The sequence below is a fragment of the Micromonospora sp. NPDC049891 genome (assembly GCF_040660295.1).
Taxonomy (GTDB): Bacteria; Actinomycetota; Actinomycetes; order Mycobacteriales; family Micromonosporaceae; genus Micromonospora.
Genome location: NZ_JBFAML010000027.1, coordinates 1 through 57671 on the forward strand (window position 1 = coordinate 1; position 57671 = coordinate 57671).

A 57671-nucleotide genomic window follows, 5' to 3' on the forward strand; every position below is an offset into this window, starting at 1 on the left:
ACGTCCTATACGCCATGCTCCGCGACAAGATCCCCTACCAACCACGCCCGACAGGCCCCGTCCCCGCTTGACGAAACCCATAGGGACACCCCCCCGCGCCACTCGCGCACCGTCGTGGACTTCGCCCGGCCCCCGTTGATCGTCCAGTTCAGCTTGACGTTCTTCAGCGACCGGCGGGTGATCGCGGCGACCTGCTGGGTCCGGCCGTACGACACGTCGAAGGCGTCGACCACGAAGTCCGGGGTGCTGCGGCCGACCACCGAGACCGGATCGTCCGGCTGGTGCGCCGACTTCGCCACCGACAGCGCGAACGGAATGTTCTTGGCCACCTCGGCGGCGATCAGCTTCTCGTCGTCAGGAAAGGTGAAGATGCTGACGCAGTCCTCCGGCCGCCACTGGTCGTCCGGGTCCGACTCGGCAGCCGCCTGACAGGTGGACATCTCCGGAGTGAAGCCCAGCGTGCCGTATCGCACCGTGGCATGGCTGTCCGTGTCGCCGTTCGTGGTGTAAAGCTCGGCGGAGATGTCCGGGTCGTAGCCGGGCACCGCGGGGTTGGCGTCGTCACCGGCCAGCGCCTCGTAGATCACATCGTCCGGGGTCGGCGTGGCCACCTGCCAGCCGACGCCGTAGAGCAGCAACTGCGCGGCGGAGTGGTAGTTGACGAAGAACTTGAACTTGAGCCGCTTGAACAACCCGTCGAGCGCCTTCGTCTCCGGCTCCGAGTTGGGGCCGGGGCCGCGATAGGTGTCGCTGGCCGGGTCCGGCGAGGAACCCTCGTTGTCGTAGCCCCACTTGTAGCTGAAGTTGCGGTTCAGGTCGACGCCGTCGACCCCGGTGATCTGGCCGTCGCCGTTGTTGTCGCGGAGGTTCTTGCGCCACAGCCGGTTCCCCGGGGTGAAGGTGTGGTCGTAGCCGTCCGGGTTGAGCACCGGGATGAACCACAACTCGGTGGTGTCCACCAGCCGGGTGATCTCCCGATCCGAGCCGTAACCGGTGAGCACGTGGTGCATCAACCGGCGGGTCATCTCCGGCGTGATCCACTCCCGGGCGTGCTGAGTGCCGCCGTAGAGCACCGCCGGCCGCTTGCCGTCCTTCAGGTTCTGCGCGTTCTTGGTGACCTTGATCGCGAGGATCGGCTTGCCCTGGGCCGAACGACCGATGGTCTGCACCTTCGTCAGCTTCGGATAACGTGCCGCCGTCGCGGTGATCTCGTCGCGGATACCGCCGGGTTCGCTGTACGACCGGAAGGCCCGCCAGCCCGCCGCGGTCTGCTCCCGCAGCACCTGCGAGGCGTCCTTGCCGCGTACCTTCTTGACCTCGAGATCGACACCCTTGCGGGCCAGCCGGTCGGCCTGGCCCCGACTGAGCACCGTCTCGATTTCCGTCCGGCCTGCCTGGTCGGGCTTCATGCCGTGCCCGAGGTCGACACCGGCCTCCCGCAACTGGTGCAACTGCGCGGGATCGACAGTGCCGACGTACACCTCCAGGCCGTCGCGGCCGCCCGGATCGGACGGCGGCCGTGCGCTCGCCGGTGCGGTCAGCACCAGCGCACCGACCAGAGTGAACACGCCGGCGATGGCCAGCGGTGTGCGCCTCATCGTGCCCCCTTCGATCGAAGGACCTCTGCGCGAGCCTCGCTGTGCGTGCGATGGGTGTCAATGCACTGATCATCTATTGTCTGTGGACGGTTGGAGTACCTCACCGCGTGAGCCGGGGGCGGGGAGGTGGTACAGGCGGCTGCCGGCGATGGTCCGAGGTGCAGGGCAGTGGCCGTGACCAGGCCGTTCGAACGGATTAGCGGGATTTTCCCGTTACGGAACCCCGTCTCGCTCGATGTACAGGTGATCGATCGAGACAACGGGGGTTACGCCGATGCGCATTCTGATCACCGGTGGGGCCGGCTTCATCGGGTCCAACCTGGCCAGCGCCGCGCTGGTCGAGCCGGCCGTCAAAGAGGTGACCGTGCTCGACGACCTGTCGGTTGGCCTGCGCGCGAACTTGGACGGACTGGACGTCAACTTCGTCGAAGGGTCGATCCTGGATCCGTCCGCGCTGGACGCGGCGATGGCCGGACGCGAGGCCGTCGTCCACCTGGCGGCGCTGCCCAGCGTCCCCCGCTCGCTGCAGGACCCGGTGGCTTCCCACCACGCGAACGCCACCGGCACCCTCATGGTCCTTGAGGCGGCGCGGCGGCACGACGTCGGCCACGTGCTGGTGGCCTCCTCGTCGTCGGTCTACGGCATGAACCCGGTTCTGCCGAAGGCGGAACTCACCTGGACCAGACCGATGAGCCCGTACGCCGCCAGCAAGCTCGCCACCGAGGCGTACGCCCTTGCCCATCAGGCGTCGTTCGGTCTGCCGACGCTGGCCATGCGCTTCTTCAACGTCTTCGGCCCGGGGCAGCGACACGACCACGCCTACGCCGCCGTCATACCCCGGTTCGTCCATGCCGCCCTGCGAGGAGAGCCGGTCGTCCTGCACGGCGACGGTACTCAGTCCCGCGATTTCACCTACGTCGGTTCCGTGTGCCAGGTGATCCTGGATGCGCTTCGGCGCCGGGTGCACCACCCGCATCCGGTCAACCTCGCCTTCGGGGTGCGAGCGAGCCTGCTGGAGGTCGTCGACGAACTCAGCGACCTGCTCGGCCGGCCGATCGCCTGCGAGTACGCGCCGCCGCGCGTCGGCGATGTCCCCCACTCGCTGGCCGACAACAGTTCGTTGCGGAAGTTGTTCCCCGATGTCGCGCCCGTGGCCCGCATCGACGGTCTCCGGGCGACCGTCGAGTGGATGGCCGGAAGGCTGCCCGCCAGCGCACCGCAGTGAGCCGACCAAATATGCCCCGGCGGTCACTGCCCTCGAACGTAAGCAATCGCACAGGATGGAAGAGAAGGTGGTAGGCACCTTCTCTCGGCGTAAGTCGCTTGCTTCGCTTGCCGACCGCCCGGCGGGTGCACCTCAGCTTGAGGTGGTCCGGGTCGGCAGGATGGGCCAGAGGCGACCCAGCGCCGCCACCGGCTTTGCCTGGAGTATTGCAGGACTCGTTACCGTCCAGTTGTCGCAATGGGCGGTGATCGTATTTCTATCCCGCCTCGGATCGCCGGAGATGGTGGGCCATTACGCCCTTGGGCTCGCCATCAGTGCCCCGGTGATTCTGGTGGCTGGCCTTGCACTGAGAACGGTGCAGGTTACGGACGTGGGGCCGCTCTACGTCTTTAACGACTATTTGCGGCTTCGAATAGTCGGGATGGTGACCGCACTCGGGGTGATCGGTGCGGTCGTACCATTCCTTGGGGCAGGTAAGGAAGTAGTAGTACTTCTCGTAAGTGTCGCTAAGGCGTTGGACGGGGTGGGAGACACCTACTGGGGGCTCTTCCAACGGCATGAACGCATGCGCCCAATCGGCGTATCGATGATAACTAATGGTCTGGTCACCGTCGTGGCAGTCATTGCCCTGCTGTTGATGACGGCGAGCGTCGAGTGGGCGGCGGTCGGTTCTCTTATCGGCTCACTAGCAGGCTCGATTGGCTACTGTGTTTGGGCAGCGAGACCATTAGGCGCAACCTCCTCCTCAACTGTCACCCTCACTGGTAGCTGGGCCGTCCGACCGTTGGCGGCTTCAGCGCTGCATCGTATGGCTCGGCTCGCTGTGGTCGCTGCTCCGCTCGGCCTTTCCAGCGGCCTGGTCTCCCTTTCGGCCAACCTGCCGCGGTACCTCCTCGGGCACGAATTGGGAAGCGCTGCCCTGGGTATCTTCGCTGCTCTGGCCTACGTTGTGCTCGCTGCAAACGTCCTCTTCGCTGCGATCAGTCAGCTCCTGCTACCCAAACTCACGAGACTGGTTGCCGCAGGCAATTTGGTGGCATTCACAAGGTTGACGCTTGGATTTCTGCTATCGACTCTTTGCTGGGGCGCGGTGGCCCTGGTCGCGGTTGCCTTCGTCGGGCCCGCCACCATCCGCCTCATCTATGGACCACCTTATGAGAAGCACGGTGCCTTGCTGATCCTGCTGGCCGCGGTCTCGGTGCTCAGTGGCATGGTCTATTTCCTGAATGCCGCGCTGTGCGTGCTCCGGAAGTTCGGCAACCAACTGGCCGCGAGTGTGCTATTAGTTACCGTGGCGGGAATCGGCGCTCACCTGCTGATCCCGCGCTATGGGCTGATCGGTGCTGCATGGTCCATGATGATCGCAGTTGGTGCCGATGTTCTCCTGAAGTCCCTTATGTTGAAGGTAGCACTTGCCAATGAGAATTGACATAAATGGATCGACATTTGTTTGGCTGACCATTGTTGGCGCGTTCGCCGTTCCCGCGGTATTGATCGTCAAATCGGGTCGGCGCGACATCCTGCCGTACCTTGCTGCATACTTTGCCTTCTTTGGATTCGGTCCTATAGTCAACTTCGCGCTCGGTAACAGCATCTACTCAGGTGCGGTGCGGAGTGAGATTGGCATGGCCGCGGTCGGTGGACTGCTGGCGCTGAGCGGAATGCTGGTCGTGGGCCTTTGGGTTCGAGTTCGCCGGACTGCACTGGACCGCAGCAAGATCAGCGGCGAGGGACGCCGCTATCATCTATTGCCGTTCATGTTTCTGGGGTTGGCTGGCTACACGACGATCGCTATCCTGCAATACGGCCTTCTGGGATTTTCCGGAGACAAGATTCAGCGTATTCAGCAAAGTGGTCCCTGGCACTATCAACTCCTTCTTGTGCAAATGCTCTGTTGCTCGTTTTACTTCGCGGCAGTCGCAACCCGCTTCGGGAAAGTCTCCTATTGGGCGAATTTCTCCTGCTACGTGGCCTACTGCTTGCTGACCAACGAACGAGATTTCATATTCGTAGTGTTCAGTATTCTGTTGCATGTCCAGTTGTTTCGCCCGCGTCCGATGTCTGCGAGGATGATTGCTGCCGGTGCGGCGGCAATTGTCGGTGCGGTGTTCCTCGCCAGTTATCGAGACCGTCCACTTTCGTCCGAGGGGGGCGCAATTTCACAAGCCCTGAACGAAGGAAGCACCATCTTCCCGGACACCTTCATCATGGCAGCCGTTCCGGGAACGATCCCATTCGCGCACGGAGAGACGTATCTGCGAAGTGCAATCATGCTCCTGCCGGGTGTTCCTTCGGATTCCCTGTCTGCTTGGCTTGTGGAGCAGTACAGTGCCGACTCGGCCAGCGGGTATGGCTTCTCGCTCGTCGCAGAAGCGTACCTGAACTTCGGAATGGTTGGTATACCGATAGTCTTCGCGCTACTTGCTCTGCTTCAGCGATATCTGGTTCGCAGGGTGGATCGTGGCCACTTCTTCGCGTACGCCAGTATCGTGCTCACGATAACGTGGATGTACAACTTCCGAGGGGAGAGCCTCGCCGTTCTTAAAACGGCAATGTATGCGCTCCTGCTCTACGGCGTCGTGCATCTTTTCTCTACGCCGATGTCGACCGTCGCGCGCCGTGTGGCGCCTTCCGCCGAACTTCCGCGGAGCCGGGATCGTAGCTCAGATGCCGAGACTTCCCGTCTGGGATCCGGATCTGGGCATTGACCGTACTGCATTGTAAAAGTCATCGCGGCGGGGGGTGAGCACCTCGGCCGCGTACTGCCGGGCCTGGGTCAGGTTGCGCGCGGAGCCGGTCGCCATCAGTCCGGGGTCACGGAGCATGCGGGTGATCGCGGCGGCGAGCGCGGGTGGGTCGTCCGGCCGTACGAGGTCCTCGTCGGGCAGAAGTTCGGGTATGCCGCCGACCCGCGTGGCCACTGCCGGTAGTCCGCGGGCCATGGCCTCGATGAGTGCCCGCGGCAGCCCCTCGGCCCGGGACGGGTGTACGAAGAGGTCCGCGGCGTCGAGCTGCCGACGGATCGGTTCGCCGCTGGGCAACGCCCCGAGGAAGCGGACCCGCTCGTCGACCCCCAGGTCCACGGCCAGTTTCTCCAGCCGGGAACGAAAGATTCCGTCGCCGATGTGTACGAGGCCGATGTCCGATCCCGAGCGGACCATGAGTGCGAGGGCCTCCAGCAGCGTGTCGATCCCTTTGTGCGGTTGGGCGAGCGAGCCGACTGAGATGAGGATCGTCCGTCCCGCGTGGGTGTGCGGCACACGGGTTTCGGAGACGAATGCCTCCGGCGGTAGGTTGATGCTCGAGTAAGCGGCAACGGGCGTCCCGGGCCGTGTCGGGTAGCGGGCCTGCAACGAGCGTTGGGTGACGTAGGAGACGGCACTCGCGCGCTGGCACTGCTGCTTCAGGCGATTCGTATACCAGCGCCGGAAGAAGGGGTTGAGGGGGTGGCTGACGGCTTTGGGGGAAAGAACGTCCGAAGGATCTCCGACCACCTCGAGGGCATACGGTAGTCCCGCCTTGTCCCGCTGGCCGGCCATTATGGTGCCGATCAGCGACGGCACGCGAAGTATGGCGCTGTCGTGCGGCTCGGCCGCTTCTGCCACACTGCGGTGAACCGTGCGTCGGACTTTCAGGTACCCCCGGGGACCCAGGTAGTAAGGAATGCCCCACACCTCGACGCCGGGGCCGTCCACGCGGCGCGCCTCGTCGCCGACGGCAGCTGCGTCCTGCACCCGGGCCACGATTCTGACCTGGTCAAAGGCCGCCAGATAACGGGTCCAGAACGAGTAATCGGGGCCGTCCACAGACCAGACCGCGCCGTCCGGTGTCCGAGAGAACCGGGCCTCGGCGGTGACCACCACTCTCACGTTGCACTCCTTCGAGGCGCGACCTGCCATGGCAGGTCATCACTCACGTGACACATCTGCGAGCACTCCCTCTTGTTGGTCCACGTCGGTGATGCCGGGTCCGGTGGCCCTGCCACCCGACATTCATGTAACGACGCATGCGGGTCCCCCGGCGCGCTGCGCGCTTCTACGTGTAGGTCGCTGATCTTGCTGGTACCACAGAAACGTTCATATCTGCGCGATTTCTGAGGCCGTGGTACGGACGACGCGTCCAGCGGTGCGGATATTCGTTGTCCCACCCGAGACGTGAACTACTACGAGAAGGTCCTTCCATGAGGGAATTGACCAAGGTTGTGCTGCCGTGTCGCGGCTGGACCGACCCGCGCGTCGGGGGCCGGCGACGTGGCTGAGCGGGATCACTGCGTACTGTTCCTCGCCGCGCTGGGCACCACGTTGGAGTCCCTTGTCGCGCCGGTGTCGCGTGGGCTTGCCCCGTACGGCATGCGGCGGGTGGCGGTGGCGGGCCGGGGAACGGTCCCGCTGTCACTACAGAAGAGCTTCGACGAGGTGTACGAGATCACGCCGTTCAGGCGTGCCGGCGTGGGTACGGTCGCCCGGGCGGGTAGAGAACTGAACCGCATCGTGCGCGCCGAACGACCGCGTCTGCTGCATCTGAACACCCCGTACGGGATCGCGCTCGGCCGGGTCGTCGCACGGCTGACCCGTACCCCGCACCTGGCGGTGGTGCACGGAACGCTGTTCGGCAGCCCGGACCGGGCCGGTCGCCTTTTCAGCGCGGTGGAGGGGGCGATGTCCCGCCTCACCCCGACCTATGTGGCGGCCAACCGTGGCGACCAGGAGATCTACCAGCGACTTGCTCCAGCCGCGCAGGTGCATCTCGCGCCCTGCGGCGGTGCGGGAATGGACCCCCTTCGACTGCATCCGCACACCGGGCCACGGCGGCGGCAAGCGGGCAGTCCGCCTCGGGCGCTGGTGTTGGCGAGGTTGACGCCGGACAAGAATATCGATCTTGCGGTGGAGGCCTGGCGGCTGGCGAGGCGGGCCGTACCGGATCTGGAACTGCGGATCGTGGGATCGACCGCTCCAGGCGAGCCGTCGTGGCACCCACCGGAGGAACCCGGCATCACCCGGGCGGGTTGGACGGCGGATCCGGGCGCCGAGTTGGCGGCCGCGGACGTGGTGTTGTCGACCAGCCTGCGCGAGGGCTTCGGGCTTGCCCTGGCGGAGGCTCTGATGGTCGGTACGCCCGTGGTGGCGGTGGACAACCGCGGTATCCGTGCGGTCGCCGACGGCGTGCTGGAGGGGATGGCCTTGGTCCCGCCTCAGGCCGCGGCCGTCTCCTCCGCCATGCTCGCGCAGTTGCGGGCACAGACGGTGCGGCTGTGCCCGGGGACACTGGACGTTTGGCATCAAGACCATGTGGTCACGTACTACGTCGATCTGGTGCTGGACCTTCTCCAGGCGAGAACCAGCCCGCTCTGACCTATTCATCACTGTCTGCCAGATAGGGCCACTTTGTCTGATAAGACCGTATCTGTGAAAGCTTGTGACTCCACATCAACCATTGGTCAGGCTGGCCCGATCCATGGTGGAACGCGGGCGCTCCGAGTTGCCATCACTGGCGCGGGAGGTTTCCTCGGCTGGCATGTACGAGTTCTTGCCGAGGCGCTGGGGTGGCCGGAGCCAGTGGTGATAAGCCGGGCCGATATCGCGGCTGCCGATGTCGTGGCGGCCCGACTTGAAGGTATCGACCGCGTCCTGCACCTGGCCGGGCTCAACCTGGGCGACCCGGCGGAGGTCGTAGCGGGAAATGTGAAACTGGCGGAGGCTCTGGTGCAGGGCCTGCGGCGCTGCACGCACCGGCCGGCTTCCGTGGTCTTCGCGAATTCAGTGCTCGCCGGAAACGGCACACCCTATGGTGACGCCAAAGCCATGGCCGCCGAGACGCTGACCACCGCCCGATCCGACCTCGTCGACGTTCGACTGCCCAATCTGTACGGCGAGCACGGCCGCCCGTTCCGCAACGGCGTCACTGCGACGTTCTGCGGGCTGCTGGCCAGCGGTCAGGTACCCGAGGTGCACGAGGATCGGGAACTGCGGCTGGTGCATGTGACGGACGCCGCCGCGCGACTACTCGGTGCGCCGGCATCGGGGACGTGGGATGCGGCGATGCCTGCGGTCGCGATCACCATCCCCGAACTGGCCCAGCGCCTGACCGACTGCGCCGACGTGTACCGCCGGGGCAACCTTCCCTCGTTGTCCGACCGGCCGGCGATCCGGATCTTCAACACGTACCGCTCCCACCTGGTCCCGAGCCAGCATCCGCTCCCGCCGTCATCGCATGGCAGCGCCGAGAACCTGCTCACGGCGATGTCCGTCGGGGCCGATGGCGCCGGTGAGCTCGTGCGGTCGATCATCCCGCGGAATGAGCGTCAGGTTGGCCGGTTCCACCTTGCTACGGTGCGTCGCGTCCTCGTCCTGCGGGGCACGGCGGACATCGTGCTCCGTCGCGTCGGTCACCAGGCGGTCGTCCGACTGCAGGTGGCGGCGGAGGACGAGACAGTGGTCGACGTCCCGACCATGTGGGCGTATGAGATCACAAACCGAGGCTCGACCGAGCTGATGATGCACACCTGGACCAACGCCAGGCGGGACGACGCCGACCTGGACACCTTTTCGCACGCCGGCACCTCAGCACCAGATTTGGCACCTGTGGTGGCGTGAGCAGGCATTCGCTGTTTCTGGAGGATTCACCTGTGCAAGAACACGTCTTCGAGAATGCTGGCAGCCGATCTTCCGGTGGCCTGCTGACCGCCCAGGCGCCGCCGCTGTCGCCGCCGCGGCTGCCGACCGTTCGCCGCTACGACCGGCTCAAGCGGCTGCTCGACGTGGTGGGGGCTGTCGTCCTGCTGATCCTCACCGCGCCGATCATGCTGGCAGTCGCACTGCTGGTGCTGGTGACCCTGGGCCGGCCGGTCATGTTTCGGCATCCCCGGCCCGGCCGTGACGGTGAGCTGTTCCAGATGGTCAAGTTCCGCACCATGCGGCCCGTCGACCCGACCCGGGGCCTGGTGGCCGACGCCGACCGGCTCACCCGGGTCGGCCAGTGGTTGCGGGCATGCAGCCTCGACGAACTACCGGAGCTGTGGAACGTACTGCGCGGCGACATGAGCCTGATCGGACCCCGCCCGCTGCTGATCCGTTACCTCGACCGGTACACCCCGGAGCAGGCACGTCGGCACGAGGTTCGCCCCGGCATCACCGGCCTGGCCCAGGTGAAGGGCCGCAACAGTCTGAGCTGGGAGGAGAAATTCGCGTACGACGTCGAGTACGTCGACAACCGGTCATTGCTGTTGGACCTGAAGATCCTCGTGGCGACCGTCCGAGTGGTGCTCTCCCGCGAGGGCGTCGCCGCGCCCGGAGTAGCCACCGGCTGCGAATTCCTGGGCACGGCCGCCTATCGGTCGCAGGTGGGAAGGCCCGCCAACGACCCCGGGGCGGACGGGATCCCGACCCTGCCGGTCTGACCAGGCACCCCCGCACAGGCGAGCTCAACGCCAGTCGTCACCGGCATCGAGACGCAGGCTGAGTAGCGTGGCCAGCGGCAGGCTGTCACCGTCCCGGCCGCCTCGCCCGATGACCAGCGGCGGTGGGCTCGGTTCCGGGTCGGCACCGAGCAGCCGGGACCGGAGGCTCGCCGGCACGGTCAGCAGGTAGAAGCATCCCGCCGGGTCGACCGCGCGGGTCCGGGCGCGATCGACGTACCAGCCGGTCAGTCGGGTGCGGTAGCGGGTCCGGCCGTCGTAGGCGACCACGGTGAGCCGCTCGGTGCGCAGGCCACGCCGGGTTGCCTCGGCCGCGAAACGGGCGACCAGTTCCGCGGCCTCCGCCTGCTCCGCGGCGCGCTGCCGATCATCGGCGGCAGCATGCGCCCGCACCGCGCGGCGCTGCCGCTCCCGCCACTGCTGCCCGTCGTCGGTCACCCGTACCACGGTACGGGTGACCGACGGCCAGTCGTGAGCCACCGGTGACCCGTCGACTCCGGGCGGGTGAGACCAGATCGTGTCCGGCGTGCAACGTCGAGCTGAATTGTCAACGCGTTCGTCGACGGCAGCCCGACAGCGTGCCGCCGACTCAGGCCAGACCGGCGCGACGCAGCGCGTCCGCCATGGCGTTGTTGGCTGGGGCGGACGCGCTGCCGCCACGGCCCGGCCGCTGCTGCGGTCCGCCTCGACCGCGGCCCCCGGGCGCAGCACCACCCTGCTCACGCGCCGGGCCACCCTGGCCGGCGCGCTCACGTCGACCGCCCTCAGCGGAGCGGCTGTCGCCGGCCGCGGAGTCGTCCTCCAGGCGCAGCGTCAGCGAGATCCGCTTACGCGGCACGTCGACGTCCAGCACCTTGACCTTCACCACGTCACCGGACTTGACCACGTCGCGGGGATCCTTCACGAAGGTGCGGGACATCGCCGACACGTGCACCAGCCCGTCCTGGTGCACGCCGACGTCCACGAACGCGCCGAACGCCGCCACATTGGTGACCACACCTTCCAGGACCATCCCCGGCGTCAGGTCGCTGATCTTCTCCACGCCCTCCACGAAGGTCGCCGTCTTGAACTCCGGCCGTGGGTCGCGGCCCGGCTTCTCCAGTTCGGCGATGATGTCGGTGACGGTGGGCAGGCCGAACGTGTCGTCGACGAAGTCCGTGGCCCGCAGCCCACGCAGGATCGCCGACTTACCGATGACCGAGCGCAGGTCCTGACCGGTGCTGGCCAGGATCCGGCGTACCACCGGGTACGCCTCGGGGTGCACGCTTGACGAGTCCAGCGGGTCGTCGCCGCCGGGGATGCGCAGGAAGCCGGCGCACTGCTCGAACGCCTTGGGGCCGAGCCGGGCCACCTTCTTCAGCTCAGCCCGGGTGCGGAACGGGCCGTTGGCGTCCCGGTGCAGCACGATGTTCTCGGCCAGCCCGGCACCGATGCCGGAGACCCGGGTCAGCAGCGGCGCGGACGCGGTGTTGACGTCCACCCCGACGCCGTTGACGCAGTCCTCCACCACCGCGTCCAACGACCGGGAGAGCTTCACCTCGGACAGGTCGTGCTGGTACTGCCCGACGCCGATGGAACGCGGGTCGATCTTCACCAGCTCGGCGAGCGGGTCCTGCAACCGCCGGGCGATGGAGACCGCGCCGCGCAGCGACACGTCCAGCCCGGGCAGTTCCTGGGCGGCGTACGCGGAGGCCGAGTAGACCGACGCGCCGGCCTCGGAGACCACCACCTTCGTCAGCTTCAGCTCCGGGTGCCGCTTGATCAGGTCACCGGCCAGCTTGTCGGTCTCCCGGCTGGCGGTGCCGTTGCCGATGGCGATCAGCTCGACCCCGTGCGCGGCGGCCAGCGTGGCCAGGGTGTGCAGCGAGGCGTCCCACTGCCGGCGCGGCTCGTGCGGGTAGATCGTGTCGGTGGCGACCACCTTGCCGGTGGCGTCCACCACCGCCACCTTCACCCCGGTCCGCAGGCCCGGGTCCAGCCCCATGGTGGGCCGGGCACCGGCCGGCGCGGCCAGCAGCAGGTCCCGCAGGTTCGTGGCGAAGACCCGGACGGCCTCCTCCTCGGCCGCCTGCCACAGCCGCATCCGCAGGTCCGCGCCGAGGTGGATGAGGATGCGGGTACGCCACGCCCAGCGCACCGTGTCGGCGAGCCACCGGTCGGCGGGCCGCCCCTTGTCGCTCACCCCGAACCGGCCGGCGATGGCGGCCTCGTACCGGGTCGGCCCGGTCACCACCGCGTCGGCGTCGCCCTCGGCCTCCGGGTCCATGGTCAGGTCCAGTACGCCCTCCTTCTCGCCCCGGAACATGGCCAGGATGCGGTGCGAGGGCAGCTTCGGGTACGGCTCGGCGAAGTCGAAGTAGTCGGCGAACTTCGCCCCGGCGCTCTCCTGCCCCTCGCGTACCCGGGACACCAGCCGGCCCCGCGACCACATCTGCTCGCGCAGCGTGCCGATCAGGTCGGCGTCCTCGGCGAACCGTTCGATCAGGATGGCCCGGGCCCCGTCCAGCGCGGCGGCGGCGTCGGCCACCCCCTTGTCGGCGTCGACGTACGCCGCCGCCACCGAGCGGGGATCCTGGGTCGGGTCGCCGAGCAGCGTGTCGGCCAGGGGCTCCAGCCCGGCCTCGCGGGCGATCTGCGCCCGGGTCCGCCGCTTCGGCTTGTACGGCAGGTAGATGTCCTCCAGGCGGGACTTCGAGTCGGCCGCCATGATCTGCGCTTCCAGGGCCTCGTCGAGCTTGCCCTGGGAGCGGATGGACTCCAGCACCGCCGCGCGCCGCTCGTCCAGCTCGCGCAGGTACCGCAGGCGCTCTTCCAGGGTGCGCAGCTGGGTGTCGTCGAGCAGGCCGGTGGCCTCTTTCCGGTAACGCGCGATGAACGGCACGGTGGCACCACCGTCGAGCAGCTCCACGGCCGCGCGTACCTGGCGCTCGGCGACGCCGAGTTCCTCGGCGATCCGCTGATGAACAGAGAGGGTCACGATGTCGCTCCGCCTTCGGGTGTGGGTTCCGTGGTGCATTCTGCCGGGCTACCGTGGCGATCATGGAACCACCTGTGGAGCCTCGGGCGCGCCGACTCTTCGGCGGCAGCGCGCGGGCCCTCGGCGACCTCGCGACCAGCCCGTTCCGGGCCGACCGGGACCGCATCGTCGGCTCGCCGTTCTTCACCCGGCTCGGCGGCGTCACCCAGGTGGTCAGCCCGGGCGGGTCCGGGCTGCTGGTGCACAACCGGCTGACCCACAGTTTGAAGGTCGCCCAGGTGGCCCGGGCGATCGCCGAGCGGCTCACCGCCGACGGACACCAACGCGACCTGGTGGAGAAGCTGGGCGGCTGCGACCCGGACGTGGTGGAGGCCGCCGCGCTCGCCCACGACCTCGGGCACCCGCCCTTCGGGCACCTGGGGGAGCGGGTCCTGGACCGGCTGGCCCGGCACCGGCTCGGCCTGACCGACGGGTTCGAGGGCAACGCCCAGTCGTACCGGATCGTCACCTCGACCGAGATCCGGGGCGCGGCCACCACCGGCCTGGACCTGACCGCGGCGGTGCGGGCGGCGATGTTGAAGTACCCGTGGACCCGGCTCGACCATCCCGACCCGCACCCCCGGACGATGGATCCGCCGCCGCGCGGTGCGACCCCGCCGCCGGACGACCCGGACAGCGGCTCGGCGAAGTTCGGGGCGTACCGCACGGAGCTGGACGACCTGCGGCAGGCCCGGGCACCGTTCGCCGGCCGGATCGCCGACTGGCAGCAGACCGTCGAGGCGTCGGTCATGGACACCGCCGACGACATCGCGTACGCCATCCACGACGTGGAGGACTTCTACCGGGTCGGCGTGCTCCAGCAGGGCGCGGTGGCCGCCGAGCTGATGGCCTGGCAGCGCGAGGGCGGCCACCTGCGGGCGATCACCGACTCCGCGCTGGCCACCTCGGCCCGCCGGCCCGGCTCGTCTATCGAGCGGCTGCGTCGCCAACTGCACCACAAGGACGCCTGGATCGCCGACGACGAGGCGTTCGCCGCCGCCGTCGAGCACGTCCGCGAGGAACTGGTCGAGGGGCTGCTGGCGCTGCCGTTCGACGGCTCGATCGAGGCGGAGCAGTACGTGGCCCGCTTCTCCGCCCGGTGGACCACCCGTTTCGTGGACGCGATCACCGTCGTCGAGCAGCCCGCCGTACGTTCCGGGCACGTGCTGCTGGCCCCGGCCCAGTGGCACGAGGTGCAGGTGCTCAAGTTCGTCCACCACCGGTTCGTGCTGGCCCGGCCCGACCTGGCGTTGCACCAGCGTGGTCAGGCCCGGCTGCTGGACACCCTGGTCGAGGCGCTGCGGGAGTGGCTGCTCGACCCGGAGGAGGAGTCCCGGCTGCCCCGGCGGCTGCACGACCTGGTGGAGCTGGCCGAGGCGGAACTGCATCCGCGTACCCCGGACCGGATCGGCAAGGCGCGCGGCCGGGCCATCGTGGATTTCGTCGCCCAGCTCACCGACAGTCAGGCGGTGGCGATGCTGGACGCGCTCTCCGGGCGTTCCGGCGCCCTCTGGACCGACGCGTTCGTCCTCTGAGGCGGCCGGCCCGGTGCTCGGCGCACCGCCGGTGCGGGGTCAGGCGATGGCCTGCCACCAGCCGTCGACCGGCGGCGGGTCGTCGACCACCACCCGCTCGCCGGGGCGTGGCACGGCCAGCCGCACGTCGCGGGCCTTCGCCTCGGCCCAGAGCCGGTCCACCGGCTCGGACCAGTCGTGCAGGGCGAGGTTGAAGGTGGCCCAGTGCACCGGCAGGAACAGCCCGCCGCGCAGGTCCAGGTGGGCGGCGACCGCCTCCTCCGGGAACATGTGGATGCCCGGCCAGGCCCGGTCGTACGCGCCGATCTGCATCAGCGTCACGTCGAACGGCCCGTGTGCGGCGCCGATCTCGGCGTACCCGCCGAAGTAGCCGGAGTCTCCGGTGTAGTAGACGCGGCGCTGCTGGCCGGCCACCACCCAGGAACTCCACAGCGTGACGTTGCGGCGCAGGCCTCGGCCGGAGAAGTGCTGGGCGGCGGTGCAGGTGATCTCCAACTCGGCCACCCGGTGACTCTGCGACCAGTCCAGCTCAATGATCCGCTCCGCCGGTACACCCCAGCGGTCGAGGTGGGCGCCGACCCCGAGCGGTACCAGGAACGGCGCCGACTGCCGGGCGGTCAGCTCCCGCACCGTGCCCATGTCGAGATGGTCGTAGTGGTCGTGCGAGATCAGGATCGCGTCGAGGCGGGGTAGTTCGTCGAGGCGTACCGGCGGTTCGTGCAGCCGGCGCGGGCCGACCGCCGTCGAGGGGGAGCACCTGTCGCTCCACACCGGGTCCAGCAGCACCCGCAGACCCTCGATCTCGATCAGGGCGGAGGCGTGGCCGTACCAGACGATGTTCAGTTCGCGCGCCGGGTCGATCCCGGTCTCGGCGGCCGGCCGCAGCAGCGGCACGGCTGCACCGGGTCGACGCTTCTGCTTGCCGAAGACCAGCTCGCGGAAGAGGTTGCGGTCCGAGACGGGCACCATCGTGCGGGTGTCGGCCCGATTGTGGAACGTGCCGTCCCGGAACTGTGGTGACCGGGCCGCCCGTTCGGCGCGGGCACCGGCCAGTCGGCCGCCGATCGCGGCCGGCACGTTTCGCGCGGCCCAGGCCGCCCCGGCGAGCCCGGCCAACGCGGCCAGGCCCACCATCGACGTGATCCGGCGACCGGTCGTACGTCCGTTCGGCTCGTTCGGCGCCCGCATGGTCCCCCCTCGGTTGCTGCCGAGTCCACGTTAGCCGCCGCCGGCCGCTCTCAGCCGCCGTTGCTGGGGCGGTACGTGTGCCTGCGGTGGGCGACGCCGGCGCCACCGAAACCGGCGGTGAGATCCATGACCCGTCGTCCCCACCGGGCCCGGGCCTGCACGGCGGGGTGGGTGGCGCCGAAGTCGTCCGCGCCGGCCTGCCCGTCGGCGAAGAGGGCGTACGTGACAAGTGGCGCGCCGGCAGTGTCGAAGATCACTCCAGCTTCGTGTCGGGCGTCAACGAACCAGCCGGCCTTGGTGGCCACCCGGGCCCGTTCGGCGGAGGACATCTCGCGCCGTACCCCGTCGGTGAACGCCACAGGCGAACGCAGCAGCCGCAGCACGAGATCGGTCGAGGCCGGGGAGAGCAGGGTGCCGCCGACAAGCGCGCGCAGCAGGTCGTGGGTCTCCCGTGGTGTGCTGGTGCCCAGGAAGAAGCGGTTCGGGTTCGCCACCGGCTGCACCTGCGTGTTCGGGAAGCCCTTCGCGACGAGGATCTGGTTGAGCTCGGCGGCCGGGCAGACCAGACCGCAGAGCCGTACCGCGGTGTCGTCGGAGACGGTCAGCAGGTTCGCCAGGACGTGGCCGATGGTGACCAGGCTGGGGTAGGCGCCGTCCAGACTGAAGATGCCGTCGCCGCCGGTCACCACGATCGCCTGGGTCACCTCGACCTGATGGTCGAGGGTGAGCAGACCCCGATCGACCTTGTCCAGCACCGCGACCGCCACGGCGATCTTGTTGACGCTGTACGCCTCGATCCGCAGGTCCGCCGACTCGTCCACCGCGACAAGTGGCCCGTCCGGGCCGGTCAGGCTGACGTACGCCTGCCAGTTGCCGCCGGCCCGGGTGCTCTCCCGCTGGAAGACGGCGGCGATGCGGGCGGCGAGCCGTTCGCGGTCGCCGCCGCCCGTGGTCGCCGCCTCGGCGGGGTCAGCGGCGGCGGGCACCGCGCTGCCGAACACGGTGCCGGCCGTCGCCACGGTGCCCAGGCCGAGTGCGGTCCTGCGGTCCATCCGGATGGTCACTCGTCTCTCCCGTCGGTCCCCTGGTGTGTCCAGGACACACCCTAGGCCGAAGGATCGACGGCCGTGATCCCGTCGACGGGCTCACGGGGCGAGGACGACCTTCACGCAGCCGTCCTGCTTCTTCTGGAACATCTCGTACGCCTGCGGCGCCTGCTCCAGCGGCAGCCGGTGGGTACGCAGGTCGGTCACGCCGAGCGGGTCGTCGTCGGTGAGCAGCGGGATGATCTCGTCGGTCCAGCGCCGGACGTGGCACTGGCCCATCCGCACCTGGACGCCCCGGTCGAACATCTCCATCAGCGGCAGCGGGTCCACCTCGCCGCCGTACACCCCGGAGATGGAGACGGTGCCCCCGCGCCGGACGGCCTTGAGCGCGGCCTTGAGCGCGACGAGCCGGTCGATCCCCACCTTGTCGATCATCGGCTGGGCGAGCTTGTCCGGCAGCAGCCCGGCGGCGGCCTGGCCGAGCTTGCCCAGCGGCGCGCCGTGCGACTCCATGCCGACCGCGTCGATCACCGCGTCCGGCCCGCGTCCGTCCACCAGGTCGATCAACGTGCCGGGCACGTCGTCGAGTTGGGAGATGTCGAGCACCTCCACGCCGTGCCGGCGGGCCATCTCCAGCCGCTCCGGCACCAGGTCGAGGCCGATCACCCGGTCCGCGCCGAGGTGGCGGCCGATGCGGGCGCAGAACTGGCCCACCGGCCCCAGCCCGAAGACCGCCAGGGTGCCGCCGCGCGGGGTGTCGGCGTACTTCACCGCCTGCCACGCGGTCGGGAGGATGTCGGAGAGGTAGAGCCACCGCTCGTCCGGGCCGTCGGCCGGCACCGTGATCGGGCCGAACTCGGCGTGCGGAACCCGGAGGAACTGGGCCTGTCCGCCGGGCACCGCGCCGTAGAGGGAGGTGTACCCGAACAGCGCGGCACCCTTGCCCTCGGCGGTGACCTGGGTGGTCTCGCACTGGGCGTAGAGCTGTCGCTGGCACATCCAGCAGGAGCCGCAGGCGATGTTGAACGGCACCACCACCCGGTCGCCGGGCTTGAGTCGGGTGACCCCCGGCCCGACCTCTTCGACGATGCCCATCGGTTCATGGCCGAGGATGTCCCCCGGCTTGAGGTAGGGCCCCAGGACTTCGTACAGGTGCAGGTCGGAGCCGCAGATGGCGGTGGAGGTGATCCGCACGATCGCGTCGGTCGGGTCCTCGATCCTCGGGTCGGGCACCTCCTCGACCCGTACGTCCCGCTTGCCCTGCCAGGTCAGTGCCCGCATGCCGCCCCCTCGTCGCCGCCGTCCCCGTAGCTCACCTGCTACCCGCGACAACGCCCTTCAACCGACCTACCCCCACCCGCGGGAGTTGATCATGAGGTTGGCGGCAGTTTGAAGATCAACGACTGCCGCCAACCTCATGATCAACGGGGGAAGTCCGGTCGGGGCGGTCAGGTGCCGGGGGTGTCGGCGTGGCGGGTGGTGGCGGCCAGGTAGTCGCGGTTGAGGCGGCCGATGGTGGTCAGGGGGATGCCCTTCGGGCAGACCACGGTGCACTCGCCGGCGTTGGTGCAGCCGCCGAAGCCGGCCTCGTCGTGCGCGTCGACCATGCCGATCACCCGGGTGTAGCGCTCCGGCTGGCCCTGAGGGAGCAGCGAGAGCTGGGTGACCTTGGCGGCGGTGAAGAGCATGCCGGAGCCGTTCGGGCAGGCCGCCACGCAGGCGCCGCAGCCGATGCAGGCGGCGGACTCGAAGGCGGAGTCCGCGTCGGCCTTGGCCACAGGTACGGAGTGCGCCTCCGGCGCGCTGCCGGTGGGCGCGGTGACGTACCCACCAGCGGCGATGATCTTGTCGAAGGCGTTGCGGTTCACCACCAGGTCCTTGATGACCGGGAAGGCCCGGGCGCGCCACGGCTCGATGTCGATGGTGTCGCCGTCTTTGAACTGCCGCATGTGCAGCTGGCAGGCGGTGGTGCCGCGCTGCGGACCGTGCGCGTCCCCGTTGATCATGAGGCCGCACATGCCGCAGATGCCCTCACGGCAGTCGTGGTCGAAGGCGACCGGCTCCTCGCCCGCGAGGATGAGCCGCTCGTTGAGCACGTCGAGCATCTCCAGGAACGACATGTCCGGGGAGACGTCGTCGACCTGGTACTTCACCATCCGACCCTTGTCCTGTGGGCCGGACTGGCGCCAGATGCGCAGGGTCAGGTTCACTTGTAGCTCCGCTGCGTGGGGTGGACGTATTCGAAGTTCAGGTCTTCCTTGTGCAGCACCGAGGGCTCACCCGTGGCGGTGAACTCCCAGGCCGCGACGTACGCGAACCGCTCGTCGTCGCGCTGCGCCTCGCCCTCGGGAGTCTGGTACTCGGCGCGGAAGTGGCCGCCGCAGGACTCCTCCCGGTGCAGGGCGTCGATGCACATCAGCTCGGCCAGCTCGAAGAAGTCGGCGACCCGGCCGGCCTTCTCCAGCGACTGGTTCAGCCCTTCGCCGTTGCCCGGCACCCGGACCCGCTGCCAGAACTGCTCACGCAGGGCGCGGATCTCGTCGATGGCCTTGCGTAGCCCGGCCTCGGAGCGCTCCATGCCGCAGTGCTCCCACATGATCTGGCCCAGCTCACGGTGGAACGAGTCCACAGTCCGGTCACCGTCGATCGCGAGCAGCCGCTGGATGCGGTCCTCCACGTCACGCCGGGCCTCGACGGCCGCCGGGTGGGTCGCGTCGACCTTCTCGAACGGGCCGGCGGCGAGGTAGTTGGCGACCGTGTTGGGCAACACGAAGTACCCGTCGGCCAGGCCCTGCATCAGCGCCGAGGCGCCGAGCCGGTTCGCGCCGTGGTCGGAGAAGTTGGCCTCACCGATGACGAACAGGCCGGGGATCGTCGACTGGAGGTCGTAGTCGACCCAGAGGCCGCCCATCGTGTAGTGCACGGCGGGGTAGATCCGCATCGGGACCTCGTACGGGTCCTCGCCGGTGATCCGCTCGTACATCTCGAAGAGGTTGCCGTACTTGGCCTCGATGGCCTTGCGGCCGAGCCGGTCGATGGCGTCGGCGAAGTCGAGGTAGACGCCGAGCTTCGTCGGACCCACGCCCCGGCCCTCGTCGCAGACGTTCTTCGCGGCGCGGGAGGCGATGTCCCGGGGCACCAGGTTGCCGAAGGACGGGTAGATGCGCTCCAGGTAGTAGTCCCGCTCGTCCTCGGGGATGTCCCGGGGGGCACGGTCGTCGTCCTTGGCCTTCGGCACCCAGACCCGGCCGTCGTTGCGCAGCGACTCGCTCATCAGGGTCAGCTTCGACTGGTGGTCGCCGGAGACCGGGATGCAGGTCGGGTGGATCTGGGTGTAGCAGGGGTTGGCGAAGTACGCGCCCTTGCGGTGCGCCCGCCAGGTGGCGGTGACGTTGCAGCCCTTGGCGTTCGTGGAGAGGTAGAAGACGTTGCCGTAGCCGCCGGAGGCGAGCACCACCGCGTCGGCGAACTCCGTGGTGATCTCGCCGGTGACCATGTCCCGGACCACGATGCCCCGGGCCTTGCCGTCGACGACGATCAGCTCCAGCATCTCGTGCCGGGAGTTCATCTCCACGTTGCCCAGGCCGATCTGCCGCTCCAACGCCTGGTACGCGCCGAGCAGCAGCTGCTGACCCGTCTGGCCCCGGGCGTAGAAGGTGCGCTGCACCTGCGCGCCACCGAACGAACGGGTGTCGAGCAGGCCGCCGTACTCGCGGGCGAAGGGCACACCCTGGGCGACGCACTGGTCGATGATGTTGACCGAGACCTCGGCCAGCCGGTGCACGTTCGACTCGCGGGAGCGGAAGTCACCGCCCTTGACGGTGTCGTAGAAGAGCCGGTGCACCGAGTCGCCGTCGTTGCGGTAGTTCTTGGCGGCGTTGATGCCGCCCTGCGCGGCGATCGAGTGCGCCCGGCGGGGGCTGTCCTGGTAGCAGTACGACTTGACCCGGTAACCCTGCTCGGCGAGCGTGGCGGCGGCGGAACCACCGGCCAGGCCGGTGCCGACCACGATGACCGTCATCTTGCGGCGGTTGGCCGGGTTGACCAGCTTGGCCTCGAAACGGCGGCGTTCCCACCGGGTCTCGATCGGGCCGTCCGGGGCCCTGGTGTCGGCGATCGGGTCGCCCTCGGTGAACAGATCCATGGTCAGGACACCAATCCGGTGAGTACGGCGAACGGGACCACGAGGTAGCCGGCGCAGAGCACCACGGCGAAGACCAGCGCCACCGCCCGGGCCCGTTGCTCGCCACGCGGGGTCTGCTGGCCGAGGCTGCGCAACGCGCTGAACACGCCGTGCCGCAGGTGGAAGCCGAGAGCGACGACGGCCAGGGCGTAGAAGAGCGTGACGTACCAGCGCTCCGGGGCGAAGTCGGCGACCACGTTCGCGTACGGCCGGGACGGGTCGCCGACCGGGTTCAGCGTGCCGGTGGTCAGGTCGAGGATGTGGTAGACCACGAAGAGCAGGATGATCACGCCGCCCCAGCGCATGGTCCGGGCCGCGTAGCTGCCCCGCACCTTCTTGCGGTGCGCGTAACGCACCGGACGGGCGGCCCGGGCGCGCAACGCCAGGACCGTGGCGGCCCAGATGTGCAGCAGCACCGCCGCCAGCAGGCCGACCCGCTGGATCCACAGGAACCCGGCGCTGGGCAGCAGTGGGGCGCCGAGGTCGCGCAGCCAGTGCGCGTAGTGGTCGAACGACGTCGCGCCCGAGAAGATCTTCAGGTTGCCCAGCATGTGGGCGATGAGGAACAGCACCAGCAGGATGCCCGTCACCGCCATGACGGCCTTAAGGCCGACATTGGATCGGATGGGCGACCGGGTTCTCGTCGTGACTACCACTCGACCGACGCTAGGAGCACTTTGATCAGTCGTCCAATGCATCGACACCGCAGTCTTGATAGCCATAAGCTATGTAGATGCAGCTCCATCAGCTGAAGTACTTCGTCGCGGTGGCCGAAGTACGACATTTCACCCAGGCAGCCGACATCGTGGGCATCACCCAGCCCTCGTTGAGTAAGCAAATTCACGCGCTGGAGGACACCCTCGGCGCACCGCTCTTCGAGCGGGTAAGGGGCAACATCACGCTCACCGCGGCGGGGGAGGTGCTGCTGCCGTTGGCCAAGCGGATCCTGGCCGACGTCGAGACCGCCACCCGCGAGGTGCAGGAACTGGTCGGCCTGCGGCGCGGCCGGGTACGCCTCGGCGCCACCCCCAGCCTGGCCACCTCGCTCGCCCCGCCGGTGCTGCGCCGGTTCCGCGACGCCCACCCCACAGTCGACCTGCGGGTGGAGGAGGGCGGCTCGCAGGACCTCGTCCGGGACCTGCTCCGCGGCGACCTCGACCTGGCGCTGATCATCATGCCCGCCCAGGGCACCGATCCCGGATTGCGCGCCGACCCGATCCTCACCGAGAGCCTGGTCGTCGCCTCGGTCGACCCGGTGCGGGCCGCCGCACCCGGTGCCGACCTGCGCATCACCGACCTGCGCGACCAGCCCCTGGTGATGTTCCGCGAGGGCTACGACCTACGCGACGCCACCCTTCAGGCGTGCCGGGACGCCGGCTTCGAGCCGACCCTGTCGGTCGACGGTGGCGAGATGGACGCGGTGCTCAGCTTCGTCGAGGCCGGGCTGGGTATCGCCCTGGTCCCCGGCATCGTGGTGGCCCGCCGCCCCGGCATCCGGGTGACCCGGCTCGCCCCGCCCGGCGTACGCCGCACCATCGCCGTGGCCCGCCGCCGCGACGTCGTACCCACCCACGCCGGCCGCGAACTACGCCGCATCCTGCTCGACTACGTGCACACCGCCACCACCACCGCCCAACTCCCACCCGGCGTCGAACCCCTGCCCTGACCCCTGCTCGGCGATCTTGCACTTTCCGTCGCGACAAAGCCTGCCAAAGGGGAAGAAAAAGCGACCAAAACTGCAAGATCGCGGGGGCAAGGGCGGCAGGGGAGTGGGGTCAGCGGCTTTCGGCGTCGTCCATGGCGCGGTAGATGCGTTGCTCGCTGACGGGGTAGGGGGTGCCGAGGGCCTGGGCGAAGATGCTGACCCGCAACTCCTCGATCATCCAACGGATCTGGCGCACCGCCTCCGACGAGCGCTTCGCCGGGGGCAGCGCGGCCAGCAACTCGTCGTACTCCCGCTGCACCACCGCTACGCGGTCCTGTTGCTGTTTGTCCCGTGCCGGGTTGCTCGGCAGCCGGTCCAGTCGACGCTCGATCGCGGTCAGGTAGCGCAGCAGGTCGGGCAGTCGGGCGTACCCGGCCTCGGTGATGAAGCCGGCGTGCACCAGCCCGGTGAGCTGGTTGCGGATGTCGGCCAGGGCGGCCACCACGGCCAGGTTCCGCGTCGCGCCGAGCCGCTGCTGCACCGCGTACGCGGCGGCGAGCACCGCCCGCACCCGGTCCATCACCGCCACCACGGTGTCCACCAGCTCGGCCCGGACCTTGTCGCGCAGCGCGGCGAAGCCCGCCTCGTCCCAGGCCGGCCCCCCTGCCTCGATGACCAGCTTGTCGATCGCCGCACCGGCCGCGTCCTCGATCAACGCCTGCACCCCGCCGTGCGGGTTGCGGGACAGCGCCAGCTTCGCCTCGTTCGTCAACCGCCCCTGAAGAAACTTCGCCGGTGACGGCACGGTCAGCCGCAGCAGCCGTCGGGTGCCCGCCCAGTGGGCGGCCTGCTGCTCCGCCGGCGAGTCGAACACCCGTACCCCGACCGTGGTGCCCTCGTCCACGAGCGCCGGGTAGGCGGTCACCGCGTAGCCGGCCCGTACCTGCTCGATGGTGCGGGGCAGGGTGCCGATCTCCCAGCCGGTCAGCCCGGTGCGGGTCACCTCCGGCGCGGCGGCCGCCACCACCTGGCGTACCTCCGCCTTGAGCTGGCGTTGCAGGGCCGGCAGATCCTTGCCCTCGGCGACCGGTCTGTCGTCGTCACCGAGCACCCGGAAGGTGACCCGCAGGTGCGGTGGAAGCTTGCCCAGATCCCAGGCGTCCCGAGGCACGGTCACCCCGGTCATCCGCCGCAGCTGCCGGGTCAGCGCGTCCAGCAGCGGCTCCTCCCCGGGGGTGATCGCGGCCAGCGCGGCGCGGGCGTAGTCGGGGACCGGCACGAAGTTGCGCCGTACCGGCTTCGGCAGCGACCGGATCAGCGCGACGACCAGCTCCTCACGCAGCCCCGGCACCTGCCAGTCGAAGCTCTCGGCGGGCATCTGGTTGAGCAACGGCAGCGGGATGTCGACAGTCACCCCGTCGGTCGGGGTACCCGGGTCGAACGTGTACGTCAGCGGCAGCGCCACCCCGTCGGCCCGCCACTGGTCGGGGTAGTCGGCCTCGTCCAGCCCGCCCCGGCCCGCGTTGACAAGCAGCTCCCGGGTGAAGGTGAGCAGCTCGGGTCGTTCCCGCCGGGTCGTCTTCCACCAGCTGTCGAAGTGCCGGCCGGAGACCACGTCGGCCGGGATCCGTTCGTCGTAGAACTGGAAGATCGTCTCGTCGTCGACCAGGATGTCGCGCCGCCGGGCGCGGTTCTCCAACTCCTCCACCTCGGCCAGCAGCCGCTGGTTGTCCCGCCAGAACTGGTGGTGGGTGGACCAGTCACCCTCGACAAGCGCGTGCCGGATGAACAGCTCCCGGCTCAGCGTCGGGTCGATCCGACCGAAGTTGACCTTCCGGGAGGTGACAAGCGGGACGCCGAAGAGGGTGACCTTCTCGTACGCCATCACCGCCGCCTGCTTCTTCTCCCAGTGCGGCTCGCTGTAGCTGCGCTTGACCAGGTGCTGGGCGAGCGGCTCGACCCACTCCGGTTCGATCCGCCCGTTCACCCGCCCCCACAGCCGGGAGGTCTCCACCAGTTCGGCGGCCATCACCCAGCGGGGCGGCTTACGGAACAGCGCCGAACCCGGGAACAGGGCGAACTTCGCGCCGCGCGCCCCCAGGTACTCGTGCTTCTGCGCGTCCTTGAGGCCGATGTGCGACAGCAGGCCGGGCAGCAGCGACTGGTGCACCTTAGGCGTGTCGATCTCCTCCGGCAGGTCCGCGCCGGCCTGACGCCGCCCGCCGCCGTCGGGCGCGCCGTCCGAGGCGCCCCGCCGGCCGCGTCCCCGGCCATCCCCCTCGGGGGTACGCAGGACCTGCCGCAACTGGCTGACGATGTCCTGCCACTCGCGGACCCGCAGGTAGTTGAGGTACTCGGCCCGACACATCCGCCGGAACGCGCTGGAGGAGAGCGCCCGCTGCTGCTCCCGCAGGTACCGCCACAGGTTGAGGTACGCGACGAAGTCGGACTCGGCGTCGGCGAACCGGGCGTGCGCCTGGTCGGCCTGGGCCTGCTTGTCCGCCGGCCGCTCACGCGGATCCTGGATCGACAGGGCCGCGGCGATCACCATCACCTCGGTGGCGCAGCCGTTGCGTTCGCCCTCCAGGACCATCCGGGCCAGGCGGGGGTCGACCGGCAGCTGGGCCAGCCGCCGGCCGAGGGTGGTGAGGCGTTTCGTCGGCTCGGTCTCGGCCGGGTCGATGGCACCCAACTCGTGCAGCAGGTTCACGCCGTCGGTGACATTGCGGCGGTCCGGCGGGTCGATGAACGGGAAGGCGGCGATGTCGCCCAGGCCGATGGCGGTCATCTGGAGGATGACCGAGGCCAGGTTGGTCCGCAGGATCTCCGGGTCGGTGAACTCGGGACGGGAGTCGAAGTCCTGCTCGTCGTAGAGCCGGATGCAGATGCCGTCCGAGGTACGCCCGCAGCGGCCCTTGCGCTGATTGGCACTGGCCTGGGAGACCGGCTCGATCGGCAGCCGCTGCACCTTCAGCCGCTGGGAGTAACGGGAGATCCGGGCGGTGCCGGGATCCACCACGTACTTGATGCCGGGCACGGTCAGCGAGGTCTCCGCCACGTTCGTGGCCAGCACCACCCGGCGGCCGGCGTGCGGGGCGAAGACCCGGTGCTGCTCGGCGACGCTGAGCCGGGCGTACAGCGGCAGAATCTCGGTGCCGAGCAGCGACCGCTTGTTCTGCACCAGCTTGCCCAGCGCCTCGGCGGTGTCCCGGATCTCCCGCTCACCGCTGAGGAAGACCAGGATGTCGCCCGGCCCCTCGGCGGCCAACTCCTCGACAGCGTCTCCGATGGCCTGGATCTGGTCGCGGACGTTCTCCTCGTCCGCGTCCTCCTCGTCGCCGTCGGCGACCTCGACAAGCGGCCGGTAGCGCACCTCCACCGGATAGGTCCGGCCGGAGACCTCCACCACCGGCGCCGGCTCGCCGTCGGGCTGCTCGGCGGTCGGTGGCCCGGCGAAGTGCCGCGCGAACCGGTCGGTCTCGATGGTCGCCGAGGTGATGACCACCTTGAGGTCGGGACGGCGGGGCAGGAGCTGCCTGAGGTACCCGAGAATGAAGTCGATGTTGAGGCTGCGCTCGTGCGCCTCGTCGATGATCAACGTGTCGTACTGGCGCAGCATCCGGTCGGTCTGCAACTCGGCCAGCAGGATGCCGTCGGTCATCAGCTTGACCAGGCTGTTCTCGCCTACCTGATCGGTGAAGCGCACCTTGTAGCCGACCACGTCACCGAGTTCGGTCCCCAACTCCTCGGCGATCCGGTCGGCCACCGTCCGTGCGGCCAACCGCCGGGGCTGGGTGTGGCCGATCAGCCCGTGCACCCCGCGCCCCAGCTCCAGGCAGATCTTCGGTAGCTGGGTGGTCTTCCCCGAACCGGTTTCGCCCGCCACGATCACCACCTGGTGGTCGCGGATCGCGGCGGCGATGTCATCCTTGCGCTCGCTGACCGGCAGACTGGCCGGGTAGACGATCTTCGGGACCGCCGCTTTCCGCCGCTCCAGCCGGACCTCCGCCGCAGCCGTCTCGGCGACGATCTCCGCCAGCACCGATTCGCGTCGCCTCGGGTCGCGTAGCTTCCGCAACCCGTCGAGTCGACGGCGCAGGTGACGCTGGTCTCGGAACATCAGCGGGGACAGGCGACGCTGCAATTCCCGAACGGGATCGGTCGCGGCGGGTGAGGCTGGATTCTGCATGTCGTGGCCAAGGATAGGCAGCCGTTGCCCGGTCCGCCTCCTGGTTACCCGGGCCTCGCTCCGGCCTGCTCCGGCCGGGCTGGGCCGGGCTGCTCCGGCTGGCTGGGCTGGGCTGGGCCGGCTCCGGGGAGGTCCGAGACCGGGCGGCGATGTCCGGGGCGGTGCGGCGGCCCCCGAGCCGAGGTGGCCGGATCGGGCTGGCCGCGCTGTGGAGCCCGGTCTGGGCTGGCCGGGTTGGGCTGGCCGCGCTGTGGAGCCCGGGCTGGGCTGGCCGGGTTGGGCTGGCCGGGTTGGGGCTGGTCGTGATGTGGCGTCCGGGCCTGGTCGGGCGCACGGTGGTGTGTGCGGCCTGAGGTTGCTGCCGGGCCTCCTTTGCTCTGCTTCACCCGGCGCAGCGGTTGCGGCCTCGAATTGATGCGTGGGTTGAAGCAGAGCAAAGGAGGCGGTGTGGTGGCACCAGCGCGGCGGAGGTCTATCGTTGGGCGCCGAGCTGGGAGCGGAACGCGGGGACGCCGATGACGATGCGGGACACCGACCGGGCACTGGTGCAGGCTGCCAGCGCGGTGGCAAAGCTGCGTTGTCGCAGCGCAGCCCACACTCTCGCGACGGCGGCGCGTACCGCTGACGGCCGCGTGATCTCCGCCGTCAACGTGGTGCATGCGACTGGCGGAGCGTGCCCCGAGACGATCGCGGTCGGCACCGCCGCCACGCAGGGCGTGGGTGAGCTGGAGACGATCGTCACGGTCGGCGACCGGGGCCGGTCGATCGTGACCCCCTGCGCCGCCTGCCGGCAGCTTCTCAGCGACCTCTTCCCGTCGCTGCGAGTGATCGTCGGCCCGATCGACAACCCTGAGGTCGTCACCCCGTGATCCAGAATGTGTGCAACTTCGGGGAAGATGTCGCCCCGGGGTGTCCGGAGACAGCATCTTTCCCGAAGTTGCTGTGATCGCGGCGGGGCGGGCGGGTCAAGCGGCGGCGGACCAGATGGCGCGGAAGGCGGCGGCCTCGCCGGCGAGCCAGCGTTCGATCTCGTCGGACTTGGCGCCGTCGGGCATCCGGTGGGTGATGCCCCGGCGTACGTCGACCAGGACCGGCTCGGCGTGCGGAAGGACGGCGTCCATGTGGCGGGCGGTCAGGTGCAGGGCGGCCAGCAGCGCTTCCTCGCTGGGCGGGGCCTCGTCGAAGTGCAGGCGTACCGCCTCGGCGCGCCCGTCGGCGTACCGGATGCCGAAGTGGGGGTTGATCTTGATGGGGAGGTCGCCGAGCATGGCCAGTGCGTCGCGGGTCTGGGCGAGGTCGACGCTGGCGGGCTCGCCGAGCGAGTGCAGCCACGCCGTCGCGCCGGGCACGAGCGCCTGGTAGAGCGGGCGCCACCGGGGCTTGACCACGTCGACCACCTGCGCGAGGTGGGTGCCGCCGGTGTGGAAGGCGATGTCGGCCTTGAGGGCCTTGACGAACTGGCCGTGCGGGTTGAACCCGGAACGGCTGGCCCGCTGTCGGCGAAGGCCGCCGACGAAGCTGGCCTTGGTCGGGCCGGTGCGGTCGACGTACCGGGTGAAACCGAGGAGGGTCGCGTACGGCGTGAGGGGGGCGGAGATGGGCGCGGTCACGAGCATCCTCCCAGGTCAGGAACTCGATTAGTACATACATTCTAATCGACGACTCTGACATCGCCCAGGGCACGAAAGGGGCCGCCCGGGCATCCCGGACGGCCCCCGTAGGAAAAATTTCAGAGCTGACCGACGTCGGTGATCCGGACGACGGCGGCACCCGCCTCGTCGGACGCGGCCAGGTCGACCTCGGCGCTGATGCCCCAGTCGTGGTCGCCCTCCGGGTCGTCCAGAATCTGCCGCACCGTCCAGCGTTCCCGACCCTGCTCGATCATCAGCAGCGCCGGGCCGCGGGCGTCCGGGCCGGTCCCGATCCCGTCGTACGACTCGAAGTAGGGCTCCAGCGCGTCGGCCCAGGCGTCGGCGTGCCAACCGGAGTCCGCGTCCAGCTCGCCAAGCGCGTCCCACTGTCGTAGCGCGGCCAGCTCGACCCGCCGGAACAGCGCGTTGCGCACCAGTACCCGGAACGCCCGCAGGTTGCGGGTGACCGCCGCCGGCCGATCGTCCAGAGCGGCGGCGACCTCGGGCAGGTCGGTGGGGTTGCGCAGCCGCTCCCACTCGTCGATGAGGCTGGAGTCGACCTGGCGGACCAGCTCGCCGAGCCATTCGATCAGGTCGACGAGTTCCTCGGTCTTGGCCTCCTCCGGCACCGTCTGCCGCAGCGTCTTGTACGCGTCGGCGAGGTAGCGCAGCACCAGGCCCTCGGAGCGGGACAGCCCGTAGAACTGCACGTACTCGGTGAAGGTCATCGCCCGCTCGTACATGTCCCGCACCACGGACTTGGGGGAGAGCTGGTGGTCGGCCACCCAGGGGTGCCCCCGCCGGTACATCTCGTAGGCGTTGCCCAGCAGCTCGGCGAGCGGCTTGGGCCAGGTCACCTCGTCGAGCAGTTCGAGCCGGGCCTCGTACTCGATGCCCTCGGCCTTCATCGCGGCGACCGCCTCGCCACGGGCCTTGAACTGCTGCGCGGAGAGCACCTGGCGCGGGTCGTCGAGGATCGACTCGATCACCGACAGCACATCCAGGGCGTACGACGGCGACTCGCTGTCCAGCAGCTCGATGGTGGCCAGCGCGAGGGGTGACAGCGGCTGGTTGAGCGCGAAGTCGAGTTGCAGGTCGACGGTGAGCCGGACCCGTCGCCCGGTCTCGTCCGGCTCGGGCAGCTCCTCGACCACGCCGCCGGCCCGCAACGCCCGGTAGATGGCGATGGCCCGGCGGATGTGCCGGCGCTGGGCGGCGGCGTCCTCGTGGTTGTCGGTGAGCAGGTGCCGCATGGCCGCGAACGCGTCACCGGGGCGGCCGATGACGTTGAGCAGCATCGAGTGGCTGACCTGGAAGCTGGAGGTCAGCGGCTCCGGTTCGGCTTCCACCAGGCGTTCGAAGGTGGGCTTGCCCCAGCCGATCGAGCCCTCCGGCGGCTTCTTGCGCACCACCTTGCGCCGCTTCTTCGGGTCGTCACCGGCCTTGGCGAGGGCCTTCTCGTTCTCGATGACGTGTTCGGGCGCCTGCACGACGACCCGGCCGAGGGTGTCGAAGCCGGCCCGCCCGGCCCGGCCGGCGATCTGGTGGAACTCGCGGGCCTTGAGCAGCCGGGTGCGTACCCCGTCGTACTTGGACAGGCCGGTGAACAGCACGGTGCGGATCGGCACGTTGATGCCGACGCCGAGAGTGTCCGTACCGCAGATGACCTTGAGCAGCCCGGCCTGGGCGAGGGTCTCCACCAGTCGGCGGTACTTGGGCAGCATGCCGGCGTGGTGCACGCCGATGCCGTGCCGGACCAGTCGGGACAGGGTCTTGCCGAAGCCGGAGGTGAACCGGAACCCGCCGATGGCAGCCGCGATCATGTCCTTCTCGGCCCGGGTGCAGACGTTGACGCTCATCAGCGCCTGGGCGCGTTCCAGGGCGGCAGCCTGGGTGAAGTGCACGACGTACACCGGGGCCTGCTTGGTCTCCAGCAGCTCCTCAAGGGTCTCGTGCAGCGGTGTCATCGCGTACGAGAAGAGCAGCGGGACCGGCCGCTCGGCCGAGCGGACGACGGCTGTCGCCCGGCCGGTGCGCCGGGTCAGGTCGTCGACGAACCTGGTGGTGTCGCCGAGCGTGGCCGACATCAGCACGAACTGTGCCTGCGGCAGCTCGATCAGCGGCACCTGCCAGGCCCAGCCCCGGTCCGGTTCGGCGTAGAAGTGGAACTCGTCCATGATCACCTGGCCGACGTCGGCCCGGCTGCCCTCGCGCAGCGCCAGATTGGCCAGGATCTCCGCGGTGCAGCAGATGATCGGGGCGTCGGCGTTGACGCTGGCGTCGCCGGTGAGCATGCCGACGTTCTCGGCGCCGAAGACCTCACACAGGGCGAAGAACTTCTCCGACACCAGCGCCTTGATCGGCGCGGTGTAGAAGGTCGTCCGGCTGTCGGCCAGGGCGGCGAAGTGACCGGCGATGGCGACCAGGCTCTTGCCCGAGCCGGTCGGCGTATTCATGATCACGTTGGCCCCGGAGACGATCTCGATGACCGCCTCCTCCTGGTGGGGATAGAGGTCCAGGCCGCGCTCGGACGCCCAACTGGCGAACGCGTCGTAGAGAGTGTCGGGGTCGGCGGTCTTCGGCAGCGCGGCGGTGAGTGTCATGGCCGGTCCATGGTGCCTGGATCACACGCCGGGACGCCAACCGGGGAGGGCCGGGCACCGGTCGTGGACGCCAGCCGGGGGTCTGGCACCGGGGGCGCGGGCGCCGGCCTGCCGGCGTCGCGCCACCTCAGCGCCGGCGGTAGATCAGGTCGGCGATCGGGCGGCCGGCGCGCAGGGCCCGCCGCTCGAACCGGGTCACCGGCCGGTAGGCGGGCCGGGGAGCGTACCCGTCGTACGCGTTGACCAGGCCCGGGTCGGCATCCAGGGTCCGCCGCATGGACTCGGCGTACTCCGCCCAGTCGGTGGCGCAGTGCAGCGTGCCGCCGACAGCCAACCGGGAACGCAGCCGGGCGACGTGCGCCGGCTGGATCAGCCGCCGCTTGTGGTGACGGGACTTCGGCCACGGATCCGGGAAGAAGACGTGCACCGCGTCCAACGAGTCGGGCGGCAGCAGATCGAGCAACTCCACCGCGTCGCCCTCGACGATCCGGACATTGCCCAGGTCACGAAGGTGGATCAGGTCCAGCAGGTTCGCGATTCCCGGGGTGTGCACCTCGACCGCCAGATAATCTCGATCCGGGTCGGCGGCGGCCATCTCGGCGGTCGTGTCACCCATGCCGGATCCGATCTCGACCACCAGTGGGGCCCGGCGGCCGAACAGGCCGACGGGGTCGAACGGAACGGCGTCGGTGACGCGCAGTCCGTACCGCGGCCAGAGCTGTTCCAACGCCGCCACCTGACGGCCGCTCATCCGGCCGCGACGCGGGTGGTAGGTACGGATCGCCCGCGCCACGTTCGGCGCGGCCACGGCGGGGGTCGGGTCGGTGGAGGTCACCACCAACCGAGCGTACGCGAGCACCGCGCCGGACCAGATGTGATGTACGCCCGGTGGTGAGACCATCATCGGTGGAAGCAGGACCGGGTGTCCGGCAGTGCCCGGCGACCGCCCCGGCGCACCGGGAGGGGGCATCGTGCCAGTAGTGACCCAGACTCGTCCGGCACTGTCCGCTGCTCCGCTGCGTACCCTCGCGGCCTTCGCTCCACTGCTCGTGGTCGCCCTCGCCGCGCCGCTGCTGCTCGCGACTCCGGCCCGGGCCGCCGGTCCGGCTCCGGCCACCGCCCCGATCACCGCCGGCAAGCACATCCTCGCCGCGCCGCCGGTTGCCGCGCCAGCCGCGGTGCCGGTCGCTGTGCCAGGCGTCGTGCCGGTCGCCGCGCCGCAGCCGGTGCCGGGACCGAACGTCTTCGTCGAGGTGTCGCCGAGCACCGTCGAACCGGGCCACCTCGTCGGCCTCCGGGCCAGCTGCCACGACAACTCGGTGGGGGCCATCGTCGTCTCGGACGCGTTCGGCCGGGTCGCGGTGCAGCCGCAGCGCGGGCTGCTGACCGGGACGGCAATGGTGAAGGACCGGGTGCTCCCCGGCAACTACCGGGTCAAGCTGGAGTGCCGGGGCGGCGAGACCGCCTCCACCATGATCCAGGTGGTACGCCACATGAAGCCCAGCCGAGGGCCGGCGACCGGCTTCGGCGGTGGTGCCCGCGCCGTCACCTCCAGTCTGCTGCTCCCCGGCGGGCTGGCGTTGACCGTGACCGGCATGGTCCTCTGGGTCACCGCGACGCGCCGTCGCGGTACCCGACGGTGACCCGTCATGCCCGCCGCCCGCGCACCGCGCCCCACCGGTTCCACCGGTGCGCGCGGACACACCGGTTCCCGTCGGCCCGTCCAGGGAACCGGCTCCGGCAGGTCGGCCCGCCCCGCCGGTAGCCCGCCTCGTCCCACCTACCGTCCCGACCTGTTCGTACCGTCGACCAACCCGCCCCCGCGTCCCGGTGACCGTGCGGTGGGCTTCGGTTCCGTGCCGGGTCATGGTGATCGTGCGGTGGGTTCCGGTTCGGTGCCGGGTCGCGGTGATCGTGCGGCCGGCTCCGGCTCGACGCCGCGCCCGCACGGGTGGGCGGCCGTGCCGGACATCGGCTCGCGTCGCGCTCGCGCCGCGACACCCTTCACCGATCGCCGCCGTGCACCACGAAGCTCCAGCGGGTCCGGCCGCGCGCCGCGCTCCGGGCGCAGCCCGTGGTCACTGCCACTCGCGGTGGTGCTCGTGCTGGCCGGCGTGTTCGCCACCGGCGCTGGACTCGGGCACACCGTCGGAGGACCGTTGGACTGGACCGCCACCGGTGGTGAACGGGGCTCCAGCGGGGCGTCGGTGGCACCCGCCGGGCGTACCGCCGCGCGGCCGGTGAGCCTGTCGATCCCGTCGATCGACGTCGTGGCACCTGTGAAACCGGTAGGCGACGCACCGGACGGCTCGATCGCCGTGCCGCCGCTGAGCCGGCACGAGGAAACCGGGTGGTACGACCGTGGCCCCGTGCCGGGAGACCCGGGTCCGGCGGTGATCGTCGGGCACGTGGACACCAAGAGCGGCCCGTCGGTCTTCTACAACCTGGGCAAACTGAAGGTGGGAGACACCGTCGAGGTGATCCGGGAGGACGATTCGGTGGCCGTCTTCACGGTGAACTCGGTGGAACACTTCCCGAAGGACCGGCTCCCGGCAGACCGGGTCTACGGCCATGAGGGCCCGCCCGGCCTGCGGCTGATCACCTGCGGCGGCGAGTGGCTCGGCGGCGGCACCGGCTACGCCGACAACGTGATCGCCTTCGCCACCCTCACCACCACCCGACCCTCCTGACTCACCCGCCGCTACTGCTCCGGTCCGGCTTCAGCAGCGACAGGGAACCCACCCGTCAGGGGACCTGCTGCACGACCTCGAATTCCAGGAGGGTGGCACCGGAGGCGACGGGGGGCCGCTGCTCGGCTCCGGGCGGGGTGGCGTGGGCGGCTCGGGCGGGGCCGGCGGCCCAGTCCTGGTACGCCTGCTCGGTCTCCCACCGGGTGTAGACGAAGTAGCGGTTCTCACCGGCCACCGGGCGCAGCAGTTCGAAGCCGAGGAAGCCGGGGGAGTTCTCCACCGCGCGGGCCCGGGCGGCGAACCGCTTCTCCAACTCCTCGCCGGCACCGGGCGGAACGTCGATCGCGTTGATCTTCACGACTGCCATGGCCTCACCCTAGCCGGTGCCCTCGCCAGGGGGAGCGGGCACGAGCACGGTCGCGGGTTGCGGCAAGTGGGGCTTTCCGGCCGGCAGGAGAGGCCGGGTTGCGGCATCTCGCGGCGCTGGGCCGGCATCTCGCGTCGTCGAGTGTGCCGGCCGGTGCCCGCCTGGCGTCCAGCAGCCGCCCGGCGCGCATCCGGGTCGGGCGGGCGGTGTCGCGGGTCAGAAGGACTCGACGGCGGGGACCAAGTCGGCATCGACGACGATGGGGGCGTGGTCGGAGGGGCCCTTGCCCTTGCGGGCCTCCCGGTCCACGTACGCGGACCGGACGGCGCGGGCCAGCGGCGCGGAGGCGTAGACCAGGTCGATGCGCATGCCCTTGTTCTGGTGGAACATGCCGGCCCGGTAGTCCCAGTACGTGAACGGGTGCGGTCCCTTCATCGGGGTGGGCACCACGTCGGTGAGGCCGAGATCGCGCAGCGCCGCCAGGGCGGCCCGTTCGGGCGGGGTGACGTGGGTGGAGTTGACGAACAGCGCCGGATCCCACACGTCGTCGTCGGTGGGCGCCACGTTGAAGTCACCGCAGACGGCCAGTGGCGCCCGGTTGGTCAACTCGGTGTCCAGCGCGTCCCGCAGCGCCGCCAACCAGGCCAACTTGTACGCGTAGTGCGGGTCGTCGGGGGTGCGGCCGTTCGGCACGTACACCGACCAGACCCGCAGCCCGCCGCAGGTGGCCGAGATCGCCCGGGCCTCCGGATCGGGGAATCCGGGTTCGTCGGGAAACCCGACGGTGACGTCGGCGAGCCCGACCCGGGACAGGATGGCGACCCCGTTCCAGCGGCCGTCGCTGTGACTGGCCACCGTGTACCCCAGCTCACCCACCTCGGTCGCCGGGAAGGCACCGTCCGGGCACTTGGTCTCTTGTAGGCAGACCACGTCCGGCCCGGTGCCGGCCAGCCAGTCCAGCAGCCGGGGCAGCCGGGCCTTCACCGAGTTCACGTTCCACGTCGCGAGGCGCATGATGCCAGCCTGCCCCATCCCGGCCAGGCCCGCCCGGCCACCGCCGGCCGACACGCGCCACCCTCGTCGTCGGCGTGCCACCTGGCTCAGCCCGACGGCCCCGGTTCAGCCTCCCGGGGTGTCGTTCGGGCGGGTCTGTTCGGCGAGGAAACGCTCCAATTCTGCGCCGAGTTCCTCCGCCGTGGGCAGCGGGCCGTTCTCCGTGGCGAGCAGGTTCTTCTCCCCCCGACCCCGGGCGTACGCGTCGTACTGCTCCTCAAGGGCCTGGACCAGGGTGGTGGCCTCGTCGCTCTGGGCGACCTGCCTGTCGATCTCCACCCGGACCACCTCGGCGGCCGAACGCAGCCCGTCCCGGGGCAACAGCAGCCCGGTGCTGCGGGACACCGACGCCAGCAGCACCTCGGCGGCGGCCGGGTACTCGGCCTGCGCCACGTAGTGCGGCACGTGCGCGGCGAAGCCCAGCGCGTCGCGGCCCGCCTCGCCGAGGCGGAACTCCAGCAGGTGGCCCACGCTGCCGGGGACCTGTACCCGTTGCAGCCACGGTTCGTAGCCGGCGATCAGATCACGCCGGGTGGCGTGCGCGGTCACGCCTGTCGGTCGGGTGTGCGGCACCGCCATCGGAATCGCGTTGAGCCCGACGGTGAGTCGGACGTCCAGGCGGGCGGCGAGCCCGGCGACGGCGGCGGTGAACCGCTCCCACTGAAGGTCGGGTTCCGGGCCGGTGAGCAGCAGGAAGGGCGTCTCGTCGTCGTCGTGGAGCAGGTGCAGCTCCAGCACCGGGTCGTCATAGCTCTCCCAGTGGTCCTCGACGAAGGTCATCACCGGCCGGCGGGAGCGGTAGTCGAAGAGCTGGTCCAGGTCGAACCGGGCGATCGAGCGGGACTCCAGCGAGGTGAGCAGCTGCTCGCGGGCGAGCCGGCTCGCGTTACCGGCGTCGACGAAACCGGTGAGCGCCTGGATCAGGACCGGCTGACCGAGGTCGGGCAGATCGTCGGTGAGTTCGTAGAGCTCGTGTGGGTCGAGCACCGGTGCGGCCTCCCTGCATGTGCGTAACGGGTCACCGGATTGACGGCGGCCCCGATCGCCAGAACGTACCTGCCATCCTCGTGCATTCCTGTCGGGCCGGTCCGCCCGGCCCGGCGTCCCCGGCTGATCGGCCGACGGTACGCCGTTGCCGTGGCGGGGTACACATGGATGGGCGCCACCGAAAGGAGAGGTGATGAGCGATCCCGTGCCCGTCGAGGGCCAGCCCGTCACTCCGGCCCCGCCCTCGCCGGGCGGCCCGGTTGTCGAGGCGCCGCCGGCCACGCTGTGGGACCGGATGCGCCAGGATCCGCAGTACGCGCCCGAGCATCTCGCCCTGGAGGCGGTGCGCCGGCTCGGCCCGGAGGCCGCGCAGTGGGCGCAGCGGATCCGGGCCGCCCAGCCCGGGACCAGCGCGGAGACCCTGGCGGAGCAGGCGGTACGTCGGTTCGTCAACCAGGCCCGGCTCTCCGGGGCCGTCTCCGGCGCGGCCGGACTGCCCGGCGCGGTGATCGACGTGGGTGTGCTCGCCTGGACCCAGTCCCGCATGGTCCTGCACGTCGCCGCCGCGTACGGCGTTGACCCGACACATCCGGACCGCGCGACCGACCTGCTGGTCTTGCAGAAGGTGCACAAGGCAGCCGCGAGCGCCCGGGTGGCGCTGGGGGTGGCGGCCGGCCGGGAACGGGCGGGTGCGTTGTTCGGCGGCGGTGGGCAGGCCCCGCTCGGCCGGGTGATGCTGCACCTCGGGGTCCGACTCGCCCAGATGGCCGGGGTACGCGCGGCGAAACGGCTCTTCGCCAAGGTGGTCCCCGGAGCGGCGATCATCCTCGGCACCTGGGCGAACTCCTCGGCCACCAAGAAGCTGGCCGAACGCTCCCGGGCGCTCTTTCGCCAGCACAGCGGCCCCCGCATCCCGTCGCCACGTCGACCCGATGAGGCGGGCGATCAGTCGGCGTAGCCGGAGGAGCGCCAGGTCACCTCGGCGAGGCGGGACTGGCCGGCCGTGTTGGGGTGGAAGTAGTCGAGCGCGTTGACCAGATCCAGATCGAACCGGACCCGGTGCGCGGCGCCGCCGTCGTAGCGGCATCGGGAGCCGTAGGCCCGGCACGCCGCCTTCAACTGACTGTTGTACGCCGCGACCCGTTCCCGGAAGGCCGCGCGGCGGTTCCGGTCCGCCGGTGCGGTCGACGTCGCCTCGGCCAGCAGTGCCGGACACACCCCCCGCCGCCAGGCGCGTACCGCCCGAGGCTCGTCGTGGCCGACCTCCCAGAGCCGGTACAGGTTCGGGATGCTCACGACCAGGACCCGGGCCTTCGGACGCCCTTCGCGCAGCACCCGCAGCCCTCTGTCGATCTCGGTGCGGAACTCGGCCACCGGCGTCATCGCCTCGATCGTGGCGCGGCAGGCGTCGTTGGCGCCGATCAGCACCGTCACGTAGTCGGCGCGGTCGCGTACCGCCGCCTCCGCCTGCCCGGCCAGCGCCCCGGCGCGGGCCCCCGGCCGGGCGTGGTTGTGCGCCTTGCCGCGCAGCCCCGGGTTGCGGTCGAGCAGCCGGCGGTAGTGGCTGTCGACCCGCAGTCCGTCCCCCGTCGACCAGGAGTTGCGCTGGCACGAGGTGAGGACCAGGCAGGATCCGAAGCCGGTGGTGATCGAGTCGCCGAGGGCGGCGACGACGCGGGGTGAGCCGGGCTGGGTTGTGCCACCCGACGGTCGGGGTGCCGCGTCTCCACCCGCCTCGCAGGCCAACGCGACGAGTGCGAGCAGGCAGACGGCGGCAGTGGTCCAGCGTCCAGGCATGACTTCCCCAGCCTCACAGCGCAGAGCGACGGCACGGTGACTCTACGCGCGTGGGCCGTGCTGGTCACGCGTTGCTGTCGGGGATGCGGCAGTGCCCTGTCGTACGCCTGGCCGCCGTGCTATGCGGTCCGGCCGCTTCGCTACCGGTGCCAGGGTGCCCGCTGGCCGTGCAGCCACCAGTGCAGCGCCCGGGTGATCCGGGGCAGCACCAGGTAGGTCATCAGCGGGGTCAGGGTGAGCGTCATGACAAGTACCCGCGCCGCTGTCGGCAGGCCCGGCAGGAACTGACCGGTCAGCAGCGTGGCGGTCAAGCTGAGCGGGAAGAACGCCAGCCAGATCGTCACCGCCTGCTTCCAGCGCGGCGGCGACGGCGGCACTGTCGGTTCGGCGTCGAGCGGCTCGATGTCCGCCGCGCGCGGCGGGTCGAACCAGCCCTCGATGCCGGTCCGCCGCTCGACGTGGGTGTGCTCGACGATGCCCTGCGCCGACGTCAGCCACCAGTGTCGCTGCGGCGATTCCTCCCAGCGGCGCAGGGTGTCCGGGTCGGCGAACCGGTAGAGCATGTGCCAGTCGCCGGATCCGGGGGCGCGGCGCACCCAGCCCGCGCCCAGGAAACCCGGGAACGCCTCGGCCAGCGCCGTGCCGGCCCGCATCCACGCCACCATCTCGTCGGTACGGGCGGGGTCGGCGCGTCGGGCGACGGCGACGGTCACCGGCTCGGCATGGCTCACGGTCATGGGTCCATGTTCCCCGCCGATGCCCGGAAAGGCCGGGTCACGCCGGGCCGGTGTAACGCAACGCACGGCTGTTCCGCCCCGGGCGGGCTGTTGCGCCCGGCGTGGCTGTTCCGCACCGCGTGGCTGTTCCGCATCGTTTGGTGTCGGGTGGCCCTGATGGCCGGTCGGCCTTTGTCACAGGCGGCTGTTCGACTGGGCGGATGACGAACCAGGACATGATTCTCGTGCTCGGCGCCACCGGTACGACCGGTCGGCGCGTGGTCCGCCGGTTGCGGGACGCCGGTCACCCGGTCCGGTCCGCGTCCCGATCCGGAGAGTCGCGCTTCGACTGGACCGATCCGAGTTCCTGGCGGACGTCCCTCGCCGGGGTCACCACGATGTATCTGATGGCTCCCCACGATCGACCGGTCGAATCCGATTTCGTCCGGCTGGCGGTGGAGCACGGGGTGGGCCGGGTGGTGCTGCTCTCCAGCCGGGCGATCGAGGCGATGGGTGACGAGCGGCTGATGGCCGCGGAGGAGACGGTACGTGCCTGCGGCGCGCAGTGGACGATCCTGCGCCCCGACTGGTTCGACCAGAACTTCGACGAGGGTTTCTTCCGGGACGGAGTGCTCGCCGGGGAGATCGCCATGCCGGTGGGCGACGCCCGCCAGTGCTTCGTCGACGCCGACGACATCGCAGACGTCGCGGTCGCCGCCCTCACCGGTGCCGGACACGCCGGCCGGACGTACGAGATCACCGGCCCGGACGCGCTCTCCTTCGGCGAGGCCGCGGAGATCCTCACCGAATGCGTCGGTCGGCCGGTGCGTCATCTCGGTACGGCCGACGACTACCGGGCGGTGATGCTCGCGCTGGGTGTGCCGGCCGAGCAGGTGGCGGGCGAGATCGCCGCGTTCGGGGCGCTTCGCGACCTGGGTGACGGCCAGCCGACCGGGACGGTCCGGCAGGTCACCGGCCACGACCCGAAGAGCTTCGCCGGGTACGCCGCCGATGCGGCCGCCCGTGGCGCCTGGCGTTCCTGAGCGGCCGGTACCGGATCCCCGGGCGACGGTTAGCTCCGGCGGCGCGGGGTAGGTGGAGGTGATGACGAGATCACAGCCTCGGCGTGCCCGTGGCACGGTCGGTCACGCGTACAGCGCACTGAACCTGCGACTGGCGCTGGCCAGCTTCGGGCTCGTCACCATGATCGTTTTTGCGGTGCTGGCGTTCCGTGCCGACGTGGCCTGGTTGGGTGTCGTCTGCGCCGTCTTCGCGGTGGTTGCCGTCGTCGACCTGATCATCATTCAACGTCGTCGCGCCGCCCGCCGTCGGGAGGAGCCCGGCGCGCGGCACTCGCTTTTCGAGTGACGGGAGTAGCCCTGATGACCATCGCCACCACCAATCCGGTGAACGGCCAGGTGCTCAAGACGTACGAGGCGATGTCCGACGAGCAGATCGACGGCGCGATCGAACGGACCGACCTGGCGTACCGGCAGCTGCGCGGCACCACGATCGAGCAGCGCGGGCGGTGGCTGAACGCGGCGGCCGACCTGCTGGAGGCGGAGCGCGACGAGATCGCCCGGCTGATGACCACCGAGATGGGCAAGACGCTCGCCGCCGCCAAGGCCGAGGTCACCAAGTGCGCCGCCGCCTGCCGCTTCTACGCCAGCCGGGCGGCGGAGTTCCTCGCCGACGAGCCGGCCGACGCCGCGGCGGTCTCGGCGACCCGGGCGTTCGTCCGCTACCAGCCGATCGGGCCGGTACTGGCGGTGATGCCGTGGAACTTCCCCCTCTGGCAGGTCATGCGCTTCGCCGCGCCGGCCCTGATGGCCGGCAACACCGGCCTGCTCAAGCACGCCTCGAACGTGCCGCAGACCGCACTGCTGCTGGAGGACCTGTTCCGGCGGGCCGGCTTCCCCGAGGGCGCGTTCACCACCCTGCTGGTCGGCTCCGAGGCGGTGGACCGGATCCTGAGCGATCCCCGGGTACGCGCGGCCACCCTGACCGGCAGTGAGGTCGCCGGCCGGTCGATCGCCCAGATCGCCGGCCGGGAGCTGAAGAAGACGGTGCTGGAACTGGGCGGCAGCGACCCGTTCGTGGTGATGCCCTCCGCCGATGTGGCGCTGGCCGCGCAGGTGGCGACCACCGCCCGCTGCCAGAACAACGGCCAGTCCTGCATCGCGGCCAAGCGCTTCATCGTGCACGCCGACGTCTACGACGCCTTCGCTGAGGCGTTCGCGCACCACATGTCGGCGCTGCGGGTGGGCGACCCGATGGACGACGGCACCGACGTCGGCCCGCTGGCCTCCGAGCGGGGCCGCGACGAGGTCGACGCGCAGGTCCGCGACGCCGTCGACAAGGGAGCCACGGTGCTCTGCGGCGGGGAGAAGCCGGCCGGGGCGGGCTGGTTCTACCCACCGACGGTGGTGACGGACCTGAACCCGGGCATGCGGATGTGGGCCGAGGAGGTGTTCGGGCCGGTCGCCGGGTTGTACCGGGCCTCGTCGTACGAGGAGGCGATCGAGTTGGCCAACGGCACCAGCTTCGGGCTCGGCTCGAACGCCTGGACCCGCGACCCGCAGGAGCAGCAGCGGTTCGCCACCGACCTGGAGGCCGGGGCCGTCTTCATCAACGGGATGACGACGTCCTACCCCGAACTGCCCTTCGGGGGCGTGAAGAACTCCGGCTACGGCCGGGAACTCTCCGCCCAGGGCATGCACGAGTTCTGCAACGTCAAGACGGTCTGGGTGGGGGAGGGCGCGGCCACCGTCGGCGCCGGCGCCCACTCCGAGTAGCTGCTGCTTACGACGACGCCCGGATGGGTAGTGAAGCGCGGCATGACGGCGATCGCGTTTCACGCTTCCCACGAGCAGATCCACCCGGGTGAGCTGCTGAAGGCGGTGGTCCATGCCGAGCACGTCGGCTTCGACGCCGCCATGTGCTCGGACCACTTCGCACCCTGGAGTGAGCGTCAGGGACACTCCGGATTCGCCTGGTCCTGGCTCGGCTCGGCGTTGCAGGCCACCGGCCTGTCGTTCGGGGTGGTGAACGCGCCCGGGCAGCGCTACCACCCGGCGATCATCGCGCAGGCGATCGGCACCCTCGCCGCCATGTACCCGGGCCGGTTCTGGGCGGCCCTGGGCTCCGGTGAGGCCGCCAACGAGCACATCACCGGCGACGTGTGGCCGCGCAAGGACGTACGCAACGCCCGGCTGCGCGAGTGCGTGGACGTCATCCGCGCCCTGCTCGCCGGCGAGGAGGTCAGCCACGACGGTCTGGTCCGGGTCGACCGGGCGAAGCTGTGGAGCCGCCCGGAGCAGCCGCCCGCACTTGTCGGCGCCGCCGTCAGCGTCGCCACCGCCCGCTGGTGCGCTGAGTGGGCGGACGGTCTGATCACGGTGAACGCGCCGACCGACCACCTGCGCCGCATGATCGACGCCTACCGGGAGGCGGGGGGTCGGGGACCGGTGCACCTACAGGTGCACCTGAGCTGGGCGCCCGCCCAGGCCGAGGCCGAGGCGATCGCCTACGACCAGTGGCGCAGCAACGTCTTCGCCCCGCCGGTCTGCTGGGACCTGGCCACCCCGGAGCACTTCGACGTGGTCTCCGCCGAGGTGCCGATGACCCGGCTCGCGGAGGTGGTGAACATCTCCGCGGACCTGGGCCGGCACGTGGGCTGGCTGGAGGAGTACGTCGACCTCGGCTTCGACCAGATCGCACTGCACCACGTCGGCCAGGACCAGCGCCCCTTCCTGGACGCCTTCGGCGACCAGGTCCTCCCCAAACTTCGCCCCTGACACCCCACCCACCCACCCACCGACCGCCCCGGAAGGCTCGCGTTGATCATGAGGTCAGCGGCACTTTGAAGATCGACAATCGCCGCTAACCTCATGATCAACGCGAGCGGGGTGGGGGGTTGGGGTTGGGGTGGATGGGGCGGGTGAGGATTTGGCCGGGCCAGGGGGGACGGTTGGGGCGGGACACGGTGAAGGGGTCGGTGGGGGTGAAGCCCTGGCGTTCGTACCAGCGCACAAGCGCACCGTCGTCGCCGGCGTAGCAGTCCACCCGCAGCAGCCCGACCCCGCGTTCCCGGGCCAGGTCCGCGGCGTGCGCCAGCAGCCGCCCACCGATTCCCCGCCCGGCGTACGCCCGGTCGGTGACCAGCAGGTTGACGTACAGCTCGGGTTCGGTCGCGGGCGGCACGTACTCGGTGGCGGTCCCCACCACCAGCGCACCGGCCGGACGTCCGTCCACCTCGGCCAGCCACAGCCCGCCGCCGGTGGCCCACGCGTCGGCCTGGGCGACCCGGCGGGGATCCGTTGAGGCGGGCTGAGCGCCCCACTGCCCGGTCCGACCCTGCCGCACCAGCCAGGCCGTCGCGTCATCGAGCAGCCGCAGCACCGTCGCCGCGTCCGCCGCCCCACCGCTGCGCAGCACCAGCACCCCGTCGAGATCACCCACCATCCCATCCTCCCGCACGCCGCCGGCCCGGCCACCACCCGACGATCACAAAGTTCTGGTCCGGATCCCTGACGGATCCGGACCAGAACGTGGGTTGGGGGCCGGGTGGGGCGCCGGTCGCCGACGGCACCCCACCCGGGGATCAGGACACGGTGCAGGGCGCGCCGTTGACCGTGATCAGGTTGGGGGCGGGGTTGGCACCGCCACCGGTGGTGGCGTTGAAACCGAACATCACCGATCCGCCCGGGTTGATCCGCGAGTTGTACGACTCGCTCTTCGCGGTCACCGTTGCCCCGGACTGCGTCACGTTGGCCATCCACGCGTCGCGCACCTTGGCGTCACCGGTGAACGCGAACCGGGCGGTCCAGCCGTTCACCGTGGCAGTGCCGGTGTTGCGGATGTTCACCTGGGCGGTGAAGCCGGTGCCGCCCTGCCACGAGCCGTAGTTGGTGTACGACACCGAGCAGGTGGGTGCCGGCACCGCACCGGCGTCGCCCTGGTCGGCCAGGAACGAGGCGATCCAGGCCAGCGCCGAGTTCCAGTTGATCGCCACCTCGTTCGTGGAGTACGAGGCGATGTCGTCGACGAAGCAGAACATCGGCGCGCAGCCCTCGAGCAACTGCTCCACGAACGGGTCCTGGAGGGCGGCGTTCGGTCCACCGGCGATCGAGCCGGCCGGCGGCTTCGGCATGCTCGGGTCGAGCTGGAAGCCGAAGATCCGGCTGTGCTGGTTCTCCGCCGCGTGCTCGCCCCACCCGGTGACGTACGAGATGTTCAGCGCGTTGCGCCCGAGGATGTAGTCCATCGTCTGCATCGCGCCGTCGCGGTACTTCGCCGCTCCGGTCAGGTCGAACGCGGTGGCCAGCACGACGGCGTTGTTGATGATGGCGCCGTTGCCGCCCCAGAAGTAGCTGTCCGGGTCGCCGGGCATGGGCAGCCCGTACGCCTGCCGGCGGATCTCGGCGAGGTAGCCGTCGGCGGCGGCGGTGACCGACGCGCGGATCCGGGTCAGCTCGGCGGCCGGCAGCCCGTTCGGCACGGTCGCCAGGTCGAGGCGGCCCAGCGCGGCCACGCTCTGCCAGCCGAAGCCACGGGCGTCGAAGACGTCACCGGTGTGGTGCGGCGAGGCGGTCAGGTCGGTCAGGTAGGTGCGCTCGCCGGTGGTCAGGTACAGCTCGGCGGCCGCCCAGTAGAACTCGTCGGTGACGTTTGTGTCGTCGTACGGGCCACCGCCGTTGCCGGTCGACGGAGCGTACCGGGCCGGGTTGGCCTTGGCTGCCGCGTACGCGGTCTTCGCCGCCTTACCGCAGCGCTGCGCGAACTCCTTGTCGTACGGGGCGAACAGCCGGGCGCACTGGGCGGCCACGGCCGCCAGGTTCAGCGTGGCGGCGGTGGACGGCGGGTGCAGCTCGCGCGGCTCCGGGTCGTCCTCGGGCTGCATCGGCAGGCCGGTCCAGTTCCGGTCGTGGATCTTGTGGTGGGCCATTCCGGCCAACGGCTTGCCGGCCGGCACCTGCATCCGCAGCAGGAACTCCAGCTCCCAGCGGGCCTCGTCGAGGATGTCCGGCACCCCGTTGTCCCGCTCGGGCAGCCGCAGCGTCCCGTCGCCGAGGTCGGCGCCGAATCCGGCCGTGGCGGCGTTCTTGGTCCGCTCGAAGATGCTCAGCAGCTGGTAGGTGGCGATACCGCCGTTGACCACGTACTTGCCGTGGTCACCCGCGTCGTACCAGCCGCCCCGCACGTCGAGGCGGTAGTCGCAGGTCCCGGCGACGCAGGGCACGTCGGTGTCACCCTGGTTCGGGGCGACGCCCAGGTGACCGGCGGGGCGGGCGTACTCCTCGCCGACCAGGTCACCGTCGATCTCGATGCCGCTGCGCTGGATGTAGAAGAACTGCAACGCGTCCGAGCGGAGCTGGTCGTAGAGCGTGCCGGAGATGTCGAACGGGTGACTGACCTCGCCGTCCACGGCCAGCGTCAGCCCCCGACCCGGGGTGCGGTACGACGAGAAGTCCACCGAATGCACGTTCTGCGCCGAGGCCTGGTCGACCCCGCGGGGAGTGGTGGTGCCGCTGGCCAGCACCGCACCGGAGGCGGCGTGCAGCTTCCACGGCAGTGCCTCGGTCGCCTCGGTGACCACTGTGGCGTTCTTCGGTCCGCCGGGCAGGTAGCCGACCTGGTTCACCCGGACCCTCGGGCCGGTGTCCGGCACGTACGGCTCGGGCGGGTTGCCGCCGCGCAGCGAGATGTTGTCCAGGCAGACGGTCCGCGGCTCGGCGCTACCGCCGATCTGGAAGATCAGCTGGGCGCGACTGTCGTCGGTCGGGGCGACGAAGGTGCGCTCGACGCGCTGCTGGGTCGGTGTCGCGGCGACGTTGACCGAGTAGTAGCCGGTGTAGGGCTCGCTGCCGAGTTGCAGCACGGCGGCCACCGGGCCACCGGGGGTGGAGGTGACGTCGAAACCGAGGGTGTACTCGGCGCCGGCGATCAGCGGAAGCGCGTCGTGGCCGATGCCGGCGTCCCAGGGGTTGGCCAGGCCACCGGCCACGGAGGCGCAGAGCTGGCCGTCGACCACGCCAAGGGAGTTGGTGCCGTAGGAGAACCAGGGCGACGAGCCCTCGCTGAAGTCACCGTTGCGGATCTGTTCAGGTGCGTCGGCGGGTGGATCGGCGAAAGCGGTGCCGGCGCTAACGCCGACCAGCGCCACGGCGGTCGCTGCGGCGAGCACCGCGAGACGACGTCGGGATGGCGTCACGGGGGAGTCCTTCCGACGAGCGGGACGGAACTGGCGAAGTGGGGGTACGGACCTGGGAGCGCTCCCAGGTATCGGGCATGTTTCCAGGACGCGCAGGACATGTCAATCGATCGCATCCGATGGGAATTCACGTTCACCGTCAGTGAGATTCACCGCGCCACGCCGGGCGGTCCTGATCTCCTAGAGACAACCGAGCCCTACTCCTGGCAGGCTGCGTGCCATGACCCTGAAGCTGCGTTCCGCCGGGACGAGCGACCGTGGGCTGATCCGCAGCGGAAACCAGGACGCGTTGCACTCCGGCACCTGGCTGGTCGCCGTCGCCGACGGCATGGGCGGCATGGCCGCCGGGGACCTGGCCAGCGCCATCGCCATCGGGGCGGTGGCCCCGCTGGACGTGGAGACGCCGGAGGACGTGCTGGTCGCCGCGCTCCAGAACGGCATCCAGTTGGCCACCGAGCGGATCCGACAGGCGGTCGCCGAGGATCCCCAGCGGCAGGGCATGGGCACCACGCTCACCGCGCTGCTCTTCGCGCGTACCGGTAGCTGCCTGGCCCTGGCCCACGTGGGTGACTCCCGGGCCTACCTGTTCCGCGACGGTGTGCTCAAGCAGATCACCCGGGACGACACCTTCGTGCAGATGCTCGTCGACCAGGGGCTGATCACTCCGGACCAGGCCGGCAGCCATCCCCGCCGGGCCGTGGTGACCCAGGCGTTGCAGGGCGACGAGGTCTCCCCGACGTACGCGACGATGGTGCCCCGGGCCGGCGACCGCTGGCTGCTGTGCAGCGACGGGCTGTCAAACGTCGTACGCGCCGAGACCCTGGCCGAGGCGATGGCCGGCCAGCCGGACCGGGACGCCTGCGCGCGCAGGCTCATCAACCTGGCGTTGCAGGCCGGTGGACCGGACAACATCACAGTCGTCATCGCGGACGTGGTCGACGAAGCTTGACCGGCGGGTACGCTTGCCGGCCGCTTCGCCAGCGCGGCGAGGCGGGTCAGCTCGGCGGTGGCGCGGTGGTGCCTGCCCACCGCACCGGTCACCGCCGGCGCCCGCTGTGCCGGGTCGGGGTTGCCGTGGTGGGGTCCTCGGGCCAGGGGTGGCGTGGGTAGCGCCCGCGCAACTCGGCGCGGACCTGGCGGTAGCCGGAGTGCCAGAACGAGGCGAGGTCGGCGGTGACCGCCACCGGCCGGCCGGCCGGGGAGAGCAGGTGCAGCAGCACCGGCACCCGACCGCCACCCACCCGAGGCGCCTCCGGCCACCCGAAGGTCTCCTGAAGCCGGACCGCGAGGACCGGCGCGGCCGGATCGGCGTAGTCGACCCGGATCCGCGAACCGCTGGGCACCGCGATCCGTTCCGGCGCCAACTCGTCCAGCCGCCCGGCCAGCGGCCAGGGCAGCAGCCGGCGTAGCGCCCCCACCACGTCGACGCGGGCCAGGTCGGCCCGGCGTCGGGCGTTGGCCAACTCCGGCCCGAGCCAGTGCGGCGCGTCGGCCAGCAGCGCCTCGTCGGAGACGTCGGGCCAGTCGTCGCCGAGCGCGTACCGGCAGAACGCCAGCCGCTCACGCAGCGCCCTGGCCGCCGGCGTCCAGGTCAGCAGGTCGAGGCCGGTGTCGCGCAGTCCGGTCAGCAGGGCGGCGATCACCTCGTCCCGGTCGGGACGAGCCAGCGGACGGTCGACCAGCCCGATGGCACCCAACCGGAGCACCTCCCTGGCCACCACGTCCCCACCCGACCAGCCGACCTCCCGCTCGCTGCGCAGCAGCGAGCCGGCCACCTCGCGGGCGGTCACCTCGTCGAGGACGGCGGCGAGCCGGATCCGGGCGGCCGGTGTGCCGGGAGCACGGTCGGCCACCGCGACCGCCAACCATTCGACGCCCGCCAGCCCCGAGCCGGGCGCCAGCTCCGCCGCGGTCCCGCCACTCATCAGGTACGCCGAACCGCCCGGCCGCCGCACCCGGGCCAGCCGTTCCGGGTAAGCCAACCCGACCAGCAGCCCGGCCGCGAGGTCATCGGGCAACCACTCCCGCTGATCGCCAACCGGCCGATGCCCACGCCGCCCGTCAGGTTCCCTGGTCCCAGGCCTAGTCGTCCGTCCGTCCGGCGTCTCGCGTCCGTCCGGCGTCTCGCGTCCGTCCGGCGTCTCGCGTCCGTCCGGCGTCTCGCGTCCGTCCGGTGTTTGGCGTCCGTCCGGCGTCTCGCGTCGGTCCGGTGTTTGGCGTCCGTCCGGCGTCTGGCGCCTGTCCGGTGTTTGGCGTTCGTCCGGCACCGGGCCTGGCTTCGGCCGTCCGTCCGGTTCCCCCGGGCGGTCGGGGTTCGGTAGCCGGCCCGACTCGGCGGGTGGGAGGGCGGCGCGCAGCCGGCGTACCTCGGCACGCCAGCGGGCCGTGGCGCCCGGGTCGGTGCCGGCCCGCAGCCGACGCCAGGCGGCGCCGAGGTCGTCGCCGGATCCGACAACTGTCGACTCGGCGAGCAGCGCCACCACCTGCGCGGCTCGGTCGGCACCCACCCGGTCGGCCCCGTCGAGCAGTGCCCGAGCGAGTCGAGGATGTGCTCCGGCGGCGACAACGGCGCGGCCCCGCTCGGTGATCCGCCCGTCCGCGCCGAGCGCGCCGAGAGCGGTGAGCGTCTCGGACGCCACAGTCATCGCCGCCGCCGGAGGCGGATCAGGCAGTGCGAGCCCGGTCCCACCGGGGGCACCCCAGGCGGCGAGTTCGAGGGCGAAGCCGGTCAGGTCGGCCGTGGCGATCTCCGGTTCCGGCTGCGCGGGCAACCGCTCGTGCACCCCCGACGACCAGCAGCGGTACACCTGGCCGGGCGCCTCCCGACCGGCGCGGCCCGCTCGTTGGGTCGCCGCCGCACGGGACACCGGCACGGTGACCAGCGCGCCCAGCCCTCGGGCCAGATCCAGCCGAGCCACCCGGGACAGGCCCGCGTCCACCACCGTCCGTACGCCCGGCACGGTCAGGCTGCTCTCCGCCACCGCCGTGGCCAGCACCACCCGCCGCCGCCCTCCCGCCCGCAGCGCGGCGTCCTGTTCGGCACCGCTCTGGCGACCGTGCAGGCGTAGCACGTCGACACTGTCGCGCAGTTCGGCCAGTCGGCCGGCGACGGCGGCGATCTCGCCCACGCCCGGCAGGAAGACCAGCAGGTCACCCTCCTGCTCACGCAGGGCACGGCGGACGGTGGACGCGACATGGTCGAGCAGTCCCCGGTCCACCGGCCCCGCGCCGGGCGGTGGCACAGATCGCGGCGGTGGTGCCCAGATCCGGGTCACCGGATGCAGCGCCGACGACGCCCGTACCACCGGCGCCGGCACCGTGCCGCCGATCAGGGTGGCGAAGCGGTCCGCCTCCGGGGTCGCCGACATGGCCAGCAACCACAACTCCGGCCGCAGCGCCGCCCGGGACTCCACAGTGAAGGCCAGCGCCAGATCGGCGTCGAGGTGGCGCTCGTGGATCTCGTCGAGCAGCACCGCGTCGACGCCGGCCAACTCCGGGTCGTGGTGCAGCCGGCGAACCAGCAGGCCGGTGGTCACCACCTCCACCCGGGTACGAGGTCCGGCCCGCCGCTCACCCCGAACCGCGTAGCCGACCCGACCACCGACCGGCTCACCGAGCAGGGCCGCCATCCGTCGGGCAGCGGCACGGGCGGCCACCCGGCGGGGCTGGGCGACAATCACCCGCCCGGCCACCGCGTCGGCCACGGCGAGCGGGGCGAGGGTGGTCTTACCGGTGCCCGGCGGCGCGACCAGGACCGCACTACCGGCCGAGCCCAGCGCCGCCACCAGCGTCGGCAGCACCGGCCGGACCGGCAGGTCGATAGGCACGTCGGAGAGCACGGCCCAGTCTCGCACCACCCCCGCAGCCCAGCCGAACACCGACCGACTCCAGGCCCCCGGCCCCTCGTCCCCCGGGCCCCCGGGCCCCCGGGCCCCCGGCCCCTCGTCCCCCGGGCCCCCCGGCCCCTCGTCCCCCGGGCCCCCGGCCCCTCGGCCCCGGCCTGGCCGCCGGCCGGGCGCTCAGCCCTTGGCCCCGGCACTCGGCCCTGTCCGCCAGCCCCGGCGCTCAACCCTTGGCCCCAGAGCCTGCCGCTCGGCCCCTGGCCCCGGAGCCTGGCCCTGGCGTGGCTCGCAACCCGGTCCCCGGTCCAGATCTAGCTCAAGACCCGGGTTCCCAGTTCCAGGCCCTCGGGCTGCCCGACCGATCAGGCGTCTCACCTAGGGCAATGCCATCACGTCTGGTAGTCGCGTCCCGACCTCGCCAATAACTACTTCCGTCCCTTTGCTCTGCTTCAACCCACGCAACGATTACTTTCCGCATTGGTTGGCCGACTGGGATTTTGATCTAGCTCTGATATCGGAGCAGTTCGGGGGGTGTTGCGTCGGTTGAAGCAGAGCAAAGGGCGCGCAAGGGGATACGGGTTGGTGGGCGGCACTGTCACGGACAGTGAGCTGTGGTGTGGGTGCCTCTCGGTAACGGATGGTGACGGCCAAGCTGCTTCAGGCACCTGCCCGGAGATGGCGATCGCGCTCGCGACATCGTCGGAGCTGACCTGACCTCACTTGACCTGACCTGACCTGGCCTGGGCGGCGGCGCCTGGGGTGGGTGGCCGAATGGGCGGTAGGGCCGGCGGGGCCTGGCGGACGGTCGGGCCGGGCTGGCAGGACAGGGCCGCCACCACCGATCCCGACGGGGCCGAGGCCGCCCGCGTCAAGGTCGCCCTGGCGAAGCCGGGCGGAGAAAGGGCCTGGCGGGCGGGCAGCTGGCGGGGAAGAGCGACTCGGCAGGCAGGGCCCGCCTGGCGGGCGGGGCAGCGGTCGGGCCCTGTTGGGCGGGACGGCGGCCGGGGCAGGGGGGCCCGGCGGGCAGGGCCTGGCGGGCAGGGCCTGGCGGGGCAGGGTGGCCGCGGCGGGCTGGAGCGGGGGCGGCTGGCGGGGCAACGCAGGGCAAGCGAGGCGGGGCAGCAGGGCAGCGGGCAGGGCGGGGCAGGGCGGGGGTAGCGGGGCAGGGCGGGGCGGGGCAGCAGGACCGGGCAGCGCGGGGTGGGGCAGGGTCTGGTGGGCGGTGTGCGAGTGGTCAGCGACTGTGGACGCTGGCGACGAAGGCGCTCCAGGCCGATGGCGGGAAGGTAAGCACGGGGCCGTGGCGGTCCTTGCTGTCCCGTACCGCGACCCCACCGTGGACGGTGGCCACCTCGACGCAGTTGCCGTTGCCCACACTGCGCGTGCTGGTGCGCCACTCCGCCCGGGACAGGTCGAGCGCGGTCATCGCGATCCCTTCGTCGATACCGACAGTGACCGCGAGACAGCGGTCACGTAAAGTAGCGAGAAGCTTCCTTCAGGCGGATCAGGGACGCCGCTGGATCGAGTGCCAGATTGCACAGCCTCTCGTGCACAAGGCTATACGAGCGCACCTGCGCGGCCTCTTCCAGTGCCAGGCCCGTGGAGAGATTTTCCAGGTAGACGACGGCCGCGTCGGCCGCGTCGGCGAAGGTGAGGATCACGTACGGCGAATTCATCGCCGGATGTCCGCCGGCGTCGAAGGGAAGTACCTGGATGGTGACGTTCGGTAGTTGAGCGATGGTCTCCAGGTGGGTCATCTGCCCCGCCATGACACTGCGATCGCTGACAGGGCGTAGCAGTACCGCCTCGTTCAGCACCACCGACAGCTCCACCGGATCGTCGCCGCGCAGCACGTCCTGCCGGCGTAGCCGGGCAGCCACCTTGCGGTCCAGATCGTCCTCGCCGGCGGTGAGCCGGTACACCTCACGGGCGTACGCCTCGGTCTGCAACAGGCCGGGCACCGCCTCGGCCTCGTACGTGCGCAGGGTGGCGGCCTCGGCCTCCAGTCCGACGTAGAACTCGAACCATTCCGGGAGTACGTCGCTGTAGTGCTGCCACCAGCCACGTTGCTGGGCGCCCCGGGCGATCTCGATGAGCGCCTCGGCGTCGTTGCCGGTGACCTGGTACAGCGCGAGGGCGGCTCGGACGTCGCGTGGCTTGATGCCGATCTGCGCGTTCTCGATGCGCGACAGGTTGCTCTTGGACATGTCCAACTGTCGGGCGGCGACATCCAGGGTCATCCCGGCATGTTCCCGCAACTGGCGCAGTTCGCGGGCGATTCGGCGGCGTCGGACGGTGGGGCTCGCGGTCACCCTCCGAGTCTGTCACGGGAAAAGGCGCAGGTCGCATCACCACGGAGTGCAACTGCCGAAAACGGGAGTTGCGTTGCAGTTGCGCTCGGTGCATCCTTTCCCGGTTAGCGATCACTGTGGACGGCCGGCTCGGGAGGACGTGTGCTCACCGCCGACGAGTTCTTTCTGATCGCGCACAACGACACCCGGGGCAAGGCGAAGCTGCACCCGGCGGCGACCAGCCTCGGGCTGGCCGGGGGACTCCTCGGCGAACTGGTCCTCTATGGACACATCACGGTGTCCGCCGGTCAGGTGGGCGTGATCGACCGCCGGCCGCCGGCTGACGCGTTGGCGCACACCGTGTTGGACCAGTTGGTGGGAGAGGCCCAACACCAGTCGGTGCGGACCTGGCTCAGCTTCCTCGCCCAGACCTCGGTGAACTCGGTGGGGGATCGGCTGTCCCGGGCCGGCGTGCTGCGGCGGCAGGAGAGCCGGCGGCTGCTGCGGACCGCCGTCACCTACCAGCCGATCGACCTCAACGTGGTGGCCTGGCCGGCCACCCGGCTGCGGGCGCTGCTTGAGCGCGCCGAGCCGCCAAGTGTGCCCGACGCGACGCTGCTCGGCCTGGTCGCCGCCGCCGGCCTCACTCGCGAGGTGCTGTGGAGCGCCGGTCCGCGCGCCCACCACCGGCTCAACCTGATCATCCCGGCTCTGCCGGCCCCGCTGAAGGAACTCGTGGCGCACACCGAGGCCGCCGTCGGTGCGGCGGTGCTGCGCGGCGCTCCCTGACCCGGTACACCCCCTTCCCCTCAGACCGGAGCGGTACATGTCCTCGACAGCGACAACCGAACGACCGAGCAACGTCTCCGAGGCGCTGGCCCGTGGCCGGCTCGGTGTCCCCTCGGTGATCTTCTTCGTCCTCTCCGCGGCGGCACCGCTGACCGTGGTCGCCGGTGTGGTCACCACCGGCTACGGGGTCATCGGAGTGCTCGGCATTCCGCTGGCCTTCCTGGCGGTGGCCGCGGTCCTCGCCGTGTTCTCCGTCGGCTACGTGGCGATGGCCCGTCGGATGGCCAACGCCGGTGCCTTCTACGCGTACGTGGCCCGTGGGCTGGGGCGTCCGGCCGGGGTGGGCACGGCCTGGGTGGCACTTATCGCCTACAACGCCCTCCAGGTCGGTCTCTACGGGACCATCGGCGCGGCGGCCGCACCGGTGCTGGACCGGCTGTTCGGGATCGCGCCGCAGTGGTGGATCGTGGCGCTGGTGGCGTGGGCGCTGGTGGCGATGCTCGGCCTGCTCCGGGTGGACATCAACGGCATGGTGCTGGCGGCGCTGCTCTGCGCCGAGATCGCGATCATCGTGGTGTTCGACCTCGGTCAGCTGGGCAACCCGGCCGGCGGCAGCGTGAGCTTCGCCGCGTTCTCGCCGGAGAACTTCTTCGTGCCTGGCCTCGGCGCGGTGCTGGTGCTGGCGATCCTCGGCTTCGTCGGCTTCGAGGCGGCGGTGGTCTTCAGCGAGGAGAGCAAGGACCCGAGGCGTACGGTGCCGATGGCTACCTACCTGTCCGTGGCGATCATCGCGGTGGTCTACGCGCTCTCCTCGTGGAGCATGACGGTGGCGGTCGGACCGGACCGCATCGTCGAGGAGGCCGGCACCCAGAGCGTCGAACTGATCTTCAACCTGGCCGGTGCGCACCTGGGTGACACCGTGCTGACGATCGGGCAGGCGCTCTTCCTGACCTCGGTGCTGGCCGCCATGATCTCGTTCCACAACACCACCGCGCGCTACACCTTCGCGCTCGGCCGCGAGCGGGTGCTGCCTGCGGTGTTCGGACGGACCTCGCCGACCACCGGCGCACCCCGGGCCGCCTCGCTGGCGCAGAGCGCGCTCGGCCTGGTGGTGATCATCCTGTACGCGGTGAACGGCTGGGACCCGGTCCTGCAGTTGTTCTTCTGGCTGGGCACCAGCGGTGGTTTCGGCGTGCTGCTGCTGATCGCCACCACCGCGGTCGCGATCATCGCGTACTTCGCCCGCAGTGGCGAGCAGGAGACGCTGTGGCGGCGGTTGATCGCTCCCGGCATCGCCGCGATCGCGCTGGTCGTGATCATCGTGCTGGCGGTGCAGAACTTCGCCAATCTGCTCGGGGTGGAGCCGGACTCGCCGCTGCGCTGGGCGATCCCGTTGGCCTACCCGGTGGCGGCGCTGCTGGGTGGGTTGTGGGGCCTGTCGCTGCGGCGGCGACGTCCCGACACGTACGCCCGGATCGGCCTGGGCGCGGAGAGCGCGGCGGCCGTCGTGGTCCCCCCGCCGGTCACCGAGCCGGTGCCGACGGCGGAGGTGCGGCGGTGACGCGGTCGGAGATCGGTCAGCTCGGCGAGGACGACGCCCGCTGGGTCGCCGCCCGGATCGCCGAGGCCTTCATGGTGCTGGACCAGCCCCGCTGGCTGGTGCCGGACGAGGCCAAGCGGGAGTCGGTGCTGGCCGGGAACTTCGAGATCATCGTCGACCACGCCATCCGGCACGGTCTGGTGTTCGGCACCGAGGATCGGGCCGGGGTGGCGGTCTGGCTGCCGTCGGTCGGCGAACCACTGCCGCCGCCGGAGGACTACGACGCCCGGCTGGCGTCGGCGTGCGGGGAGTGGACTCCGAACTTCGTGCACCTTGACGAGTTGTTCGCCGCCAACCATCCGCATGCCGATCATCACCATCTGGCGTTGCTGGCCGTGCGTCCCGACCGTCAGGGCCAGGGCGTCGGCACGGCGCTGCTGCGCCACCATCACGCCTGGCTGGACGACAACGGCATGCCGGCGTACCTGGAGGCGAGCAGCGAGACGAGCCGCGACCTGTACGCGCGGCACGGCTACCGGGTCGCCGAGCCGTTCCGGCTGCCCGACGGTACGCCGTTCTGGCCGATGTGGCGGGAGCCCGTCGCCCGCTGAGGTGACGCGAACACGATGGGGGCCGGGTCCGTCGGACCCGGCCCCCATCGCCACCCCTCTCAGTACGTGCCGTCGAGCTGCCCCCGCAGCTTCGTCAGGGCCCGGGCCAGCAGCCGGGACACATGCATCTGCGAGACGCCGATCTGGTCCGCGATCTGCGACTGCGTCAGGTTGCCGTAGAACCGCAGCGTCAGGATCTTCTGCTCACGCTCGTCGAGCGTGGCCAGCGCCGGGCCCAGCGCCACCCGCAGCTCGGCCAACTCGAACTCGCTGTCCTCGCCGCCGAGCATGTCGCCCAGCTCGGTCGCGCGGTCGCCGTCACCGGTCGGGGTGGACAGCGACACCGCGTTGTACGCGCGGGCGCCTTCCAGGCCCTCCAGCACCTCTTCCTCGGTGAGCTTGAGGTGGGCGGCGATGTCGGCGACCGTCGGGGAACGGCCCAGGGTCTGCAGCAGGGAGCTGTTGGCGTCGGAGATGGCCAGCCGCAGCTCCTGCAGCCGGCGGGGTACCCGGATGTCCCACGTCCGGTCACGGAAGTGGCGCTTCAGCTCGCCGATGATGGTGGGGATCGCGTAGCCGGCGAAGTCGACCCCGCGGGAGGGGTCGAACTTGTCGATGGCCTTGATGAGGCCGACGGCGGCGGTCTGCGCGAGGTCGTCGGTGGGCTCGCCGCGACCGCTGTAGCGGTGGGCGAGGTGGTTGGCCAGTGGCAGCCAGGCCTCGATCGCCCGGTCGCGCAGCGCGGCCCGGGAGGGGTGTCCGGCCGGCAGCGCAGCCATGGCGTTCAGCAGCTCGGCGGCGCTGTCGGTGAGCGCCCGCGGGTCGAGCTTCGGGGTCGTGGTTGCCGGGGTGGTCGCCGATTCGGTGATCGTTGACGCGGTCATGGTGGTCCTCCCTGCACCTCGTCCGCGGATATAGACGTGACGCTTTGGTTAGTTCTGTTAGTACGTTCGGGAGTCACCTTAGCCCGATCGTCTCCCGAAAATCTAGCCGAACGGACGATGTACTTACGTTATTTCTGGGCAGGAATGCCGCAAAAGGGTGCACGGCGGCGTGTCGGGTGAGGTGAGATCGCTGCGGGAATGGCGTCAGAACGACCGATCGGACGAGTCGGCAATGTCCGTGCGTGCCTCGTCGTCGGGTCGGACGAGGGCAGCAGGACGACGAACGGACGATGTCTGCCGCGGGTGGCAAGCGGAGTGTCGCCAATCCGTCGTTGTCCCGTGTACGGGACCGGGCTTAGCGTCGCGGGGTACATCCCTGATCCGGAGGTGCCGTGCTCGACCCCGCCGTTCCCCACCTCGTCGTGAACAGCCGGACGCTGTACTTCAGCTGGCTGCCGGCAGACCCGGACGCGGTGGCGGCGCTGGTCCCCGCGGGGCTGCGGCCCCATCCGGACGGGGAGGTCTTCATGAACCAGTACGTGGTGGACGACGCGAGCCAGACCTCCGGCTTCGGCTCCTACTCGCTGACCTACCTCGGCGTCACGCTCGTCGGGATGGACGCCCCGGACGGGGTGACCCCGGGCGGCTGGTGGACCCACTACGTCACCTGTAGCGAGCGGGTACGCGGCTACGCCCTGGCCCGGGGCGCGCCGGCCGTGCCCGGCCGCACCAGCATCACCGCGCACGGCGACACGATCGTCACCGAGACCAGCATCGCGGGCGACCCGGTGATCCGGGCCCAGGTGCGGGTCGGGGACACCGGGCACGCCGTGCACAACGGCCACCACCGCTACCTCACCGAGTTGCACGGTCAGCTGGTCAGCAGCATCTACGCGGTGGTCGCCGAACCGTCCACCTCGTTCGAGATCGAATCGGTCGAGTTCCTCGATCCGGACCACCCGGTGTACGCGTTGCGCCCGGAGAACCCGCTCACCATCGCCTGGGGCTACTACTCGCCGCGCTCCTCGTTCGCGTACCCCGGTGGGCTGACGGTGCTCGGCGAGTTGGAGCCGGGCTACCAGGTGCCGGACCGGCGGGCGCGCAGCGGCCTGCCGTCGGGGTCGTAGACCAGGCGGTACGCGGGCAGCGCCCAGGCCCGGGTCCACCAGGGCAGCCGCCGTGATCGGTGCGGTCGCAACCGGCCGGGTGGGCGCGGTCCCAGCTGTCCGCCGTCGTACCAGCGTTGCAACGCCTCGGCAGCGGCGGTGATCGCGGCGACCGCGTCGTCCGGGTCGATCAGGTCGGCGTCGTCGCCGCCGCCCGGGTCGCGGTCCAGGTGCTCGCGGAGCAGCCGCAGCCGTAGCTCCCGGGCGAACCGCCGCGCCCTGTCGCCCCGGCCGGCCGGATCGAGCGGGTGCCGTTCGTCCGGGGTGTCGTCCAGCACCGCGCAGGACAGTTCGCTGTCGTGGGTCCAGGACCGCCGGTTGAAGTTGTCACTGCCGACACTGGCCCATACGTCGTCGACCACGCACACCTTGGCGTGCACGTAGACCGGGGTGCCGGTCTGGTTCTCCACGTCGAAGACGTGCACCCGCCCCGACGCCGCCCGCTCGCACAG

At 70.6% G+C, this 57671-nt stretch carries 45 protein-coding genes and 3 pseudogenes (1 of these 48 running past the window's edge); 22 read left to right on the forward strand and 26 right to left on the reverse strand.

Translation table 11 applies throughout. The features are described 5' to 3' along the window. Positions 1–89: 89 nt before the first annotated feature. Positions 90–1598: pseudogene (locus AB0I71_RS26165) on the reverse strand (M14 family metallopeptidase); the annotation flags it as partial. A gap of 274 nt (positions 1599–1872) precedes the next feature. Here AB0I71_RS26165 and AB0I71_RS26170 point away from each other — a divergent pair. The 3 genes from AB0I71_RS26170 to wzy are packed head-to-tail and all read left to right on the forward strand — an operon-like array spanning position 1873 to position 5531. Beyond that, complete coding sequence (locus tag AB0I71_RS26170) at positions 1873–2823, forward strand: NAD-dependent epimerase/dehydratase family protein (RefSeq protein ID WP_357588922.1); 951 nt, start codon at positions 1873–1875, stop codon at positions 2821–2823. Between the two features lie 55 nt (positions 2824–2878). Continuing rightward, a complete protein-coding gene (locus AB0I71_RS26175) occupies positions 2879–4252 on the forward strand; it encodes an oligosaccharide flippase family protein (protein ID WP_357588924.1) in 1374 nt (457 codons plus the stop codon). Then, the gene (gene wzy, locus AB0I71_RS26180) at positions 4242–5531 is read left to right on the forward strand and encodes an O-antigen polysaccharide polymerase Wzy (protein ID WP_357588926.1); all 1290 of its coding nucleotides are present in this window, start codon (positions 4242–4244) and stop codon (positions 5529–5531) included. The genes AB0I71_RS26175 and wzy overlap by 11 nt, the downstream gene beginning before the upstream one ends. Here wzy and AB0I71_RS26185 read toward each other — a convergent pair. Then, the gene (locus tag AB0I71_RS26185; protein WP_357588928.1) at positions 5487–6692 is read right to left on the reverse strand and encodes a glycosyltransferase family 4 protein; all 1206 of its coding nucleotides are present in this window, start codon (positions 6690–6692) and stop codon (positions 5487–5489) included. The genes wzy and AB0I71_RS26185 overlap by 45 nt on opposite strands. Before the next feature lie 381 nt (positions 6693–7073). Here AB0I71_RS26185 and AB0I71_RS26190 point away from each other — a divergent pair, with 381 nt between their 5' ends. From AB0I71_RS26190 to AB0I71_RS26200, 3 genes are read left to right on the forward strand one after another with little or no spacing between them, the layout of a single operon-like run. Beyond that, positions 7074–8174, forward strand: a complete 1101-nt coding sequence (locus AB0I71_RS26190) for a glycosyltransferase (RefSeq protein WP_357588930.1) — start codon at positions 7074–7076, stop codon at positions 8172–8174. 33 nt (positions 8175–8207) lie between these two features. Next, positions 8208–9416 (forward strand): NAD-dependent epimerase/dehydratase family protein, encoded by a 1209-nt coding sequence (locus AB0I71_RS26195; RefSeq protein WP_357588932.1) that lies wholly within the window; start codon positions 8208–8210, stop codon positions 9414–9416. 32 nt (positions 9417–9448) lie between these two features. Beyond that, complete coding sequence (locus AB0I71_RS26200; protein ID WP_357588934.1) at positions 9449–10219, forward strand: sugar transferase; 771 nt, start codon at positions 9449–9451, stop codon at positions 10217–10219. A gap of 24 nt (positions 10220–10243) precedes the next feature. Here the strand turns inward: AB0I71_RS26200 and AB0I71_RS26205 are convergent, their stop codons facing one another. Next, positions 10244–10675 (reverse strand): hypothetical protein, encoded by a 432-nt coding sequence (locus AB0I71_RS26205; protein ID WP_357588936.1) that lies wholly within the window; start codon positions 10673–10675, stop codon positions 10244–10246. A 151-nt stretch (positions 10676–10826) separates the two neighbouring features. Next, a pseudogene (locus AB0I71_RS26210) lies at positions 10827–13278 on the reverse strand (Tex family protein). On the opposite strand from AB0I71_RS26210, the gene dgt reads away from it, so the two are divergent. Next, positions 13277–14788, forward strand: a complete 1512-nt coding sequence (gene dgt, locus AB0I71_RS26215) for a dGTP triphosphohydrolase (RefSeq protein WP_357588938.1) — start codon at positions 13277–13279, stop codon at positions 14786–14788. The pseudogene AB0I71_RS26210 and the gene dgt sit on opposite strands and share 2 nt — an antisense overlap. Positions 14789–14827: 39 nt before the next feature. On the opposite strand, the gene AB0I71_RS26220 is transcribed toward dgt, so the two are convergent. From AB0I71_RS26220 to AB0I71_RS26245, 6 genes are all read right to left on the reverse strand, one after another. Then, positions 14828–15976 carry an MBL fold metallo-hydrolase gene (locus AB0I71_RS26220; protein WP_357588940.1) on the reverse strand — a complete coding sequence of 383 codons (1149 nt, stop codon included), beginning with the start codon at positions 15974–15976 and terminating at the stop codon, positions 14828–14830. Between the two features lie 50 nt (positions 15977–16026). Then, positions 16027–17028: a serine hydrolase gene (locus tag AB0I71_RS26225; RefSeq protein WP_357588942.1), complete on the reverse strand. Its 1002-nt coding sequence runs from the start codon at positions 17026–17028 to the stop codon at positions 16027–16029. 93 nt (positions 17029–17121) lie between these two features. Next, a complete protein-coding gene (locus AB0I71_RS26230) occupies positions 17122–18303 on the reverse strand; it encodes a zinc-dependent alcohol dehydrogenase (protein WP_357588944.1) in 1182 nt (393 codons plus the stop codon). 167 nt (positions 18304–18470) lie between these two features. Then, positions 18471–19232, reverse strand: a complete 762-nt coding sequence (locus AB0I71_RS26235) for a succinate dehydrogenase/fumarate reductase iron-sulfur subunit (RefSeq protein ID WP_357588946.1) — start codon at positions 19230–19232, stop codon at positions 18471–18473. After that, positions 19229–21166 carry a fumarate reductase/succinate dehydrogenase flavoprotein subunit gene (locus tag AB0I71_RS26240; RefSeq protein ID WP_357588948.1) on the reverse strand — a complete coding sequence of 646 codons (1938 nt, stop codon included), beginning with the start codon at positions 21164–21166 and terminating at the stop codon, positions 19229–19231. The genes AB0I71_RS26235 and AB0I71_RS26240 overlap by 4 nt, the downstream gene beginning before the upstream one ends. 2 nt (positions 21167–21168) lie before the next feature. Beyond that, positions 21169–21861, reverse strand: a complete 693-nt coding sequence (locus AB0I71_RS26245) for a succinate dehydrogenase cytochrome b subunit (RefSeq protein ID WP_357588950.1) — start codon at positions 21859–21861, stop codon at positions 21169–21171. Between the two features lie 77 nt (positions 21862–21938). Between AB0I71_RS26245 and AB0I71_RS26250 the strand changes: the two genes are divergently transcribed. Continuing rightward, positions 21939–22871 (forward strand): LysR family transcriptional regulator, encoded by a 933-nt coding sequence (locus tag AB0I71_RS26250; protein WP_357588952.1) that lies wholly within the window; start codon positions 21939–21941, stop codon positions 22869–22871. 109 nt (positions 22872–22980) lie between these two features. Here the strand turns inward: AB0I71_RS26250 and hrpA are convergent, their stop codons facing one another. After that, positions 22981–27039, reverse strand: a complete 4059-nt coding sequence (gene hrpA / locus AB0I71_RS26255) for an ATP-dependent RNA helicase HrpA (RefSeq protein WP_357588955.1) — start codon at positions 27037–27039, stop codon at positions 22981–22983. A gap of 149 nt (positions 27040–27188) precedes the next feature. Between hrpA and AB0I71_RS26260 the strand changes: the two genes are divergently transcribed. Next, a complete protein-coding gene (locus AB0I71_RS26260; protein WP_357588957.1) occupies positions 27189–27392 on the forward strand; it encodes a hypothetical protein in 204 nt (67 codons plus the stop codon). A 162-nt stretch (positions 27393–27554) separates the two neighbouring features. Beyond that, a complete protein-coding gene (locus AB0I71_RS26265) occupies positions 27555–27908 on the forward strand; it encodes a cytidine deaminase (protein WP_357588959.1) in 354 nt (117 codons plus the stop codon). 96 nt (positions 27909–28004) lie between these two features. Here the strand turns inward: AB0I71_RS26265 and AB0I71_RS26270 are convergent, their stop codons facing one another. From AB0I71_RS26270 to trmB, 3 genes are all read right to left on the reverse strand, one after another. Next, a complete protein-coding gene (locus AB0I71_RS26270; RefSeq protein ID WP_357588961.1) occupies positions 28005–28649 on the reverse strand; it encodes a hypothetical protein in 645 nt (214 codons plus the stop codon). A 119-nt stretch (positions 28650–28768) separates the two neighbouring features. Continuing rightward, on the reverse strand, positions 28769–31273 hold the full coding sequence (locus AB0I71_RS26275) for a DUF3516 domain-containing protein (protein WP_357588963.1): 2505 nt from the start codon (positions 31271–31273) through the stop codon (positions 28769–28771). Between the two features lie 127 nt (positions 31274–31400). Continuing rightward, a complete protein-coding gene (trmB, locus tag AB0I71_RS26280; RefSeq protein WP_357589051.1) occupies positions 31401–32024 on the reverse strand; it encodes a tRNA (guanosine(46)-N7)-methyltransferase TrmB in 624 nt (207 codons plus the stop codon). Between the two features lie 229 nt (positions 32025–32253). Here trmB and AB0I71_RS26285 point away from each other — a divergent pair, with 229 nt between their 5' ends. Continuing rightward, positions 32254–32916, forward strand: a complete 663-nt coding sequence (locus AB0I71_RS26285) for a hypothetical protein (RefSeq protein ID WP_357588965.1) — start codon at positions 32254–32256, stop codon at positions 32914–32916. Positions 32917–33354: 438 nt separating this feature from the next. Then, positions 33355–33963: a class F sortase gene (locus AB0I71_RS26290; protein ID WP_357589053.1), complete on the forward strand. Its 609-nt coding sequence runs from the start codon at positions 33355–33357 to the stop codon at positions 33961–33963. A 55-nt stretch (positions 33964–34018) separates the two neighbouring features. Here AB0I71_RS26290 and AB0I71_RS26295 read toward each other — a convergent pair whose 3' ends face one another. From AB0I71_RS26295 to AB0I71_RS26305, 3 genes are all read right to left on the reverse strand, one after another. Next, positions 34019–34330, reverse strand: coding sequence for an antibiotic biosynthesis monooxygenase (locus tag AB0I71_RS26295; RefSeq protein WP_357588967.1), 312 nt, complete (start codon positions 34328–34330; stop codon positions 34019–34021). A 216-nt stretch (positions 34331–34546) separates the two neighbouring features. Beyond that, a complete protein-coding gene (locus tag AB0I71_RS26300) occupies positions 34547–35344 on the reverse strand; it encodes an exodeoxyribonuclease III (RefSeq protein ID WP_357588969.1) in 798 nt (265 codons plus the stop codon). 105 nt (positions 35345–35449) lie between these two features. Beyond that, on the reverse strand, positions 35450–36370 hold the full coding sequence (locus AB0I71_RS26305) for a PAC2 family protein (RefSeq protein WP_357588971.1): 921 nt from the start codon (positions 36368–36370) through the stop codon (positions 35450–35452). A 193-nt stretch (positions 36371–36563) separates the two neighbouring features. On the opposite strand from AB0I71_RS26305, the gene AB0I71_RS26310 reads away from it, so the two are divergent. After that, a complete protein-coding gene (locus tag AB0I71_RS26310) occupies positions 36564–37328 on the forward strand; it encodes an EcsC family protein (RefSeq protein WP_357588973.1) in 765 nt (254 codons plus the stop codon). Here AB0I71_RS26310 and AB0I71_RS26315 read toward each other — a convergent pair. After that, a complete protein-coding gene (locus AB0I71_RS26315; protein WP_357588975.1) occupies positions 37316–38167 on the reverse strand; it encodes a GDSL-type esterase/lipase family protein in 852 nt (283 codons plus the stop codon). The two genes, AB0I71_RS26310 and AB0I71_RS26315, sit on opposite strands and share 13 nt — an antisense overlap. A gap of 140 nt (positions 38168–38307) precedes the next feature. Beyond that, complete coding sequence (locus AB0I71_RS26320; RefSeq protein ID WP_357588977.1) at positions 38308–38904, reverse strand: antibiotic biosynthesis monooxygenase; 597 nt, start codon at positions 38902–38904, stop codon at positions 38308–38310. Between the two features lie 200 nt (positions 38905–39104). Between AB0I71_RS26320 and AB0I71_RS26325 the strand changes: the two genes are divergently transcribed. The 4 genes from AB0I71_RS26325 (at position 39105) to AB0I71_RS26340 (ending at position 42680) form a co-directional block, all read left to right on the forward strand. After that, on the forward strand, positions 39105–39926 hold the full coding sequence (locus tag AB0I71_RS26325) for an NAD(P)H-binding protein (RefSeq protein WP_357588979.1): 822 nt from the start codon (positions 39105–39107) through the stop codon (positions 39924–39926). A gap of 61 nt (positions 39927–39987) precedes the next feature. Next, positions 39988–40251, forward strand: a complete 264-nt coding sequence (locus tag AB0I71_RS26330) for a DUF6343 family protein (protein ID WP_357588981.1) — start codon at positions 39988–39990, stop codon at positions 40249–40251. Positions 40252–40265: 14 nt separating this feature from the next. After that, positions 40266–41678, forward strand: coding sequence for an NADP-dependent succinic semialdehyde dehydrogenase (locus tag AB0I71_RS26335; protein ID WP_357588983.1), 1413 nt, complete (start codon positions 40266–40268; stop codon positions 41676–41678). A gap of 42 nt (positions 41679–41720) precedes the next feature. Continuing rightward, positions 41721–42680, forward strand: a complete 960-nt coding sequence (locus AB0I71_RS26340; protein ID WP_357588985.1) for a TIGR03885 family FMN-dependent LLM class oxidoreductase — start codon at positions 41721–41723, stop codon at positions 42678–42680. A 97-nt stretch (positions 42681–42777) separates the two neighbouring features. Here the strand turns inward: AB0I71_RS26340 and AB0I71_RS26345 are convergent, their stop codons facing one another. Both AB0I71_RS26345 and AB0I71_RS26350 read right to left on the reverse strand, forming a co-directional pair. Then, positions 42778–43344, reverse strand: coding sequence for a GNAT family N-acetyltransferase (locus tag AB0I71_RS26345; RefSeq protein ID WP_357588987.1), 567 nt, complete (start codon positions 43342–43344; stop codon positions 42778–42780). A gap of 142 nt (positions 43345–43486) precedes the next feature. Then, positions 43487–46096 (reverse strand): glycoside hydrolase family 9 protein, encoded by a 2610-nt coding sequence (locus AB0I71_RS26350; protein WP_357588989.1) that lies wholly within the window; start codon positions 46094–46096, stop codon positions 43487–43489. A gap of 220 nt (positions 46097–46316) precedes the next feature. Here AB0I71_RS26350 and AB0I71_RS26355 point away from each other — a divergent pair, with 220 nt between their 5' ends. Next, entirely contained in the window at positions 46317–47045 is a 729-nt protein-coding gene (locus AB0I71_RS26355) for a protein phosphatase 2C domain-containing protein (RefSeq protein ID WP_357588991.1), read from the forward strand. An 88-nt stretch (positions 47046–47133) separates the two neighbouring features. Here AB0I71_RS26355 and AB0I71_RS26360 read toward each other — a convergent pair. The 3 genes and pseudogenes from AB0I71_RS26360 to AB0I71_RS26370 form a co-directional block, all read right to left on the reverse strand. After that, a pseudogene (locus AB0I71_RS26360) lies at positions 47134–49860 on the reverse strand (ATP-dependent helicase C-terminal domain-containing protein); the annotation flags it as partial. Between the two features lie 1312 nt (positions 49861–51172). Next, positions 51173–51364: a DUF397 domain-containing protein gene (locus AB0I71_RS26365; RefSeq protein WP_357588993.1), complete on the reverse strand. Its 192-nt coding sequence runs from the start codon at positions 51362–51364 to the stop codon at positions 51173–51175. A 43-nt stretch (positions 51365–51407) separates the two neighbouring features. Further along, positions 51408–52250, reverse strand: coding sequence for a helix-turn-helix transcriptional regulator (locus AB0I71_RS26370; protein WP_357588995.1), 843 nt, complete (start codon positions 52248–52250; stop codon positions 51408–51410). Positions 52251–52391: 141 nt separating this feature from the next. On the opposite strand from AB0I71_RS26370, the gene AB0I71_RS26375 reads away from it, so the two are divergent. The 3 genes from AB0I71_RS26375 to AB0I71_RS26385 are packed head-to-tail and all read left to right on the forward strand — an operon-like array spanning position 52392 to position 55169. Continuing rightward, the gene (locus tag AB0I71_RS26375) at positions 52392–53018 is read left to right on the forward strand and encodes a GPP34 family phosphoprotein (protein WP_357588997.1); all 627 of its coding nucleotides are present in this window, start codon (positions 52392–52394) and stop codon (positions 53016–53018) included. 37 nt (positions 53019–53055) lie between these two features. Further along, the gene (locus AB0I71_RS26380; protein ID WP_357588999.1) at positions 53056–54579 is read left to right on the forward strand and encodes an APC family permease; all 1524 of its coding nucleotides are present in this window, start codon (positions 53056–53058) and stop codon (positions 54577–54579) included. Further along, positions 54576–55169, forward strand: a complete 594-nt coding sequence (locus AB0I71_RS26385) for a GNAT family N-acetyltransferase (RefSeq protein WP_357589001.1) — start codon at positions 54576–54578, stop codon at positions 55167–55169. Before AB0I71_RS26380 ends, AB0I71_RS26385 begins: the two co-directional genes overlap by 4 nt. Before the next feature lie 59 nt (positions 55170–55228). Here AB0I71_RS26385 and AB0I71_RS26390 read toward each other — a convergent pair whose 3' ends face one another. Further along, on the reverse strand, positions 55229–56053 hold the full coding sequence (locus tag AB0I71_RS26390; protein ID WP_357589003.1) for a SigB/SigF/SigG family RNA polymerase sigma factor: 825 nt from the start codon (positions 56051–56053) through the stop codon (positions 55229–55231). Positions 56054–56445: 392 nt separating this feature from the next. On the opposite strand from AB0I71_RS26390, the gene AB0I71_RS26395 reads away from it, so the two are divergent. Further along, on the forward strand, positions 56446–57180 hold the full coding sequence (locus AB0I71_RS26395; protein ID WP_357589005.1) for a hypothetical protein: 735 nt from the start codon (positions 56446–56448) through the stop codon (positions 57178–57180). Here the strand turns inward: AB0I71_RS26395 and AB0I71_RS26400 are convergent. Next, on the reverse strand, positions 57129–57671 hold the 3' end of the coding sequence (locus tag AB0I71_RS26400; RefSeq protein ID WP_357589055.1) for a phospholipase D-like domain-containing protein. 1047 nt of this gene lie beyond the right edge of the window; 543 of the gene's 1590 nt are visible here — the last part of the coding sequence; its start codon lies beyond the right edge, outside the window — the gene reads right to left on this strand; the stop codon is at positions 57129–57131. The genes AB0I71_RS26395 and AB0I71_RS26400 overlap by 52 nt on opposite strands.

Coding starts and splice junctions, on each gene's coding strand:
- AB0I71_RS26335 (WP_357588983.1), top strand. CDS start 40,266: ATGACCATCGCCACCACCAATCCGGTGAACGGCCAGGTGCTCAAGACG.
- AB0I71_RS26265 (WP_357588959.1), top strand. CDS start 27,555: ATGACGATGCGGGACACCGACCGGGCACTGGTGCAGGCTGCCAGCGCG.
- AB0I71_RS26300 (WP_357588969.1), bottom strand. CDS start 35,344: ATGCGCCTCGCGACGTGGAACGTGAACTCGGTGAAGGCCCGGCTGCCC.
- AB0I71_RS26320 (WP_357588977.1), bottom strand. CDS start 38,904: ATGACCGTGAGCCATGCCGAGCCGGTGACCGTCGCCGTCGCCCGACGC.
- AB0I71_RS26340 (WP_357588985.1), top strand. CDS start 41,721: ATGACGGCGATCGCGTTTCACGCTTCCCACGAGCAGATCCACCCGGGT.
- AB0I71_RS26355 (WP_357588991.1), top strand. CDS start 46,317: ATGACCCTGAAGCTGCGTTCCGCCGGGACGAGCGACCGTGGGCTGATC.
- hrpA (WP_357588955.1), bottom strand. CDS start 27,039: ATGCAGAATCCAGCCTCACCCGCCGCGACCGATCCCGTTCGGGAATTG.
- AB0I71_RS26225 (WP_357588942.1), bottom strand. CDS start 17,028: ATGGACCGCAGGACCGCACTCGGCCTGGGCACCGTGGCGACGGCCGGC.
- AB0I71_RS26240 (WP_357588948.1), bottom strand. CDS start 21,166: ATGGATCTGTTCACCGAGGGCGACCCGATCGCCGACACCAGGGCCCCG.
- AB0I71_RS26310 (WP_357588973.1), top strand. CDS start 36,564: ATGAGCGATCCCGTGCCCGTCGAGGGCCAGCCCGTCACTCCGGCCCCG.
- AB0I71_RS26260 (WP_357588957.1), top strand. CDS start 27,189: ATGTCCGGGGCGGTGCGGCGGCCCCCGAGCCGAGGTGGCCGGATCGGG.
- AB0I71_RS26390 (WP_357589003.1), bottom strand. CDS start 56,053: ATGACCGCGTCAACGATCACCGAATCGGCGACCACCCCGGCAACCACG.
- trmB (WP_357589051.1), bottom strand. CDS start 32,024: ATGAGCGGCCGTCAGGTGGCGGCGTTGGAACAGCTCTGGCCGCGGTAC.
- AB0I71_RS26315 (WP_357588975.1), bottom strand. CDS start 38,167: ATGCCTGGACGCTGGACCACTGCCGCCGTCTGCCTGCTCGCACTCGTC.
- dgt (WP_357588938.1), top strand. CDS start 13,277: ATGGAACCACCTGTGGAGCCTCGGGCGCGCCGACTCTTCGGCGGCAGC.
- AB0I71_RS26380 (WP_357588999.1), top strand. CDS start 53,056: ATGTCCTCGACAGCGACAACCGAACGACCGAGCAACGTCTCCGAGGCG.
- AB0I71_RS26330 (WP_357588981.1), top strand. CDS start 39,988: ATGACGAGATCACAGCCTCGGCGTGCCCGTGGCACGGTCGGTCACGCG.
- AB0I71_RS26325 (WP_357588979.1), top strand. CDS start 39,105: ATGACGAACCAGGACATGATTCTCGTGCTCGGCGCCACCGGTACGACC.
- wzy (WP_357588926.1), top strand. CDS start 4,242: ATGAGAATTGACATAAATGGATCGACATTTGTTTGGCTGACCATTGTT.
- AB0I71_RS26275 (WP_357588963.1), bottom strand. CDS start 31,273: ATGACACTCACCGCCGCGCTGCCGAAGACCGCCGACCCCGACACTCTC.
- AB0I71_RS26175 (WP_357588924.1), top strand. CDS start 2,879: ATGGAAGAGAAGGTGGTAGGCACCTTCTCTCGGCGTAAGTCGCTTGCT.
- AB0I71_RS26250 (WP_357588952.1), top strand. CDS start 21,939: ATGCAGCTCCATCAGCTGAAGTACTTCGTCGCGGTGGCCGAAGTACGA.
- AB0I71_RS26220 (WP_357588940.1), bottom strand. CDS start 15,976: ATGCGGGCGCCGAACGAGCCGAACGGACGTACGACCGGTCGCCGGATC.
- AB0I71_RS26230 (WP_357588944.1), bottom strand. CDS start 18,303: ATGCGGGCACTGACCTGGCAGGGCAAGCGGGACGTACGGGTCGAGGAG.
- AB0I71_RS26365 (WP_357588993.1), bottom strand. CDS start 51,364: ATGACCGCGCTCGACCTGTCCCGGGCGGAGTGGCGCACCAGCACGCGC.
- AB0I71_RS26170 (WP_357588922.1), top strand. CDS start 1,873: ATGCGCATTCTGATCACCGGTGGGGCCGGCTTCATCGGGTCCAACCTG.
- AB0I71_RS26295 (WP_357588967.1), bottom strand. CDS start 34,330: ATGGCAGTCGTGAAGATCAACGCGATCGACGTTCCGCCCGGTGCCGGC.